Consider the following 56,284-nt stretch of genomic DNA (forward strand, 5'->3'; position numbering starts at 1 on the left):
GCCCTGCGCGTTGTCGGAGACCGGCCCGAAGGTGTCCATGGCGACGATGACGCCGACCGTGGTGAGCAGCCCCGTGCCGGCCAGGGCCACCGCGACCCGCGGGGACGGATCAGCCGAGGGCGGCGGCGAGCCGCTCCGCGACCTCGGAGGGCGAGGCCATCGCGGCGATCTGCGCGGCGGCGCGGCCGGCGTTGTCCCGGAACTCGGGACGGCCGAGCACCTCGGCCATGGCCTGCGCCACGGCCTCGGGGGCGGCCGGCGGCAGCACGGCGACCCCGGCCCGCGCGCCCGCGACGGCGGCGGCGTTGAGGAACTGGTCGGCTCCCTGCGGTACGACGACCATGGGCAGGCCGTGGGCGAGGGTGCCGAGCACCGTACCGGCCCCGCCGTGGGTGACGACCAGGTCGATGCCGTCGAGCAGTTCGTCGAAGGGGGTGAAGCCGACGAAGTCGACCCGGTCGAGCCCGTCACCGTAGTCGGCGGCGGTGGCGGTCAGACCGAGGGTGACGACGACGTCGGCTGTCGGCGTGAGGGCGTCGATGAGCGGCCGCAGGACGGCCGGCTCGGCGTAGTTGGTGCCGAAGGAGAGCAGCACCCTGGGGCGCGCGCCGTCGGCCGTCGGCGCCGCGAGGGTGGGCGCCGCACCGGCACCGGGGCCCTGATGAGCCTCGGGGCGCAGCGGAAGGTGGCCCTGCGGCGGCTCCCAGCCGGGCCCCTGGAGCAGTTCGGGGCACGGGTCGAGATACCAGGCGGGCGGGGGCACCGTCAGGCCGCGCTCCTTGTGGCGGCTCTCGACGACCGAGTCGAAGACATCGGTGAACTCGGCGGGCATCTGGGGGCCGAACGCCAGCTTGGCGAACGGCACCTCCAGCGCGGCGGCGACGAGCGGCCCCACGTAGTCCGTCGCCTCGCCGACGACCAGGTCGGGCCGGAACTCACGCCCCGCGTCGAGTGCCGCGTCCGCGGTGAGGTCGACACGCGTGCCGGCGAAGAACTCCGCGACGGCCGCCGGTGTGGGTTCCGTGGCCGCGCTCGCACCGGAGCGGCGGGCCGCCTCCGCCAGTATCTCGGGCACCTCGGGGCCGACGGCGAACAGAGGGATGTCCTCGGCGGCGAGCAGCGGCCTGAAGGACTCGGAGGTGAGTACGGCGACCTCGTCACCGCGGTCACGGAACGCGCGGGCGAGGGGAAGCTGCGGCAGGAGGTGGCCATAGCCCGGGGTGCTGGAGAAAAGGATGCGCATGACGCCGAGTCTAGGACATTGACTGAAGTTGAACTTCATTGAATGCAGCCGCACTTGGCGCGGGAAAAGCGCGACCGAAGGCCCGTCGTTCGGATCGGGCTCGATCAGGGAGCGCCCGCCGGGGCAGCGGCTGATGTCCCTGCGGGCACACGAGCCCAGCCCGGCCCGGACGAGAGGCCCTACGGCAACAGCGCGGCACCGACCACGTCGACGAGGAATACCTCCGCACGCTCCCAGTCCCACCCGAGCTGACGCGTCCGGTGCCAGGACTGCGGTGTCACGAAGTACTCCAGGACCCGTACGGCATCGCTCACGGTGATGCCGGGGCGCAGGGCGCCGAGTCGCTCCAGACGGCTCGCCACCCGGCCGTAGCGCTCCCGCCGGAGTTCCTCCGTCTTGCGCAGCAGTTCGGCGATGTCCTGGTCCACCGCGGCGGCTTCGAACAGGACGGTCATGCTCCGGCTGTGCCGCCGTCCCAGATCGCGGGTCTGACGCACCACCAGGCGCACCACCTCCTCGCCGGTCGTGGCCCGTTCGACCGCGGCGAGGGTGTCGCCGATGCCGGCGTCCCCGGCGGCGCGCTCGGTCAGCGCGGCGACCAGGGCGGGCTTGCTGCCGAAGGCCGCGTAGACCGTTCCCTGGGCGACCTCCGCCGCCTCGGCCACGCGCTTGACGGTGACCCGGGCGTAGCCGTGATCCGCGAACAGTGCCTCGGCCGTGTCCAGAATCGCCGTTCGCGTCGCCGCGGCCGCCTGTTCACGCACGGTCGAGCGGTACACACGGGGAGACATGCGGCCAGTATAGGAAGCACCCCGGGGGGCCATGGCCCGCCGACCGGTCCGCCGGAAGCGGCCACCGCCGCGACTTCGCCTCCCCCTCCCTCTCCCTCCCCCACGCACAACGGCCGGGGCCCGGCAGCGCGTTCCTCCGCGCCGCCGGGCCCCGCCTTCAGTCGTTCGCGCTCAGGCGGCGGTACGCCGTCCGCCCTGGGCGCCGCGGCCGGAGCCGCCGCCCGCGCCGCCGGAACCGCCGGAGCCGCCGCGGCGGCCACGGCCACCGCGGGACGATCCGCCACCGGTCGCGCCCGCGCCGCCGCCCGTGTTGCTCCGGGACGGCCGGGACGTGCGGGTCCGCTGCGCCTTCGGCTTCTGCTGGACCGGGGGCTGCGGCACCTCGATGGTGACGGCGACCCCGGAGGGCACCCGCGCACCGGTGAGCGTCGCCAGTTCCTCGTCCGTGGACTTGATCCGCGCGGACTTCGGCGCGATCCCCGCGTCGGACATCAGCCGGGTCATCTCGCGCCGCTGCTCGGGCAGGACGAGCGTGACGACACTGCCGGACTCCCCCGCCCTGGCGGTGCGCCCGCCGCGGTGGAGGTAGTCCTTGTGGTCGACGGGCGGGTCCACGTTCACGACCAGGTCGAGATCGTCGACATGGATGCCGCGCGCCGCCACATTGGTCGCCACGAGGCAGGTGACCAGACCGTTCTTGAACTGTTCGAGGGTCCGGTTGCGCTGCGGCTGCGAACGGCCGCCGTGCAGCCCCGAGGCCCGTACACCGCTCGCCAGCAGCCGCTTGACCAGCCGGTCCACGGAGCGCTTGGTGTCCAGGAAGAGCAGGACCCGGCCGTCCCGCGCGGCGATCCGCGTGGTGACTTCCTTCTTGTCCGTCTCGTCCAGGACGTACAGCACGTGGTGCTCCATCGTGGTGACCGCGCCCTGGGACGGGTCGACGGAGTGCACGACGGGGTCGGTGAGGTACTGCCGTACGAGCCGGTCGATGTTCTTGTCCAGCGTCGCCGAGAACAGCATCCGCTGCCCGTCCGGCTCGACCTGCTTGAGCAGCGCCGTGACCTGGGGCATGAAGCCCATGTCGGCCATCTGGTCGGCCTCGTCCAGCACGGTGATCGAGACCTGGTCGAGCCGGCAGTCGCCGCGCTCGATGAGGTCCTTCAGCCGCCCGGGCGTGGCCACGAGTACCTCGGCGCCACGCCGCAGCGCGCCCGCCTGCTTGCCGATGGAGAGCCCGCCGACGACCGTGGTCAGCTTCAGGTTGACGGCGGTCGCGTACGGGGTGAGCGCGTCGGTGACCTGCTGCGCCAGCTCGCGGGTGGGCACCAGCACGAGGGCGAGCGGCGCGCGCGGCTCGGCGCGGCGGCCGGCCGTACGGGCCAGCAGCGCCAGCCCGAAGGCGAGCGTCTTGCCGGAACCGGTCCGTCCGCGGCCGAGGATGTCCCGGCCCGCGAGGGAGTTCGGCAGGGTCGCGCCCTGGATCGGGAAGGGTTGGGTGACGCCCTGGGCGGTGAGGGTCTTCAGCAGCCCTGCGGGCATGTCCAGCTCGTCGAACGCCTCGACGGCGGGCAGTGCGGGGGTGAGGGTCTCCGGCAGCGTGAATTCCTGCGGCCGGGGGGCGGGGCGGCGGGCGGGTGCCTTCGCGGCGCCTCCCCTGGCACGGGAGTTCACCGGGCGCTTACCGGCAGGTCTGGGTGCACGTGCCGGGCGTTCGGATCGAGTCATTCGGTACTAGCCTTCCTGGGCCTGAGGACGGCCGGGGCCTTGGACAGCGCGAACCGGGGCCCGCACCGTGCAGGTGCGAGCCCCGGCTGCGAGGTACAACGTCCGGGAAATCAGGCCGGGACGATGTTCTCCGCCTGCGGGCCCTTCTGGCCCTGCGTGACGTCGAACGTGACCTTCTGGCCCTCCTGGAGCTCACGGAAGCCCGAGGTGGCGATGTTGGAGTAGTGGGCGAAGACGTCGGCGCCGCCGCCGTCCTGCTCGATGAAGCCGAAGCCCTTTTCCGAGTTGAACCACTTCACAGTGCCGCTGGCCATGTCATTCTCCTAAAACAGGTGCAGAGCCGGAAACCCGCACTTCACGGATTCCTCGTCGCCGCATTGAGCCCCATCCGGAGAAGCCGGCGAAAACAATAATGCGCCTGAGGAACATTCCCGTCAGGCGCACATAAAGTTCATGGGTACCAAAACTGCAACGCGGTCAGCCTAGCACGCTCCGTCGCCGGCCACGGAGTGGTGCTCCCCACATGATCGCGCCCTTGCGTCACGCGCCTTCACGGGACTCCACCCGGGCCTCTTCGCCGGGCCCTGTACGCGTCTCCTCGTACGGCTCCTCGCGCACCGGTTCCGCACCGTTGCCCCGCCGCAGGGTGCTCACCGGATGCCCCGGGCGCCAGACCCGTACCACCAGGTCAGCCCCGTCGACGGCGGTCTCCACAACCTCTTCCGGCTCGACCCGGAAGAGCAGGAACGGCTCCGGCGGCGACAGCTCACCGGCAAACCGCGCCCGCGCCCCGCCGTCCCGCACCTCCACGGCGCGCCCGCAGATCCTGACATCCCCGTCCGCCATTCGGTCATCTGTTCCCGGATTCGCGTGCACGGCAAATCGGGGATCGCGAACCAGATCCTCCGCCTTGCGCGAATGGGGCATCATCCCGAGCCACAACTCCCCCCACAGGAAGGTGACTTCGAGCCCGGTGACCCGCGGGGAGCCGTCCTTTCTGAGAGTGGCGAGCACATGGTGACGGTACTTCCCGAAACGCCGCTGAACGGTCCCGGCGAAGCGCGGCTCAGCCGAGACGAAATCGGCCCAGGTCAGTGTCATGAGTACAGCCAATCGCGGATACCCGACACTTTCTGTCGCCTTTTATCGCGCGTGTTCAGGGTGCGCTCTGCGGTCACCCCGCGGGCGGCGGGGCGAGATGCGCCCGGAGCACCTTGCCGGGCCCCTTGGACAGCCGTCGCGTCAGTCGAGCGGAGAGCATGAAGTGGCATGAGGTGCGTCACACCTCCGCGAGGGACCCGATCTTCCGTTCGGCGCGCAGTCGCGGCAACCGTCCATCTCCGTCAGCCCATTCGACGACGCCCGGCCCATGGGCCGGGCGGAGCCACGCCCCGGACCACTCCAGGGAGATTCGGGCCGCCCTTCCCTGCCGCCGTACACGCCTGGTACAGAGGAATGGGGGCTCTGTCAGCACGTCGGAAGTCTCGCGATGAACCAGGACAGCACACCACCCGGCCTCATACCCTTCTCCATTGACCTGACCTTCGAGGAAGCCCGGCGACGGGCGGAGGTCGTGGCCGCGCTCGGGCCCGACTGGGACCCGGTCGCCGCCCTTCGGGGCGAGGACGAGGCCTACGCGCTCCTCTACTCGGGCCTGGACGACGAGCAGCAGCGCACGTACGACATGCTGGTGGCGGCCGGTGTCCTGCCCGGGGAGGCCCCTGGCCGTGCGGCTGCCCATTGACCCGCAGGCGGACCCGGCCCGCCGCGCCTGGGTGCCCTGCCCGGTCTGCGACGACGCCCGCCGCTGCGCGACCTGCGCCGACCGCCGCAACTGCGGCGAGCACTGGCGCTATCTGATCTCCAACAACGGGCCCGTTCTTCACCTTCAGTGCCCGCGGTGCACCTCCATGTGGTCATGGAACACCCGGCCCGGCATCACCCGCCCCGGAGGCAGCACCCGCCCCTGAGCATCGGGCCGAGCCGTCAGTGCGGGTCCGTGGTGAGGCCGGGTTTCAGGTTGTGCAGGGTCAGGGGTTCTCCCGGGAGGGGGGAGCGCGACGGGGTGCGCAGGGAGTCGAGGAGCAGGGCCATGGCGCGCTCGGACATCTGCCAGGACGTGATGCTCGGCAGGGCGCCCAGCGGCCGCAGCAGCAGGGAGAGCAGCGCGGCGACATCGCCGGTTCCGACGTCCCGGCGCAGGGTGCCCTCCCGCTGGGCCGCGTGTACCACCTCGTCCAGGAGCCCGAGCAGCTCACCCTGGAACCGGGTGACGTCCGGATCCGCCAGGGCGGCGTGGGACGCCGACGCGGAGAGGATCGTGAGGTGCACGCTCACCTGGAGCTCCCGTGACGTGCGAACCAGTCTCACCAGGGCGTCCCAGGCGCTCCGCTCCTCGGCGACCGCCGCCTCGGCCTCCGCGAGGACCTTCGCGAAGCTGTCGTGCGCGACGGCCAGCATGAGCGACGTCCGATCGGGGAAGCGCCGGTAGAGCGTGCCGGTACCGACCCCGGCCTGCCGGGCGATCTCCTCCATCGGTACGTCGGGTCCCTGGGCGCCGAACACCCGTTTGGCGGCCGCGAGGATCTGGTCGCGGTTACGCCGGGCGTCGGCCCGGAGGGGCCTTGCGGCGTCTTCTGCCATGGCACCGCCTTTCCATAAGGGCACCGTAAGTGATGGCCGATTCTGCCACCCCTCATCTGGACGAAAAACCTCCACTTAGTTAGTGTCGAAGGTGTGCACGAGTGATCCGCTTTTGGCCCGTACGCCTGAAATGGAGCGATCCGATGAGCAACACTCCCGATGTCGACGACCGACCCGGCGTAACCGGCCGGTCCGATCAGAACGATCGGACCGATATGACGCTGCCCATCCCCCGCGCCTGCCCCTACGCCCCGCCGGGCGAGTACGAGCGGCTGCGCGAGGAGGCCCCGATCGCGCGGGTCACGCTGCCCACCGGTGCTACCGCGTGGGCGGTCAGCCGGCACGAGGACATCCGTACGCTCCTCGCCGATCCCCGCTTCAGCTCGAACCGGGCCGATCCCGGATTCCCCGCCCTCAGCGAGGGTGCGCAGGCGCTCGCCGCCCAGGCGCTGCCCACGATGATCAGCATGGATCCGCCGGAGCACGGCCCGGCGCGGCGCACCGTGCTCGGTGAGTTCACCGTGCGGCGGATGCGGGCGCTCCAGCCCCGGATCCAGCAGATCGTGGACGAGTGTCTGGACGCCATGCTCGCCGGGCCCCGCCCCGCGGACCTGGTGACGGCGCTGTCCCTGCCCGTGCCCTCGCTGGTCATCTGCGAGCAGCTGGGGGTCCCGTACGCGGACCACGACTTCTTCCAGCGGCATTCGTCCCAGCTGATCAGCCGCACCGCGGCGGTCCCCAAGAAGGTTCACTCGCGGGACGAGTTGCACGCGTATCTGGAGAGCCTGATCGCGGACAAGGAGCGGGAGCCGACCGACGATCTGCTCGGGCGGCAGATCCTGAAGCACCGCGAGGACGGCACGTACGACCGTGAGGAACTGATCGGCCTGGCGTTCCTGCTGCTCATCGCGGGCCACGAGACCACCGCGAACATGATCTCCCTGGGCACCATGGCGCTGCTGGAGCACCCGGACGAGCTGGCGGCGCTCCGCGCGGACCCGGCGCGGACCCCCGCGGCCGTCGAGGAGCTGCTGCGTTCCTTCACCATCGCCGACGCCGCGGTCTCGCGCGTGGCCGCGGCGGACGTGGAGCTGGGCGGGGTGCTCATCCGGAAGGGCGAAGGGGTACTCGTCCTCAGCAACGCGGGCAACCACGATCCGGCGGTCTACCCGCGCCCGGACGAGCTGGACATCGAGCGCGGCGCCCGTAACCACCTCGCCTTCGGGTTCGGCGCGCACCAGTGCCTGGGGCAGAACCTGGCCAGAATGGAGCTGCAGATCGTCTTCGACACCCTGTTCCGGCGGGTCCCGGGGCTGAAGCTCGCGGCGCCCGTCGAGAAGCTGGCGTTCAAGGACGACAGCACCGTCTACGGCATATACGAGCTGCCGGTCAGTTGGTGAGAAGGGAGAACCCATGAGCACCGAACTGCGGATCGTCGCGGACCGCGAGCGCTGCGTGGGCGCCGGCCAGTGTGTCCTCACGGCGCCTGAGCTGTTCGACCAGAGCGAGGAGGACGGGACGGTGGTCGTCCTGGCCGACGAGGTCGGCGAGGACGATCTCGACAAGGTACGGGAGGCGGTGCACATCTGCCCGAGCGGGGCGCTCGCGCTGAAGGCGCGCGGGTCCGGTCCGCTCAGCCCGACCGGTCCTGCCGGACGCTCCGGAGCGTGACGAGCGCCGTGCGCCCCTCGCCGCGGAGGGTCACCGGGCCGGAGGCGGGCGTCAGGACCGCCGCGTCGTAGCGGTCGAGCGCGGTGCAGCCCCGGGCCATCGGTGTCTCCAGCACCACCGGTGTCTCCAGGGCCACGGCCACCACCGTCCCACCGCCCGCCACGGGTACGGGGACGGGGTGGGTGCCCCGTACGACGGCGACCTCCGCGGATGTACGGGCCCTGTCGTACATGACGTTGAAGTTGACGACCGGGCCCGCCAGGAGAAGGCAGTCGGTCGGCTGGTCCCCCGGGAAGGACGCAGGGACGTAGGCCTCGTCGACCAGCCGGCGCCGTCCGCCGACCGTGAGGTCCATGCCCGCGCCCTCGACCATGGTCAGGATCCGGTCGACGCCGGGGAAGGCGGAGAACGGACCGTCCGCCGCGACATCCGCGAGGCTGATCCGCCAGTCGAACCCGGTCGTCCCGGCGCCTTCGGGCCGGGCGGCGATCTCCCGGGTGACGCCGCCGCCGTTGCGCCACGGTACGGCGGCGCGGCTCCCGGCGCGCAGGACACGGAGCGTCACGGGACGATGCCCTGCGCCCGGGCGGCTGCCAGCCAGTGCGGGAACTCGCCGGTCAGCCGGTCGTACAGCTCGCTGTCCGGGAGTTCGCGCGGGTCCTGGCCCGCGTGGAAGAAGCCCGCGTTGTCGACGGCGCGTTTCTCCGGTACCGGGAGTTCGTCGAGCTTGCGGAGAAAGTCGAACTGGCGGCTGTCCGGGTCGCCGAAGCCGATGAACTGCCAGAACAGCGGCAGCCTGGCGGCCTTGCAGAGGTAGCGCTCGGCCGCAGGCCTGCTGATCGGGCCGCCGTCCGTCTGGAAGACGACGAGGGCGGGGGCGGTCGAGCCGCTGTCGAGGTAGTGGTCGATCACGGCGTCCATCGCCAGGTGGTAGCTGGTCTTCCCCATCTGCCCCAGGGAGGCGATGATCTTGGCGATACGGTCCTCGTGACCGGCGAGGGAGATGTCCGTCTCCGCGTCGATGTCGGTGGAGAAGACGATGACGGGGACGATGCCGTCGTCGTCCAGGTTCGCGGAGAGACCGAGGACCCGGTCCGCGAGGGCCTGGACGGTGCCGTCCCGGTAGTACTCCCGCATCGAGCCCGAGTAGTCGAGGACGAGGTAGACGGCCGCGCGCTCCCCGCTCAGCCCGTTCTTCTCCAGCGACACCTTCGCGCTCTTGTAGAGGCTGACCAGCGCGGGGGCCGTCTCCTCCACCTTGCGCAGGCTGATGGCCGGGCCGGACGGTGCGGAACCAGGGGCGGTGACCATGCACGGTCCTCTTCGGTCGACGGGGCTGAATTCCCCTGATTCTCCCACTGGTTCGGACGCGCCGGTCCCGGACGCACCGGTCCCCGGACGCACGCCACGGCGCCTGCCATGGGTCCGGTCGGGGACTGGGGCAGGCGCCGCGTCTTGCGGGAGGGCCCGGGAGACGCTCCCCGGGCCGACACCGCCCGTACGCCGTTGTACGGGAGTCTCTTGGGTGGTGCGGTGGTGCGGTGGTGCGTGGTGCGGTATCGGTCGATCAGGCCATCAGCGCGCGGTCCGTCGGGCGGATCGGGGCCGGCAGGTCGCTGGCCCCGGTGAGGTGGCGGTCCACGCCCGCCGCCGCCGAGCGGCCCTCCGCGATCGCCCACACGATCAGGGACTGGCCACGGCCCGCGTCACCCGCGACGTACACGCCGGGCACGTTGGTCGCGAAGTCCGCGTCCCGCGCGATGTTGCCCCGCTGGTCGAGGTCGAGGCCGAACTGCTCGACCAGGCCGTTCTCCTGGTCGGTGCCGGTGAAGCCCATCGCCAGTGTGACGAGCTGGGCGGGGAGGACGCGCTCCGTGCCCGCCTTCTGCTCCAGCTTGCCGTCCTTGAACTCCACCTCGATCAGGTGCAGGGACTGGACGTTGCCGTCCTCGTCGCCCTCGAAGTGGGTGGTGGAGACGGAGTAGATCCGCTCGCCGCCCTCCTCGTGCGCGGAGGTGACCTTGTAGAGCATGGGGAAGGTCGGCCACGGCTGGTGCGCCGCGCGCTCGGCGCCGGGCTTCGGCATGATCTCCAGCTGGGTGACGGAGGCGGCGCCCTGGCGGTGCGCCGTACCGACGCAGTCCGCGCCGGTGTCGCCGCCGCCGATGACGACCACGTGCTTGCCCTCGGCGGTGATCGGGGAGACCGTCAGGTCGCCCTCCTGCACCTTGTTGGAGAGGGGCAGGTACTCCATCGCGAAGTGGATGCCCTTGAGGTCGCGGCCCGGGACGGGCAGGTCGCGCGAGACCGTGGCGCCCGCGGCGATGACCACGGCGTCGTACCGCTTGCGCAGCGTCTGCGCGGTGATGTCCCGGCCGATCTCGGTCTCGGTACGGAACTTGGTGCCCTCCGCGCGCATCTGCTCGATACGGCGGTTGATGTGCGACTTCTCCATCTTGAACTCGGGGATGCCGTAGCGCAGCAGCCCGCCGATGCGGTCGGCGCGCTCGTACACCACGACCGTGTGACCGGCCCGGGTGAGCTGCTGGGCGGCCGCGAGGCCGGCCGGGCCCGAGCCGATGACGGCGACGGTCTTGCCGGAGAGGCGCTCGGGCGGCTGCGGGGTGACGTCGCCGCTGTCCCACGCCTTGTCGATGATGGAGACTTCGACGTTCTTGATGGTGACGGCCGGCTGGTTGATCGCGAGGACGCAGGCGGACTCGCAGGGCGCCGGGCAGAGCCGTCCGGTGAACTCCGGGAAGTTGTTGGTGGCGTGCAGGCGCTCGCTCGCCGCCGTCCAGTCCTCGCGGTAGGCGTAGTCGTTCCACTCGGGGATCAGGTTTCCGAGCGGACAGCCGTTGTGACAGAACGGGATGCCGCAGTCCATGCAGCGCCCGGCCTGCTTGCTGATGATGGGGAGCAGCGAGCCCGGAACGTAGACCTCGTTCCAGTCCTTCACGCGCTCCTCGACGGGGCGGGACGTGGCGACTTCGCGCCCGGTGGTGAGGAAGCCCTTCGGGTCAGCCATTGGTCGCCGCCTCCATCATCTTCTCGGTGGTCTCGGTCTCGGAGAGACCTGCCAGCTCGGCGGCGTCCTTGGCGGCGAGCACTGCCTTGTAAGTGGTCGGGATGATCTTGCTGAAGCGGTCCACCGCGGTGTCCCACTCGGCCAGCAGCTTCCCGGCGACGGTGGAGCCCGTCTCCTCCTGGTGGCGGCGCACCACGTCGTGCAGCCACTGCTTGTCGGTGTCGTCGAGGGGTTCGACGGCCGACAGGTTCCCGGCGTTGACGTTGTCCGGGTCGAGGTCGACGACGTACGCGACGCCGCCGGACATGCCGGCCGCGAAGTTGCGTCCGGTCTCGCCGAGGACGACGGCGTGGCCGCCGGTCATGTACTCGCAGCCGTGGTCGCCGACGCCCTCGGAGACGACCGTCGCGCCGGAGTTGCGGACGCAGAAGCGTTCGCCGGTGCGGCCGCGCAGGAACAGCTCGCCGCCGGTGGCGCCGTAGGCGATGGTGTTGCCGGCGATGGTGGAGTACTCGGCCAGGTGGTCGGCGCCGCGGTCGGGGCGTACGACGACCCGGCCGCCGGAGAGGCCCTTGCCGACGTAGTCGTTGGCGTCGCCCTCCAGGCGCAGGGTGACGCCGCTCGGCAGGAAGGCGCCGAAGGACTGGCCCGCGGAGCCGGTGAAGGTGATGTCGATGGTGTCGTCGGGCAGGCCCGCGCCACCGAACTTCTTGGTCACCTGGTGGCCGAGCATGGTGCCCACGGTCCGGTTGATGTTCCGGATGGCGACCTGCGCCCGTACGGGCTGGGCGGCCTCGGCGCTGTCCGCGCCCAGCGCGTCGGCGGCAAGCTTGATCAGCTCGTTGTCGAGGGCCTTCTCCAGGCCGTGGTCCTGCGCGACGACCTGGTGGCGCGGGGCGTTCTCGGGCAGCTCCGGTACGTGGAAGAGGGGCGCGAGGTCGAGACCCTGCGCCTTCCAGTGGTCGACGGCGCGCTCGGTGTCGAGGAGTTCGGCGTGGCCCACGGCCTCTTCGAGGCTGCGGAAGCCCAGCTCGGCGAGGAGTTCGCGGACCTCTTCGGCGATGAACTGGAAGAAGTTGACGATGTACTCGGCCTTGCCGGAGAAGCGCTCGCGCAGCACCGGGTTCTGGGTGGCGATGCCGACCGGGCAGGTGTCGAGGTGGCAGACGCGCATCATGACGCAGCCGGAGACGACGAGCGGCGCGGTCGCGAATCCGTACTCCTCGGCGCCGAGGAGCGCGGCGATGACGACGTCGCGGCCGGTCTTGAGCTGGCCGTCGGTCTGCACGACGATACGGTCGCGCAGGCCGTTGAGCAGCAGGGTCTGCTGGGTCTCGGCGAGGCCCAGCTCCCAGGGGCCGCCCGCGTGCTTGAGCGAGGTGAGCGGGGAGGCGCCCGTGCCGCCGTCGTGTCCGGAGATCAGCACGACGTCGGCGTGTGCCTTGGAGACACCGGCGGCGACGGTGCCGACGCCGACCTCGGAGACCAGCTTCACGTGGATGCGGGCCTGCGGGCTGGCGTTCTTCAGGTCGTGAATGAGCTGGGCGAGGTCCTCGATGGAGTAGATGTCGTGGTGCGGCGGCGGGGAGATCAGGCCGACGCCGGGGGTGGAGTGCCGGGTCTTCGCGACCCACGGGTAGACCTTGTGGCCCGGCAGCTGGCCGCCCTCGCCGGGCTTGGCGCCCTGGGCCATCTTGATCTGGATGTCGTCGGCGTTGACGAGGTACTCGCTGGTGACGCCGAAGCGTCCGGAGGCGACCTGCTTGATGGAGGAGCGGCGGGCCGGGTCGTACAGCCGCTCCGCGTCCTCGCCGCCCTCGCCGGTGTTGGACTTGGCGCCGAGCTGGTTCATGGCGATGGCCAGCGTCTCGTGCGCCTCCTGGGAGATGGAGCCGTACGACATGGCGCCGGTGGAGAAGCGCTTGACGATGTCGGAGGCGGGCTCGACCTCGTCCAGCGGTACGGGCGCCCGGCCGGAGGCGAAGTTGAAGAGGCCACGCAGTGTCATCAGCCGCTCGGACTGCTCGTTCACCCGGTCGGTGTACTGCTTGAAGACGTCGTAGCGGCGCGAGCGCGTGGCGTGCTGGAGGCGGAAGACCGTCTCCGGGTCGAACAGGTGCGGCTCGCCCTCGCGGCGCCACTGGTACTCGCCGCCGATCTCCAGCTTGCGGTGGCTCGCGGAGATCCCGGAGGCCGGGTAGCCCTTGGCGTGCCGGGCGGCGACCTCCTGGGCGACGACATCGAGACCGGCGCCGCCGATCTTGGTGGCGGTGCCGTTGAAGTACTTGTCGACGAACGCCTGGTCCAGGCCGACGGCCTCGAAGACCTGCGCGCCGCGGTAGGAGGCGACGGTGGAGATGCCCATCTTGGACATCACCTTGAGGACGCCCTTGCCGAGCGCGTAGATCAGGTTGCGGATCGCCTGCTCGGCCGTCAGGCCCTCGATGAACGTACCGGCGCGGACCAGGTCCTCGACGGACTCCATGGCGAGGTACGGGTTGACGGCGGCGGCGCCGAAGCCGATGAGCAGCGCGACGTGGTGCACCTCGCGGACGTCGCCGGCCTCGACCAGCAGCCCCACCTGGGTGCGCTGCTTGGTACGGATGAGGTGGTGGTGGACGGCGGCGGTGAGCAGCAGCGAGGGGATCGGCGCGTGCTCGGCGTCGGAGTGCCGGTCCGAGAGCACGATGATCCGGGCGCCGCTCTCGATGGCGGCGTCGGTCTCGGCGCAGATCTCCTCGATCCGGGCGGCGAGGGCGTCACCGCCGCCGCTCACCCGGTAGAGACCGGAGAGCGTGGCGGCCTTCATGCCCGGCATGTCGCCGTCCGCGTTTATGTGGACGAGCTTGGCCAGCTCGTCGTTGTCGATCACCGGGAAGGGCAGGGTGACGCTGCGGCAGGACGCGGCGGTCGGCTCCAGCAGGTTGCCCTGGGGGCCGAGCGAGGAGCGCAGCGAGGTGACCAGTTCCTCGCGGATGGCGTCCAGCGGCGGGTTGGTGACCTGCGCGAAGAGCTGGGTGAAGTAGTCGAAGAGCAGCCGGGGCCGGGCGGAGAGCGCGGCGATCGGCGAGTCCGTACCCATGGAGCCGATGGGCTCGGCGCCCGCGCGGGCCATCGGCGCGAGCAGGACGCGCAGCTCCTCCTCGGTGTAGCCGAAGGTCTGCTGGCGGCGGGTGACCGAAGCGTGGGTGTGCACGATGTGCTCGCGCTCGGGGAGGTCGGACAGCTCGATCTCGCCGGTCTCCAGCCACTCCTTGTAGGGCTGCTCGGCGGCGAGGGACGCCTTGATCTCGTCGTCCTCGATGATGCGGTGCTCGGCGGTGTCGACGAGGAACATCCGGCCGGGCTGGAGGCGGCCCTTGCGGACGACCTTCGCCGGGTCGATGTCGAGGACGCCGACCTCGGAGGAGAGGACGACGAGTCCGTCGTCGGTCACCCAGTAGCGCCCGGGGCGCAGCCCGTTGCGGTCGAGGACCGCGCCGACCTGGGTGCCGTCGGTGAAGGTGACGCAGGCGGGGCCGTCCCACGGCTCCATCATCGTGGCGTGGAACTGGTAGAAGGCGCGCCGGTCGGCGTCCATCGAGTCGTGGTTCTCCCACGCCTCGGGGACCATCATCAGCACGGAGTGCGGCAGCGACCGGCCGCCGAGGTGGATCAGCTCCAGGACCTCGTCGAAGGAGGCGGAGTCGGAGGCGTCCGGCGTACAGACGGGGAAGATCCGCTCCAGCTTCTCCGTACGGTCCGCGCCGAAGAGGCCGGAGGCGAGCTGGGACTCGCGGGCGCGCATCCAGTTGCGGTTGCCCTTGACCGTGTTGATCTCGCCGTTGTGCGCGACGAAGCGGTACGGGTGGGCGAGCGGCCAGCTCGGGAAGGTGTTGGTGGAGAACCGTGAGTGGACCAGCGCGATGGCGGTCGCGAAGCGGCGGTCCGACAGGTCGGGGAAGAACGGTTCGAGCTGGCCGGTGGTGAGCATGCCCTTGTAGACGACGGTCCGGGCGGACAGGGAGGGGAAGTAGACCCCCGCCTCGCGCTCGGCGCGCTTGCGCAGCACGAACGCCTTGCGGTCCAGGGCGATGCCGCTGCTCGTGCCGTCCGCGACGAAGAGCTGGCGGAAGGCGGGCATCGTCGCGCGGGCGGACGCGCCGAGCAGCTCGGGGGCGACGGGGACCTCGCGCCAGCCGAGGACGTTCAGGCCCTCTTCGGCGGCGATCGTCTCGATGCGCGAGACGGCGTCCGTGGCGTCGTCGGCGGGCAGGAAGCCGATGCCGACGGCGTACGAGCCGGCCTCGGGCAGCTCGAATCCGGCGACCTCGCGGAGGAAGGCGTCCGGCACCTGGAGGAGGATGCCGGCGCCGTCGCCGGAGTCGGGCTCGGAGCCGGTGGCGCCGCGGTGTTCGAGATTGCGCAGTACGGTCAGCGCCTGCTCCACCAGCTCGTGGCTGGCAACACCGGTGAGGGTGGCCACAAAGCCGACGCCGCAGGCGTCGTGCTCGTTACGGGGGTCGTACATCCCTTGCGGGGCGGGGCGACCGTCCATGGGCGACCAGGCGTCGGAACGCATCGGCTCTCCCGTCGTCGTGTGTATCGGCTTGGCATATGCATTTACCGAGGGACGACGCTGGCCCTCCAAGAAATTTCGTGCAGGTTACATGATGGAAAGCTTCTCGGGAAGCGGATAGCGCGTTCCAGCATGTGGACACCGCTCGTAACGGTGGATGTGGGGGCGCGTGCGGACAGATCGTCGTCCGTACGGCCGAGGCGGAGCCGGCTTCGTTGCCTGCGGCGCTTACGCCTCATGCCCGGTGATGAACGACTCGAAACCGCCGGGTTACGGCTACATATGTGGCGCCAGGCATAGTGTCGCATCCACCGGGCCGGAACGCTCAGGGACGTAGGTCACAGGAAGGATGATTTTACCTGCCGGACGGCGCGCGTCGAGGGAAACATTTCGGCCGCGCGATGTACCGGGCGGATGTACGGAGGGTTTCGGGGCCGTGGCTCTCGGGTGGGGCCGGGGCAGCGGGGTTCAGGAGGGTTACAGCGCGGCGCCGAACAGCGCTCCGAGCCCGTACGTGAGCGCCGCGGCCGTACCGCCGAGGACGAGCTGCCGCAGCCCGCTGTACCACCAGCTCCGCGCGGTCACCCGGGCCACCAGCGCACCGCAGGCGAAGAGCCCGACGAGGGCGAGCAGCACCGCGGGCCAGAGCACGGTGGCGCCGAGCAGGTAGGGCAGGACCGGCAGCAGCGCGCCCAGCGCGAAGGAGCCGAACGATGACACGGCGGCGACCAGCGGCGACGGCAGGTCGTCCGGGTCGATGCCCAGTTCCTCGCGGGCGTGGATCTCCAGCGCCTGCTCGGGGTCGCGCGAGAGCTGCTCGGCCACCTCGCGGGCCAGCTCGGGCTCCACACCCCGGGAGACGTAGAGCGCGGCCAGCTCGGCCATCTCGTCCGCCGGGTGCTTACGCAACTCCCGCCGCTCGACGTCGAGTTCGGCCTGCACCAGCTCGCGCTGGGAGGCCACGGAGGTGTACTCGCCCGCGGCCATGGAGAAGGCGCCCGCGGCGAGCCCCGCCAGCCCGGTGATCACGATCGTCTGCTGGGAGACGGCGCCGCCGGCGACCCCGGTCATCAGTGCCAGGTTGGAGACCAGCCCGTCCATCGCGCCGAACACCGCGGGCCGCAGCCAGCCGCCGTTCACATCGCGGTGCGTGTGATTGTCGCGGTGGGCCTCGTGGAGTGTGGCCTCGGTTTCGATGATGGACATGGCTCTCCCCTTCACGGGGGCGGTTCCGGGTCCGTCCGCGGACTGGTCCACACCCCTCAACGCTTCGAAAATACGCACGAAAAATCGCTCCCGCCAGCAAGGAAGGCCGTACTTACCAGGCCGCGGGAGGGGGGCGGGGGCGGCATGGAACCCGTGGTGGGGCCGCCGGATGCCAGCCGGGTGACAGGGGGGTTGCACGGGACTTGTCCGGTGTTCCGCGTGGCAGGGATGCCGGAAAGAAGGCGCGAGGTTCATGTCGGCGGGTGCGGTGTTCGACGGACGCGGTGTCCGGCGGGTGCGGTGTTCGACGGGTGCAGTGTCCGACGGGTGCGGTGTTCGCGCGGCGCAGGTGCGGCGCAGGTAAGGGGTCACACGATGGGGCAGACCGTATGCGACCCCGCCGCCGGGATCGCGGTGGTACGTGACCGGGCGCGCGGCGCGCTGCTGGGGCTGGCCGTCGGCGACGCGCTCGGCGCGCCCGCAGAGAACCTGCGGCCCTCCGAGATCCGGCAGCGCTGGGGCCGGATCGAGGGCTTCGTGTCCGACCGCCCGGCCGGTACGGACGACACCGAGTACGCCATCTTCTCCGGGCTGCTGCTCGCCCGGCACGGCTCGGCCCTGACCGTCGCCCATGTCGAGAAAGCGTGGCACCACTGGCTCGCGGACCACGACGAGGGCCCGTTCCGCGGCGCCGGTTTCAGCGAGCGCGGCACCCTGGAGAACCTCAGGCGCGGGCTCGCCGCGCCGATCACCGCCCAGCACCGGCACGCGTGGAGCGACGGGCTCGCGATGCGCGCCGCGCCCTTCGGGGTCTTCGCGGCGGGCCGCCCCGAGGAGGCGGCGCGGCTGGTCGCCGTCGACGGCCGGGTCAGCCACGACGGCGAGGGCATCTACGGCGGCCGGGCGGTCGCGGCGGGGGTGGCCGCCGCGATGACGGGCGCCGGCCCGGCCTCGGTGATCGCGGCGGCGCTCTCCGTGGTTCCCATGGACTCCTGGACGGCCCGCACCCTGCGCCGCGGCGTCGTCGCCGCGGAGCGCGCCTACCCCGACACCCTCACGAGGGAGCGCGCGGTCCGTTCGGCGGTGGTCATCGGCGGCTACCCCTGGACCGACCTGGCCCCGGAGGCGGTGGGCCTGGCCTTCGGCGCGTTCGCGGCGGCGCGCGGTGACTTCCGTACGTCGGTGCTCACCGCCGTCAACATGGGACGCGACGCCGACACCACGGCCGCGGTCGCGGGCGCCCTGGCGGGAGCGCTGTCGGGGGCGCGGGCGATCCCCCCGGAATGGTCCTCGGCCATCGGCCCCGTACGGGGCAGCTGTCTGCCCTCGATGCGCGGCTACCACGTCCTGGACATCGCGGACCTGCTCACCCCGTACGACGACGAAGAGGCGGCCTCATGACGACAGGACTGCACGGAGACAGCGCCGGGCGCGCCACGGACGGGGGCGTGACGGGGCTCCGTCCCCGCGTCGACGCCCCGCCCGCCGCGCGCCGTGCTCCCGTACGGCGGATCGAGGGCCTGCTCCTCGGACTCGCCGCCGGGGACGCCGCCGGGTGGCCCGCCGCGCGGCACCGGGCGGCCCGGATGCCCGAGTGGACCCGGCGGCTCACGCGCGAGCTGGACACCTTCGCCGAGCAGAACGCGACCACCACCCTCCCCGTTCCGATCGCCCTCAACCAGCCGCCCGAACCGCTCCGGCTCGGCCCTTCCGACGACGCCGAGTGGGCCGCCTTCGCCGCCGAGTGCGTGCTCGCCGCGGCCGGCCCGCGCTTCGACGGGAGCGCCCCGGCGCGCCGGATGCGGGTCGCCGTCGACCTCGCCTGGAACTCCCTGGCCGGCGAGATCGCCGCCGCCGCGGCGCGCGCGCCCGAGGTCGAGTCGGCCGTGCCGCCCCTGCGGGCCCGGATCTCGGTACGCGCGGGCCTCGGCAATCTCGCCACCGGGCTGCGCCCGCCCGCCACCGGCCACGACAACCCGCACTACTTCGACGACGCGGCCTGTGTCCGCGCCGCCGTCCTCGCCGCCGTCCACCCCGGCGACCCGTCCGGCGCCGCCGCGCTCGCCGAGTTCGACGCCCGCTACACCCAGGACGGCGACGGGGTGCACGGCGCCCGCGCCACGGCCGCGGCGGTCGCCGCCGCGCTCGGCGGCGCGGAACCCGAGGCCGCCGTGGACGCCGCGCTCGACCAGCTTCCGTGCGCCACGGAGATCGGCCGCAACGCCCGCCACGCCGTCAAGCTGGCCCGGGACTTCGCCGAGGAACCGGCCGGTGCCTTCGCCCTCGTACCACTGCTGGAGCATCAGATCGTCGACCACGTCTACAGCTACGGCATCGCCGCGGCCGAGACCGTGCCCGTCGCCCTCGCCCTGACCCTCGCCGCCCGTGGCGAGGTCAGCGGCGCGGTGCCCGCCGCCGCCTGTCTCTCCCGGGTCGCGGACTCCGCCCCCGCCCTGGCCGGCGCGCTCAGCGGCGCGCTCGGGGGCGCGGACGCCGTGCCCGTCGCCTGGCTGGACGCCTGCCGCACGCTCGCGGGGTGCGCGCTGCCGCGGTTCGCCGGTACGGATCTGGTGGAACTCGCCGGGCTCCTCGCAGCCACGGAACTGACCGCTTCAGGTGGACAATTCCGACATGACGACGCTGAGCACTCCCCCGACGCCCGGCACTCCCCCACCGTCCGTCACCTCTGAATCTCCTGCCACGCCTCCCGACCCGCCCGGCCCTGCGACCGCGACCACAACCACAACCACAACCACAACGACCCTCGCCGACCGGATCACCGGCGCGCTGACCGGCGCGGCCGTCGGCGACGCGCTCGGCGGGCCGGTCGAGGGGTACTCCCCCGAGCAGATCGTGGAACGGCACGGCGGCCGGGTGACCGGCATCGTCGGCCCGTGGTACGAGGACTGGCGCACCGCGCGCCCGCTCGCCCCGTACCACAAGGGCGACGGCCACATCACCGACGACACCCTGATGACCCACGCCCTGATCCGGGTGTACGCACGCGTCCGCGACCACCTCGACGCGTACGCGATCGCCGAGCACCTCGTCCCCGACCTGATCTCTACGCCCCGCTGGATCCCCGAGCTGGAGGCCGAGGCGCTGCCCCTGCAGCGACTCTTCCTCGCCGAGAAGTGGCTGGTCACCCGGGTGCACTACGGGCACGTCGACCCACGTGAGGCGGGCACGGGCAACATCGTCAACTGCGGCGCGGCAATGTACATGGCTCCGGTGGGACTGATCAACGCCGCGCATCCGCAGGCCGCTTACGCCGAGGCGATCGATGTGGCGGGCGCCCACCAGTCCTCGTACGGGCGGGAGGCGGCCGGTGTCTTCGCCGCCGCCGTCGCCGCCGCCTGCGCGCCGGGCGCCACGCCCGCCACGGTGGTGGAGACCTGCCTCGCCGTCGCGAAGGACGGCACGCGCGCCGCGATCGAGGCGGTGTGCGAGGTCGCCTCCCGCCACCGCTGCACGGAGTCGGCGCTGCGCGGACTGCGCGAGGCCGTCGCCCCCTTCGACACCGTCGGCCCGCACTACCGCGCCCCCTCCCTGGGCGCCCGCAGACCGTCCCGGCTGCACTCCATCGAGGAACTGCCCATCGCACTGGGCATGTTGCTGATCGGCGCGGGCGACTACCGCCGTACGGTGCTCGGTTCGGTGAACTACGGCCGCGACTGCGACTCGATCGCCACGATGAGCGGCGCGCTCGCGGGGGCGCTCGGCGGCGCGGCGGCGGTCCCACCGGAGTGGGCCGACCGGGTGTCCGAGGCGAGCTGTCTCGATCTCCGTTCCCCGGCACGGGAGTTGACGGAGGTGACGTACGAGGTGTTCGCCCTGGACCGGGAGCGGCGCCGCGCCCACGAGGCGGCCTTCACGAAACTGACGGAGCGTCGGATTCAGGACGCGCGATGACCGGACGCGCGGCCACCGGACGTACGGCGACGGGGCGTACGGCGACGGGTCTGCGCCTCACCTGGGTGCAGCCCGAGGATCTCCTCGGCCATGAGCTGCGCCAGGCGGCGGAGGACGGCCGCGACGCCTCGGAGATCGCCGGCCGCTGGCGCGCGGCGGGCGGCGCCCCCGCACCGGATCGCGCCGGCGCCTCAGGGGCACCGGCCGGCCCTCGACTGCGCGCGCTGGCAGGGCAGTTGCTCGACGAGCTGGCCGAGCTGCCCCGGCCGCGCGCCGAGGCCGAGCCGACCGACCTCACCGCGATCCGGGCGGCCTGCCCCTCCTGGCCCCCCGGACCGGCGGAAGGACGCGATCAGCACGCCCGACCGGCGCTGACGCAGCCCGCGTTGCACGCCGCCTGGCTCGGCCGCGCCGCCGGCTGTCTGCTCGGCAAGCCCGTCGAGAAACTCCCCCTCGCCGGCATCCGCGCCCTCGGCCGCGCCACCGGCAACTGGCCGCCGCGCACCTGGTTCACCGCGCGCGGCGTACCCCCGGAGCTGTCCGCCGCGTACCCCTGGAACCGGCGCTCCGCGCCGAACTCGCTCGCCGAGAACATCGACGGGATGCCGGAGGACGACGACCTCAACTACCCGCTCCTCAATCTGCTGCTCCTGCGGCGCCACGGGCCGGAGTTCACCACCGCGCAGGTCGCCCGGGTGTGGCTGGAGGAGCTGCCGGCCGGGCGTACCTTCACCGCCGAGCGGATCGCGTACCGCAATCTGCTCGACGGGATCGAGCCGCCGGACACCGCCCGGCACCGCAACCCGTTCCGGGAGTGGATCGGCGCCGCCATCCGGGCCGACACCCACGGCTGGACCCACCCCGGCGACCCGGCCTCCGCCGCCGCGCAGGCCCACCGGGACGCGACGCTCACCCACACCGCCAACGGTGTGTACGGCGCGATGTTCGTCGCGGCGGTCATCGCCACGGCGGCCAGGAGCGCCGATGTCCACGCGTGCCTGCGGGCCGGGCTCTCCGTCGTACCGCCCCGCTCCCGGCTGGCGGCGGCGGTGCGTCTCGGCATCGAAACCGCCCGCGCCGAAAGGGAGTTCGACGCCGTGGCCGATGTGCTGCACACCGAGCTCGGCCACTACCACTGGGTGCACGCGGTCCCGAACGCGGCGCTGCTGGCGGCCGCCCTGACTCACGCGGACGGCGACTTCAGCGGCTCCATCTGCCGTGCCGTGTCCGGGGGCTGGGACACCGACTCGAACGGCGCGACGGCCGGTTCGGTCGCCGGGCTGCTGGCCGGCCACCCGGCCCGGCTGCCCGACCGCTGGACCACTCCGCTCAAGAACCGGCTCGCGACCTCCGTCGCCGGTTTCCAGGACATCGGCTTCGACACCCTCGCGGAGCTGACCCGCGCGGCCATCGGCACCGCCCCCCGTACCGAGATCGAGATCGAGATCCCATGACACCGCAGACGCCCGGGACAACCGACCCGACCGAGCCGACCAGGACAACCGGGAGGACCGGCCCGACCGGGACGACCGCCGCCGCCACCGCGTCCGGAGGCGCCGGACACCCCCGCCCGCTCCCCCTCGCCGGGATGCGCGTCCTCGATCTCGCGACGCTCTTCGCGGGGCCGCTGGCCGCCACCCTCCTCGGTGACTTCGGCGCCGAGGTGATCAAGGTCGAGCACCCCGGCCGCCCGGACCCCTCGCGCGGCCACGGCCCCGCCAAGGACGGCGTCGGCCTGTGGTGGAAGGTGCTCGGCCGCAACAAGCGGACGATCACGCTCGATCTCGCCACCCGGGGCGGCCGTGAGCTGCTGCTCGGGCTCGCCGCGCGGACGGATGTGATCATCGAGAACTTCCGGCCCGGCACCCTGGAGAAGTGGGGCCTCGGCTGGGACGAGCTCTCCCTGGCCAACCCCCGGCTCGTACTGGCCCGGGTGACCGGCTTCGGCCAGTACGGCCCGTACGCGCACCGCCCCGGCTTCGGCACACTCGCCGAGGCGATGAGCGGTTTCGCCGCCACCACCGGCGAGCCGGACGGGCCGCCCACCCTCCCGCCGTTCGGCCTCGCCGACTCGATCGCCGCGCTGGCCACGGCGTACGCGGTGCTGACGGCGCTCGCCGGGCGGGACGCCACGGGCCGGGGCCAGGTGGTCGACCTGGCGATCATCGAGCCGATCCTGGCCGTGCTGGGGCCGCAGCCGCTCTGGTACGACCAGCTCGGCTACGTCCAGCCCCGTACGGGCAACCGCTCGCGCAACAACGCGCCCCGCAACACCTACCGCACCGCCGACGGCTCCTGGCTCGCGGTCTCCACCTCCGCTCAGTCCGTCGCGGAGCGGGTCATGCGGCTGGTCGGCCGCCCCGAGCTGATCGACGAGCCCTGGTTCGCGACGGGTGTCGGGCGGGCCGGCCACGCGGAGATCCTGGACGACGCGGTCGGCTCCTGGATGGCCCGGCAGACCCGCGACGAGGCGCTGGCCGCGTTCGAGCGGGCCGAGGCGGCGATCGCGCCCGTCTACGACATCCGGGACGTGATGGCCGATCCGCAGTACCGGGCGCTCGACACGATCACGGAGGTCGACGACCCCGAGCTGGGGCCGCTGCGGATGCAGAACGTCCTCTTCCGGCTCTCCGAGACGCCCGGCGCGATCCGGTGGGCGGGCCGTCCGCACGGCGCGGACACGGACACCGTCCTCACCGAGCTGGGCCTGACGGCGGCGGAGATCGCGGCGCTGCGCGCGGAGGGCGTGCTGTGACCGCCGTGCCCACCCCGCTGACCTGGCTGTACGTCCCCGGGGACCGGCCGGAGGTGATGGCGAAGGCGCTCTCCTCCGGGGCGGACGTGGTGATCGTCGACCTGGAGGACGCGGTGGCGCCCGAGCGCAAGGCGTACGCGCGCGCCGCCACCGCCGAGTTCCTGGCCGGGCCGCACCCGGTCCCCGTCCACGTCAGGATCGCCGACGAGCGGGACCTGCCCGCCGTGGCCGCGCTGCCGGGGCTCGACGGGCTCCGGCTGCCGAAGGTCACGCACGCCTCCGACATCCACCGCGCGGCGGCCCGCGCCCCCGGCGTCGCGCTCTACGCGCTGCTCGAATCGGCCCTCGCCGTGGAACACGCCCACGCCATCGCCGCCGCGCACCCGGCGGTCCGTGGCATCGCGCTGGGCGAGGCGGACCTCCGCGCGGACCTGGGAGTGCGGGACGACAGCGGCCTGGACTGGTCGCGCGGCCGGGCCGTGGTGGCGGCGCGGGCGGCGGGGCTGGCGCCCCCGGCCCAGTCGGTCTTCCCCGACGTACGGGACCTGGACGGGCTGGCGGCCTCCTGCCGCCACGGCCGGGCGCTGGGCCTGCTCGGCCGGGCGGCCATCCACCCGCGCCAGCTCCCGGTGATCGAGCGCGTCTACCGGCCGTCCCCGCAGGAGATCGCGTCGGCGGAGGAGATCATCGAGGCGGCGGCCGAGGAGGCGGGCGCTCAGGCACTGGTCGACGGGCGATTCGTGGACGCGGCGATCGTCGCGGCGGCGCGCCGCACACTCGCCCTGGCGGTACGGGGGCAGGAGGCGGCCACCTGACGCCGTACCCGGCCCGTGAGCGACGCTCCCCGACGCCGGGGGCCGGGCGGGCCGGCACCGGGCGGTCGGCACCCGAAGTACGGCGACGGCCCGGCCCCTCTCAGGGCCGGGCCGTCGCCGTACTCGTTGCCTCGTGCCCCGTGCTCAGCCCTTGCCGGTCTTCCCGGCCCCGGCCGGGGAGTCCGTGGCGGTGTCCGTCGTGGCGTCCTCGCCGGACTTCCCACTGGACTTCCCGCCGGACGTGCCCGCCGGCTTCCCGCCGGACGTGGCCTCCGCCTTCGCGTCGGACCCGGTGGCCGTCTTCGCGTCCGCCTTCGTGTCCGTCTTCCCGTCGGCGTCGCCGTCCGCCTTCGCCTCCAGGTCGGGCTCCACGATCTCCTCGCGCCCCGGCCGGAGCCGCGACGAGATGACGATGTAGGTAACCGCGAGCAGGAAGACGAGCGCCGCCGTCCAGACGTTCAGCCGGAGGCCCAGGATGTGGTGTGCCTCGTCGACGCGCATGTACTCGATCCAGGCGCGCCCCACGCAGTACGACGCGACGTACAGGGCGAAGACCCTGCCGTGACCGAGCTTGAAGCGGCGGTCTGCCCAGACGACGAAGAGCGCGACGGCGACGCACCACAGCGACTCGTAGAGGAAGGTCGGGTGGTAGAGACCGGCTTCCCGGTTCGGGCCCGCGCTGATCTTCAGTGCCCACGGCAGATCCGTCGGCTTCCCGTAGAGCTCCTGGTTGAACCAGTTGCCCCAGCGGCCGATGGCCTGCGCGAGCACGATCCCGGGGGCGATGGCGTCCGCGTACGCCGGGAGAGGGATCCCTCGGCGGCGGCAGCCGATCCAGGCACCGACCGCGCCCAGTGCGATCGCGCCCCAGATCCCGAGGCCGCCCTCCCAGATCTTGAAGGCGTCGACCCAGTTCTCTCCCTCGCTGAAGTAGAGCTGGTAGTCGGTGATCACGTGGTAGAGACGGCCGCCGACGAGTCCGAAGGGCACCGCCCAGACGGCGATGTCGGCCACCGTGCCGACCTTTCCGCCCCGGGCGACCCAGCGCTTGCCGCCGTACCAGACGCCGACGAAGACACCGATGATGATGCAGAACGCATAGCCGCGCAGCGGTAGTGGTCCGAGATGGAGCACTCCGGTCGACGGGCTGGGAATGTAGGCAAGGTCCATGGCAGAACCGACGGTACAGTGCCGGGCGGGAGCTGCGGCAACCCGCCCGGCATCCGGATGTCCCTCCCGGCCGACTTTTTTTCCTCACAGGGGCGCGGTCGGCGCCGGTCGCGGGACCGGTCCCCTACGCGGCGGAGGCCGTCCGTGCCCCACCCGGCCGTTGCCGGGCGCCGTCCCTGGTCTCAGGCGGCGGGCCGCTCCCCGGGCCGGGCCTCGGGAACCGTCGACGAGTGCGCCGCCGGCTCCTGGGCGCCCGGGTCGTCCGAGGCGTCCGAGGCGGACTCCGAAGCCGGTGCCTCGTCGGGGCCCCGCCGGTCCCGCTCCGGGGCTCCCGCCGGGATCGAGGCCGGCGCCGTGGGCGTGGCCGTGCCCGGCTTCTTGCCCTTGTTGGCCTCCTTGACCCACTTCTTCAGATTCTCCGGGGTGATGTCCTCGCTCCCCTTCTTCGGGAAGACCGTCTCACCGTTGAGCAGCACGGCCGGCGTCCCGGAGAAACCGCCCGTGCGGAACGCCTCGGCCGCCTTGTCCACCCACTGGTCGTGCCCGCCCTTCTCCACGCACGCGCGGAAGCCGGGCGCCGACTCCAGGCCGGGCACCTTGCCCGCCAGCTCCAGCAGCTTGTCGTTCCGCGCGAAGGCGTCGTCCGTCTCCAGCGGCTGGTTCGCGTAGAGGACGTCGTGGTACGGGGCGAACCTGCCGGCGTCCTGAGCGCACGCGGCGGCGTTGGCCGCGCGCAGCGAGCCCGTCCCGCCCATGTTGCCGTCGATGATCGTCGCGAGGTGGTACTCGACCTTCAGCTCGCCCGACCGCTCCAGCTCATGGATCACCCGCCGGAAGCCGTTCTCGAACTGGGCGCAGGCCGGGCAGCGGAAGTCCTCGTACACCGTGAGGGTGGACGGCGCGTCCGTCGCCCCCACGGGGATCGCCAGGTCGTCCTTGCCGTTCACGCCGGACGGCGCGCTCGCCGCGCCCGCCGCTTCCATCTCCCTGTCCTTCTTCACGTTCGCCGCGATCACACCGACGACGCCGACCATGCCGAGCACGCCGGCCACGGTCGCGGCCATGATCAGCGTGCGCCTGCGCTTCTCCCGCGCCCGGTCCGCCACGCGTTCCTGCTGGAGCCGCTCTCTCGCGCTCCTCTTTGCCTCACGGTTCTTCTCGCTCACGCCCACAGCAACGAACCGGGGAGGTGCCTCCGCACCTCCCCGGTCCCACTTCCACCCGTACGGGTGACCCTGCCGCCCGGTGTCCCCGGGCGCCCGGGGTCAGCGCTTGCGGACGCCCTCGGCCAGTTCAGCGGCGAGTTCGCGCACCGCGGCCAGCCCCGCCGCCGGGTCGGGGGCGTCCAGCATCCGCTTGACGAACGCGGAGCCGACGATCACGCCGTCCGCGAACCCCGCGACCTCCGCGGCGTGCTCGGCGTTGGACACCCCGAGCCCGACACAGACCGGCAGGTCGGTGGTGGCGCGGGTCCGCTCCACCAGGTTCCGGGCCTCCAGGCCCACGGAGGTCCGTGTCCCGGTGACGCCCATCAGCGAGGCCGCGTAGACGAAGCCGCTGCCGGCCGCGGTGATCGTGGCCAGCCGCGCGTCCTTGCTGCTGGGCGCCACCACGAAGACGGTCGCCAGACCGTGCTTGCCGGCGTGTTCGCGCCATACGGCGGACTCCTGGACGGGCAGATCGGGCAGGATGCACCCGGCGCCGCCCGCCTCGGCCAGCTCGGCGGTGAACCGCTCGACGCCGTACCGGTCGATCGGGTTCCAGTACGTCATCACCAGCACCGGCTTGCCGGTCGCCTCGTACGCCTCACGGACCGTGCGCATCACGTCGGCGATCTTCACGCCGCCGCGCAGCGCGATGTCGTCGGCGGTCTGGATGACGGGGCCGTCGAGCACGGGGTCACTGTGGGGCAGCCCGACCTCGACGATGTCGGCGCCGCCGTCGAAGACCGCCTTCACGGCGGCGATGCCGCCGTCCACGGTGGGGAAGCCCGCCGGAAGGTAGGCGATCAGCGCGGCCCGGTTCTCGGCCCTGGCGCTCGCGAGGGTGTCGTTCAGCAGCCCGATGTTCCCGCTCACTTGGCGTCCTCCCCGTTGCCGTTACCGGTGCCGTTACCGCTGCCGGTGCCGCTGCCCTTGCCGTTGTCGTTGTCGTTGGACTGGTCGTACAGGCCGAAGTACGTGGCCGCGGTGTCCATGTCCTTGTCGCCGCGCCCGGAGAGGTTGACGACGATCAGGCCGTCCTTCCCCAGCTCGCGCCCCAGCTCCAGCGCCCCGGCCAGCGCGTGCGCGCTCTCGATCGCCGGGATGATGCCCTCGGTGCGCGAGAGCAGCAGCAGCGCCCGCATCGCGTCGTCGTCGGTCACGGCCCGGTACTCACCGCGCCCGCTGTCCTTGAGGTACGCGTGCTCCGGGCCGATGCCCGGGTAGTCGAGCCCGGCGGAGATCGAGTACGGCTCGGTGATCTGGCCCTCCTCGTCCTGGAGGACGTACGAGCGCGAACCGTGCAGGACGCCGGGCTCGCCCGCCGTCAGGGTGGCGGCGTGCTCGCCGGTCTCGACGCCGTGCCCGGCGGGCTCGCACCCCACCAGGCGGACGCCGGCGTCGGGGATGAACGCGTGGAAGAGGCCGATCGCGTTCGAACCGCCGCCCACGCACGCCACGGCGGCGTCGGGCAGCCGTCCGGCGCGCTCCAGGATCTGGCGGCGGGCCTCGACACCGATGACGCGGTGGAAGTCGCGGACCATCGCGGGGAAGGGGTGCGGGCCCGCGACCGTGCCGAACAGGTAGTGCGTACGGTCGACATTGGCCACCCAGTCGCGGAACGCCTCGTTGATGGCGTCCTTCAGCGTCCGGCTGCCGGACTTCACCGGGATGACCTCGGCGCCCAGCATCCGCATCCTGGCCACGTTCAGCGCCTGGCGCTGCGTGTCGATCTCGCCCATGTAGATGGTGCATTCGAGACCGAACAGCGCGCACGCGGTCGCGGTGGCGACCCCGTGCTGTCCGGCGCCGGTCTCGGCGATGACCCGGGTCTTGCCCATCCGCCGGGTCAGCAGGGCCTGGCCGAGCACGTTGTTGATCTTGTGTGAACCGGTGTGGTTCAGGTCCTCACGCTTGAGGAAGATCCGCGCGCCGCCGGCGTGCTCGGCGAACCGGGGGACGTCGGTCAGCGCGCTGGGCCGGCCGGTGTAGTTGACCAGGAGGTCGCCCAGCTCGGCGACGAAGGCGGGGTCGGCCTTCGCCTTGTCGTACTCGACGGCGACCTCGTCGACGGCGGCGACGAGCGCCTCGGGGATGAACTTGCCGCCGAAGGCACCGAAGTACCCCTCGGCGCTCGGGACCTGACCCTCGGGGTCGGGAATGAAGAACGGTGAAGACGGTGAATCGGACACGCGGGAACTCCTCGGAACAGCGGACGGAGGGCACCGTGGCGCGCCGGGCAGGCCTCATCGCCGCGGGAAGAAGCGTCTGTCTGGACGCGTGGGCGCGTGCGATCACCTGCTCCGGCGCGGACCGCGCCGAGACCCACCCGGACCTGCCGGTCGGCGGATGACCCGGACCTGCCGGTCACGGGCGACCCGCACCTACCGGTCGGTGGGTACGGGGGTCTGGGGCGCGGTGGTGCGACGCCATCGCATTCCGTTGACCTGGCCGGGCTCGTCACCGATCACGTACCGCACCCGCCGTCCGTGCACCCGCCGGGCCGGCGCGCGGCAGCCCCGCGGACGGCACCCGCGCGCGAGCGGCGCGTGGGCGTCCGGCGTCGGGACCGCGGAACGGACGGCGGCGGGCATGGCGGGGTCAGTCCCTCCCGTGCCGCAGCGCGGGGTGCGCGCCCGCGGCGACCAGGTCCGCGACCGCGGACTTCGGGTCACGGCCGGTGACCAGGGACTCGCCGACGAGTACGGCGTCGGCCCCGGCGTTGGCGTACGCGATCAGGTCGTGCGGCCCGCGCACCCCCGACTCGGCGATCTTCAGGATGCCGGCCGGGATCTCCGGGGCGACCCGCTCGAACGTGGAGCGGTCGACCTTGAGGGTCTTCAGGTCGCGCGCGTTGACGCCGATGACCTTCGCCCCGGCGTCCACGGCGCGCTCGGTCTCCTCCTCGTCGTGGACCTCCACGATCGGGGTGAGCCCGATGGACACGGCCCGCTCGATCAGCGAGACGAGCGCCGGCTGTTCGAGCGCGGCGACGATCAGCAGCGCCAGGTCGGCGCCGTGCGCGCGCGCCTCCCAGAGCTGGTACGAGGTGACGATGAAGTCCTTGCGCAGGACCGGGATGTCGACCCGGGCGCGGACCGCCTCCAGGTCGGCCAGCGAGCCGCCGAAGCGCCGCTGCTCGGTCAGTACGGAGATGACGGCGGCGCCGCCCGCCTCGTAGTCGGCGGCGAGGCCCGCGGGGTCGGCGATCGCGGCGAGCGCGCCCTTGGACGGGCTGGAGCGCTTGACCTCGCAGATGACCTGGACGCCCTCACCGCTCAGCGCCGCGAGGCCGTCCTTCGCCTGGGGCGCCTTGGCCGCGCGCTCCTTGAGCTCGTCGAGGCCGACACGCGCCTGCCGCTCTGCGAGGTCGGCGCGTACGCCGTCGATGATCTCGTCGAGCACACTCACGCGAGCGGCCCCCTTCCGGTACGGGTGCGGTTCACTTCGGATCGTACCGACGGCGGCCGGAGCTGCCATCGGGCGCTGTTCGGCCACGTCGTGGGGTCCGACCCTCCCGATGCTAGCCGGAAGTGGTCGAAGGGCCCGCATCCGGTCGGCCGAGCGTGCCGTTCCCAGGGCCCATCATGGCGCGAGCCAGGAGCCGAAAGGCATGTTTCTGATGACGCTGAAGGCCACGAGGACGGCACCGAGCGTCCACCACCACAGGGGGCGCTGGGTGATGCGCAGGGGGAGCCCTTTTGCGGCTCTTACCACCCAGATCACCCACACGACCGCGAAGATCACGTAGCCCACGAGGGCCAGGGCGTTGTCGCCGAACGCGGTCAGCGGGTCGCCCTGGGCCAGGGCGTGGGCACCGCGCAGGCCGCCACAGCCGGGGCAGTAGAGACCGGTGAGGCTGTAGAGCGGGCAGGGCGGGTAGTGGCCGGATTCGTTCGGGTCGACCAGGCCGACGTACGTGAACGCGGCGGCGACCCCCGCGAGGGCGGCGAGCGGCGGCAGCAGCCGCCTGACCCGGGACGCCGACTGCGGCACCTCGTACGGCGCGGGCGCCCCGGGCACCGCGGGCGGCGGCTGCCGTGGGTCGGCCGGCGTCGGCGCGGCGGGCGGGTGCGGGGCGTTCGGCGCGTGGTCCACGCGGTGATTGTCCCCTCTCCGCACGGAAAGGCGCGGCTCTCGTCACGGAAAGACGCAGCCCGGCCTCGCCGGACTGCGCCGTGTCGGCGGACCGCTGGGGAACCGCCGTGTGCCCCGGATGCAGGGATACCGGGGAGGGGATGAGGGGATCAGACGGTCTGGGCCTGCGCCTGTCCCGCGAGCGGCGCGGCGGTCTCGTGCCGCTCGTGCTGGTGGGCGTCGGCCTGGCTCAGGATCTGCGCCCTGACGTCCTCGGAGCGCAGGTTGACCTGCTTGTCCGCCGCCGCGTTACGGGCAGCGGCCAGCTCCGGCGACTCCTTCGGCATGCCCATGCCCGCCGCCCGCATCGCCATGCCGACGACCCAGCCGAGCAGGACGACGGCGAGGCCGCCGTAGAACGCGAGGAAGTTGACCGCCACCGTGCCGACTCCCGAGATGCAGGAGCCGATGAAGGCGATGGTGACGCCGGTCCAGGCCGCCGGGGTGTGTCCGTGGCTGCTGCCCGCCATGAGTTGCTCCTCGTTGCTGTTGCGCCGGATGCGCTGGGGTGGGTCGGATGCGCTGGGTGAGCCGGACGCTCAGCGCATATTGTCCCGCATGCGCGGGCCGGACGGCTTCGGGGGGTCGCCCGGTGTGAGACAGGCCCTAGCTCTCGCGGGTCGGATCCTCGCCGCGGTCGAGGGCCTTCCAGAGGTCCTCGGGCCGGTCGGGGTCCACCACGGGTGCCTTACGGGCGCCGCGGGCGCCGCGCGGCCCGGCCGCGGCGGCCTGGCCCGGGCGCTCGTACCGGCCGGACATCGCGGGCCAGCGGCGGCCGTACACGACGGCGAGCACGCCCGCGAGGAGGATCAGCGCGCCGCCCGCCGTGGTCACGTAGGGCCACGCGGTGTGGCTCAGCCCGGAGACGGTGGCGGCGGTGTCGCCGGTGGTCTGCGCGGCCTTCTCGTCCAGCGCCCCGCGGTCGGAGGCGCCGAGGAACGCGGCGACGGCCGCCCCCGTGCCGCTCAGGGCGAGCAGCGCGGCGACCAGCCGCCGGCCGGCCCCCCGGACGGCGAAGACGGCGACGAGCGCGGCGAGGCCGACGATCGCGAGGGCGGCGGGGACTCCGGTGATGTCACGGCCGTCGGCGTCGAGCGGCAGCGAACCGCCGCCGACGGCCGCCGCGCCCTCGGCCCAGGTCTGGCCGGAGGCGATCAGCACCACGGCGGCGCCGAGGGCGCCGAGGAGCAGGGCCGCGCCGAGACTGCGGCGGCTGCCGCGGGAGTCGGCGGCCGCGGAGCCTGCGGAGGTACGGGGCTGGGGTACGGGTACGGCACTCACGTATCCCACTATCCCCTACCGCCGCAAACCCCCCGGAGCCCGGGGCCCTCCGCGACGCTCCCCGGGCGTCTCACCCCGTCACGCGCCGCTCACTCACGCACCGCTCGTTCACGCACCGCTCGCTCACTCACCGCTCAGGCGGTTCGCGGTGTGGACGGCCCGGAGCACCGCCGCCGCCTTGTTGCGGCACTCGGTGTCCTCCGAGACCGGGTCGGAGTCCGCGACGACGCCCGCGCCCGCCTGGACGTAGGCCGTACCGTCGCGCAGCAGCGCCGTACGGATGGCGATGGCCGTGTCCGAGTCCCCGGCGAAGTCGAGGTAGCCGACGCAGCCGCCGTACAGTCCCCGCCGGGTGGGCTCCAGCTCGTCGATGATCTGCATGGCGCGCGGCTTGGGCGCGCCGGAGAGGGTGCCCGCCGGGAAGCAGGCGGTCAGCACGTCGAAGGCGGTACGGCTCTTGGCGACCCGGCCCGTCACGGTGGAGACGATGTGCATGACGTGGGAGTACCGCTCGACCGACATGAAGTCGACGACCTCGACGCTGCCCGGCTCGCAGACCCGGCCGAGGTCGTTGCGGCCGAGGTCGACGAGCATCAGGTGCTCGGCGCGCTCCTTGGGGTCGGCGAGGAGTTCGTCGGCGAGCGCCTGGTCCTCCTGCGGGGTGGCGCCGCGCGGCCGGGTGCCGGCGATGGGGTGGACCATCGCGTGGCCGTCCTCCACCTTGACGAGCGCCTCCGGGCTGGAGCCGACGACGTCGAAGCCGGTCCCGCCCTCCTCGGTGGCGGGGAAGCGGAAGAGGTACATGTACGGGCTCGGGTTGGTGGCCCGCAGCACCCGGTACACGTCGAGCGCGCTCGCGGTGACGGGCGTCTCGAACCGCTGGGAGGGAACGACCTGGAAGGCCTCGCCCGCCCTGATCCGTTCCTTGATGTCCTCGACGGCGTCCTGGTAGGCGGGGCCGCCCCACAGCGCCGAGTACGCGGGCAGCTCGGAGGCGGGCAGTTCGACGGGGGGCGTGTGGACCGGCCGGTCGAGATCGGCGGCCATCGCGTCGAGCCGGGCGACGGCGTCCGCGTACGCCTCGTCCACGCCGGTGTCGAGATCGTTGTGGTTGATCGCGTTGGCGATCAGCAGGACGGAGCCGTCCCAGTGGTCGAGGACGGCGAGGTCCGAGGTGAGCAGCATGGTCAGCTCGGGGATGCGCAGGTCGTCGCGGGCGTGGTCGCCGATCTTCTCCAGCCGGCGGACGATGTCGTACCCGAGGTAGCCGACCATGCCGCCGGTGAAGGGCGGCATGCCGGAGGCGAGGTCGCGGGGGGTGTGGAGGGTCTCCACGGTGGCGCGCAGGGCGGCCAGCGGGTCACCGTCGACGGGGACGCCGACCGGCGGCGTACCCAGCCAGTGCGTCCGCCCGTCGCGCTCGGTGAGGGTGCCGGCCGACCGTACCCCGATGAACGAGTAGCGGGACCAGGAGCGGCCGTTCTCGGCGGACTCCAGCAGGAAGGTGCCGGCGCGTTCGCCGGCGAGCTTGCGGTACAGGCCGACCGGGGTGTCGCCGTCCGCGAGGAGGCGCCGGCTGACGGGGATGACGCGGCGGTCCACCGCCAGCTTGCGGAAGGTCTCAAGGTCCATGGCGGCTGACCCTACTCGGTGTGGGTACGGGGGCGTAGGGTGCGCGACGGGCGCACGGGGGTCCGGGGAGCGGGTCCGGCCGCCGGTCGGCGGGCTCGGGCGCCGGGCGGACGGCGCCGCCGCGGACTCACTCGCCCAGGGGCAGGACGTCCGCGTCGAAGCAGGTGCGCGCGCCGGTGTGGCAGGCGGCGCCGACCTGGTCGACCTGGACGAGGACGGTGTCCGCGTCGCAGTCCAGGGCGACGGACTTCACGTGCTGGACGTGGCCGGAGGTGTCCCCCTTCACCCAGTACTCCCGGCGGCTGCGGGACCAGTAGGTGCAGCGTCCCGTGGTCAGCGTGCGGTGCAGGGCCTCGTCGTCCATCCAGCCGAGCATCAGCACCTCGCCGGTGTCGTACTGCTGGGCGATCGCCGGGACCAGCCCGTCGGCGCTGCGCTTGAGACGGTCGGCGATGGCGGGGTCGAGCCCTCCGGTGGGGGACGCGTCCCCGGTCGTGCTGGTCATAGCGCCATTGTGCCGCGCCCGGCCGGTTCCCCGGGTGGGGCGTCCACTGGGCGGACGCGTTCCTGCCGCCGTACGCTGGACCCATGTCGACCCATGCAAAGCGTGAACGACTTCTGCTCGCCGACCTGTTGGAGGCGGCGGGCCCCGATGCCCCGACGCTCTGCGACGGCTGGCTGACCCGGGATCTCGCGGCCCACGTGGTGGTGCGCGAACGCCGCCCCGACGCCGCGGCCGGGATGATGCTGACAGCGCTCAACGACCGTCTTGAGCGGGTGCAGGCCGAGTATGTCGCGAAGCCGTACGAGGAGCTGATCCAGCTCATCAGGACGGGGCCGCCGAAGATGTCGCCGTACGGCATCAAGCAGCTCGACGAGGTGGCGAACACGGTGGAGTTCTACATCCACACGGAGGACGTCCGGCGGGCGCAGACCGACTGGACACCCCGGGAGGTGGACCGCGTCTTCGCCGACACCCTGTGGTCGAGGCTGGAGAAGGGCGGCCGGCTGATGGGCCGCAAGTCCCCGGTGGGTCTGGTGCTGCGCCGCCCGGACGGCCAGACGGCGGTGGCGCACCGGGGCACCCCGGTGGTGACGGCGACGGGCGAGCCGGGCGAGCTGCTGCTGTTCCTGTCGGGGCGGCAGGAGGCGGCGAGGGTGGAGCTGGAGGGCGAGAAGGAAGCGATCGACCGGGTGCAGGGCGCGAAGCTGGGGCTCGGGTAAGAAGCCTCGCGCAGGAGGCAGGGCGTCGCCGGGCGTCACGGAGCGGGAGGGGCCGCCGGACCGGACCGGTCCGGTGGGTTCCCCGGAGAGGCGGGGCCCGGCGGCGCCCGTTGCGCGCCCCGGTCAGCGGGTCCGGCGGATCACCGTGTCCAGTAGGAGATGTTGCGGAAGCGGGCCTCGGCGCGGCCTGATCCGTGGTGGTAGACGCCGTTCTTGAAGTAGCGGGTGGCCGGGCCCCGGTCGGCGACGGTCAGAACGAGCGAGTCGTCGAAGTAGACCCTGATGGTGCCGGTGCCCGAGCTCGCCGCGTGGGCGATCTTCACGTTGAACCAGGTGTTGTACGCGCCCGTCTTCAGCACCGTGCCGTCGTAGCGGCGTACGGTGCCGCCGTTGGTGTCGAAGACGTTGAGCATGATGTCCGTGGCGGGAGTGCCCGCGGGGTGGACGCCCCGCAGGATCTGCACGAACGAGGCCCCGTCGGTGCCGGACGGGAGATAGACATCGGCGTCCCACATGTGGTTGCCCGTGGAGTAGTCGCCCTTCCAGCGCATCTCGGTGCGCGGGTCGGTGGTGCTGCCCTCCTGGAACGGCTCGTCGGTGGCGTACACCCACATCCGGTGGACGCCGCCGCTGTAGCTGTGCCGGTCGGCGAGATCGAGGTTCCAGGGCTTCTGCCAGCTGTACGTGAACGCCGTCGGCGTCCATCCGTCGGTGGGGTCGGCCGCCGTGACGGCGCCGGCGGGCAGGGCCGGCGGCAGGGCGAGCGCGGCGCCGCCGGCCAGCAGGCCGGCCCCGGCCCGTAAGACGTTTCTCCGGTTCATCAGGTGCCCTTTCCGGTGAGGGAGTGGGTCGGTCGGGACGGGTCCCGCGGGGAGCCGCCCGTGATGTCGTACGAGGAACGCGAGGGGCAGGCAACACCAATACATCGGAGGAGTCAAGGGCCGGAGAGAGGTTGCCCCATCCGGCGATGACGGCACACCCGACCACCGATCGCCGATTTATGGCCCGAATTGGCCACCCTCACCATCATTGACAGGTGCACGCAACACGCCTAGGTGCGCCGACACACCCGATGTATCAAGGGGAAGGGCCCCGCTTCTCGCGCCGCGCGGACCGGTGCCGACACCGGGGGCCCCGCCGCAGTGGTTGCGGCGGGGCCCCGGGGCGGGCCGGGCGGGGGGGTCAGCGCACCGGCCGTCCCGCCTGCCGCAGTGCGTCCTTGACCTCGCCGATGCGCAGATCGCCGAAGTGGAAGACCGACGCCGCCAGTACGGCGTCGGCGCCCGCCTCGACCGCCGGGGCGAAGTGGGCGAGTTCCCCCGCGCCGCCCGAGGCGATGACCGGGACGGTGACGTGCGCGCGTACGGCCGCGATCATCTCGGTGTCGTAGCCGTCCTTGGTGCCGTCGGCGTCCATCGAGTTGAGCAGGATCTCGCCCGCGCCCAGCTCCGCCGCCTCGTGGGCCCACTCGACGGCGTCCAGGCCCGTACCTCTGCGCCCGCCGTGCGTCGTGACCTCGAAGGATCCCGACGGGGTGCGGCGCGCGTCGACCGACAGCACGAGGACCTGGCGTCCGAAGCGCTCGGCGATCTCGCGGATCAGCTCGGGGCGCGCGATGGCCGCCGTGTTGACGCCGACCTTGTCCGCGCCCGCCCGCAGCAGCTTGTCGACGTCCTCGGCGGTCCGTACGCCGCCGCCGACCGTGAGCGGGATGAAGACCTGCTCCGCCGTGCGGCGCACCACGTCGTAGGTCGTCTCGCGGTCGCCCGACGAGGCGGTGATGTCGAGGAAGGTCAGCTCGTCGGCGCCCTCGGCGTCGTACAGCCTGGCCATCTCGACCGGGTCGCCCGCGTCGCGCAGGTTCTGGAAGTTGACGCCCTTGACGACCCGGCCCTGGTCGACGTCGAGGCAGGGGATCACCCGTACGGCCAGTGTCATGCGGCACCTCCGCGCTCGCCGGGTCCGCGGTACGCCTCGACCTCGACCTCCACCACCAGGCTCGGGTCGATCAGTCCCGCCACCACGAGCATGGAGGCGGCGGGGCGCGCCGCGTCGAAGAGTTCCTTGTGGGCGCGGCCGACCTCGTCCGCGTCCCGTACGTGGGTGAGGTACATCCGGGTCCGTACGACGTGCTCGGCGCCGAGACCCAGCTCCTTCAGCGCCCCGAGCGCCACGCCGAACGCGGTGACGGTCTGCTCGTACGGGCCGCCCTCCGCGATCCGGCCGTCCACCACCGACGTGCAGCCGGAGACCAGGACGAGCCCGTTCGGCAGTTCCACCGCGCGGGAGTAGCCGAAGGTCTCCTCCCAGGGGCCGCCGGAGGAGATCCTCCGTACGGCCGCGGGGTCGTCGCTCATCCGGACACCGCCGCGAGCGCCTCTTCCAGGGTGAACGCCTCGGCGTACAGGGCCTTGCCGACGATCGCCCCCTCGACGCCCTCGGGCACCAGCGTGGCGATGGCCCGCAGGTCGTCGAGGGAGGAGACGCCGCCGGAGGCGACGACGGGCTTGTCGGTCGCGGCGCAGACGTTCTTCAGCAGCTCCAGGTTGGGGCCCTGGAGGGTGCCGTCCTTGGCGATGTCGGTGACGACGTACCGCGCGCACCCCTCGGAGTCCAGCCGGGCCAGCGTCTCGTAGAGGTCGCCGCCGTCACGGGTCCAGCCGCGGCCGCGCAGGGTCGTCCCGCGGACGTCGAGACCGACCGCGATCTTGTCGCCGTGCTCGGCGATGATCCGGGCGACCCACTCCGGGGTCTCCAGCGCGGCCGTACCGAGGTTGACGCGGGTGCAGCCGGTGGCGAGGGCCGCGGCGAGCGAGGCGTCGTCGCGGATGCCGCCGGACAGTTCGACCTTGATGTCCATGGCGTCGGCGACCTCGGCGATCAGCTTCCGGTTGTCACCGGTGCCGAAGGCCGCGTCGAGGTCGACGAGGTGCAGCCACTCGGCACCGGCGCGCTGCCAGGTGAGGGCGGCTTCGAGCGGGGAGCCGTACGAGGTCTCCGAGCCGGACTCGCCGTGGACGAGCCGTACGGCCTGGCCGTCGCGGACGTCGACGGCGGGAAGGAGTTCCAGCTTCGGGAGCCGCGGCACATCGGACTTCGGCGCGTTCGGTACAGAAGACATTCAGAGGGTTCCGATCCAGTTGGTCAGCAACTCGGCGCCGGCGTCGCCGGACTTCTCGGGGTGGAACTGGGTGGCCCACAGGGCGCCGTTCTCCACGGCCGCCACGAACGGCTCGCCGTGGGTGGCCCAGGTGACGCGGGGGGCGCGGATCTTGGCGTTGGTGATCTCCAGGCTCCACTCCCGCGCGGCGTACGAGTGCACGAAGTAGAACCGGGCGTCGGGGTCGAGCCCGGCGAACAGCCGGCTGTCGTCCGGCGCCTCGACGGTGTTCCACCCCATGTGCGGGACGACGGGGGCCTGGAGCGGCCCGACGGTGCCCGGCCATTCGCCGAGCCCTTCGGTCTCCACGCCGTGCTCGATGCCGCGGTCGAAGAGGATCTGCATGCCGACGCAGATCCCCATGACGGGACGGCCGCCGGCCAGCCTGCGGCCGATGATCCAGTCGCCGCGCGCGGCGGTGAGCCCCTTCATGCAGGCGGAGAAGGCGCCGACGCCGGGGACGAGGAGCCCGTCGGCGTTCATCGCCCGGTCGAAGTCGCGGGTGATCTCCACGTCGGCCCCGGCGCGGGCGAGGGCGCGCTCGGCCGAGCGGACGTTGCCGAACCCGTAGTCGAAGACCACCACGTTCTTGCCACTGGTCATCCCCAGAGCCCTTCGATCCGCAGGACGCCCGCCACCAGGCAGAGCACGGAGCAGAGTCCCAGCAGCACGATCACGCCCATGGGCAGCTTCTGCTTGTGGAAGGAGTACACACCGCCGGCGAGGAAGAGCCCCACGACGATCAGGATGGTCGACAGACCGGTCACAGCGCGCCCTTGGTCGAAGGAAGGATTCCGGCGGCGCGCGGGTCGCGCTCGGAGGCATAGCGCAGGGCGCGGGCGAGCGCCTTGAACTGGCACTCCACGATGTGGTGCGCGTTGCGCCCGTACGGGACGTGGACGTGCAGGGCGATCTGGGCCTGGGCGACGAAGGACTCCAGGATGTGCCGGGTCATCGTCGTGTCGTACGCGCCGATCATCGGCGCCATCGTCTCGGGCTCGGTGTGTACGAGGTAGGGGCGGCCCGAGAGGTCGACGGTGACCTGGGCGAGCGACTCGTCCAGCGGCACCGTGCAGTTGCCGAAGCGGTAGATGCCGACCTTGTCGCCGAGGGCCTGCTTGAAGGCGGCGCCGAGCGCGAGGGCGGTGTCCTCGATGGTGTGGTGCGAGTCGATGTGGAGGTCGCCCTCGGTCTTCACCGTGAGGTCGAACAGGCCGTGCCGGCCGAGCTGGTCGAGCATGTGGTCGTAGAAGCCGACTCCAGTCGAAACTTCCACGTCGCCCTTGCCGTCGAGATCTATCTCGACGACGACGGAGGTCTCCTTCGTCGTGCGTTCCACGCGGCCGATGCGGCTCATGCGCTCTGCTCCTTCTTGAGATCACGTACCGCGTCGAGGAACGCGTCGTTCTCGGACGGAGTGCCCGCGGTCACCCGCAGCCAGCCCGGTACGCCGTTGTCACGGATGAGGACCCCCCGGTCGAGGATCTGCCGCCAGGCCGTGTGGGAGTCCTCGAAGCGGCCGAACTGGACGAAGTTCGCGTCCGATTCGGTGACGTCGAACCCGATGGCCCGCAACTCCCCGACCAGCCGGTCCCGCTCGGCCTTGAGCGTCTCGACGTACCCCAGCAGCGTATCGGTGTGCTCCAGCGCGGCGAGCGCGGTGGCCTGGGTGACGGCGGAGAGGTGGTACGGCAGGCGCACCAGCTGGACGGCGTCGACCACGGCGGGGTGCGCGGCGAGGTAGCCGAGGCGCAGTCCGGCCGCGCCGAACGCCTTGGACATCGTGCGGGAGACGACGAGGAGCGGGCGGCCCTCGATCAGGGGCAGCAGGGAGGGGCGGTGGCTGAACTCGACGTACGCCTCGTCGACGACGACCAGCGTCGGGCGGACCGCCTGGGCGGCCTCGTACAGCGCGAGGACGGCGTCGGCGCCGACCGCGGTGCCCGTGGGGTTGTTGGGCGAGGTGACGAAGACGACGTCGGGCCGGTGCGCGGTGATCGCCTCGCGCGCCGCGGCGACGTCGATGGTGAAGTCCTCGTTGCGCGGCCCGGAGGTCCAGCCGGTGCCGGTGCCCCGCGCGATGAGCCCGTGCATGGAGTACGAGGGCTCGAAGCCGATGGCGGTGCGGCCGGGGCCGCCGAAGGTCTGCAGCAGCTGCTGGATGACCTCGTTGGAGCCGTTGGCGGCCCAGACCTGCGCGGCGGTCAGCGGGGGCACCGCGGTGCCCGCCAGGCCGGTGCGGGTGAGGTACTCGGCGAGCCGCGTGCGCAGTTCGACCGCGTCCCGGTCGGGGTAGCGGTTGAGGCCGCGGGCCGCCTCGCGGACCCGCTCGGCGATCCGCTCGACCAGCGGCTCGGGGAGCGGGTACGGGTTCTCGTTGGTGTTGAGCTGTACGGGGACGTCGAGCTGGGGCGCGCCGTACGGGGACTTGCCGCGCAGCTCGTCCCGTACGGGCAGGTCGTCGATCCCGAGCGGCCGGGACGGCGGCTCGGGTGTCTGGGTGGTGCTCACTTGCCGGGTACCTTCCATCCGAACCTTGCCTTGAGCGCCGCGCCGTGCGCGGGCAGATCCTCCGCCTCCGCGAGTGTCACCACATGGTGGGCGACCTCGGCGAGGGCGTCCTCGCTGTAGTCGACGATGTGGATGCCGCGCAGGAAGGACTGGACGGACAGGCCCGAGGAGTGGCAGGCGCAGCCGCCGGTCGGCAGGACGTGGTTGGAGCCCGCGCAGTAGTCGCCGAGCGAGACGGGCGCGTACGGGCCGACGAAGATCGCGCCCGCGTTGCGCACCCGCCCGGCCAGGGCGGCGGCGTCGGCGGTCTGGATCTCCAGGTGTTCGGCGCCGTAGGCGTCCACGACGCGCAGGCCGTCCTCGACGGAGTCGACGAGCACGACGGCCGACTGGCGTCCGGTGAGCGCGGGCCGTACCCGGTCCTCGACGTGCTTGGTCGCCGCGACCTGCGGCTCCAGCTCCTTCTCCACGGCGTCGGCCAGCTCGGCGGAGTCGGTGACGAGGACGGCGGCGGCGAGCGGGTCGTGCTCGGCCTGGCTGATCAGGTCGGCGGCGACGTGCACCGGGTCGGCGGTGTCGTCCGCGAGGATGGCGATCTCGGTGGGTCCGGCCTCGGCGTCGATGCCGATCCGGCCGGTGAAGTAGCGCTTGGCGGCGGCGACCCAGATGTTGCCGGGGCCTGTGACCATGTTCGCCGGCGGGCAGCCGTCGGGGCCCGTCGTGCCGTACGCGAACATCGCGACGGCGGAGGCGCCGCCCGCCGCGTACACCTCGTCGATGCCGAGCAGCGCGCAGGCGGCCAGGATCGTCGGGTGGGGCAGGCCGCCGAACTCCTTCTGCGCGGGGGAGGCCAGCGCGATGGACGGGACGCCCGCCTCCTGTGCCGGCACCACGTTCATGATCACGGAGGAGGGGTAGACGGACCGGCCGCCGGGCGCGTAGAGGCCCACGCGCTCCACCGGGACCCACTTCTCGGTGACGGTGCCGCCGGGCACGACCTGCGTGGTGTGCGCGGTACGGCGCTGCGCGCGGTGGACCAGGCGGGCGCGCCGGATCGACTCCTCCAGCGCGGCCCGTACGGCGGGGTCGAGCGCCGCCAGGGCATCGGCGAGGGCGGCGGCGGGCACCCGTACGCGCTCCAGCTCGACCCCGTCGAACTTCGCCGCGGACTCGATCAGCGCCGCCGTGCCCCGATGGCGGACGTCCTCGCAGAGGGGCCGCACCTTCTCCAGGGCGGCCGCCACGTCGAACTCGGCTCGGGGCAGCAGGTCACGCAGAGCCACGCCCTCGGGGAGGGTGTCGCCGCGCAGATCGATTCGTGAGATCACGGGGTCAATTCTCGCAGACCGGATCAGGCCGCCGGTCGCCTGTATCACTGGCTGATACATGTCTCGGACACCACTCCTCACTACTAGTGTTCAGTCCGTCACCGATCGGGGCACAACGAGGGTAAGGACCGTTTCGCCCAACTGGTCTGTACACCGCTCTGTACATCGCTCCAGACCTCACGTTTTGCATCGATCCACACCACCGGACAGCACCGCACAGCAGCGTTCATCGCTCCACACATCCATGATCGGCAATCACACCCTGTAACCAACGGGGAAGCGGAGGAGCGGCCGTGACCGAGCCGCAGTACAACGAATCTCCGGACTGGCTCAGTGCGGCGGAAGTCGGCATGTGGCAGTCGTTCCGCAACGGCAGCACGTACGACCTGAGCACTCCGGACCCACTCCTGAACGATCCCTTCTCACCCCGCCCCTGGGGCACGGAGCGCAGTGTGCGTGCCCGGGTGATCGCCCTGCTCCTGCTCAGCGGGCCGGCGGCGCTGCCCGGCCGGGTCGCCGCGCTCAAGCTGCGGGGCGTCCAGATCACGGGGACGCTCAATCTCGCGGGCGGCACGGTCGCCCCGTACCTGGAGCTGGACCGGTGCCGGTTCGAGAACGAGGTGATCCTGCCCGAGTCGCACTTCACCACGCTGCGGATGGTGGAGTGCGCCATCCCCCGGCTGGAGGCCGCGCGCCTGCGCACCCAGGGCGATCTGCATCTGCCGCGCTGCCGGGTGGAGCGGGGGATCCGGCTGACCGACGCGCAGATCGGCACGGATCTGCTGATCAGCGAGATCGACGTGGGGCCCGACCGGCTCGGCCGGGCGATCGCGGCCGACGGGCTGTCCGTCGCACAGGACTTCACCGCCGATCAGATCGAGACGTACGGCGAGGTCAGTCTGCGCGGCGCGAAGATCGGCGTGTCGCTGAGCCTGCGCGGCAGCCGGCTGCGCGCCGCGGAGGAGCGGCGGGCGCTCAACGCCCCGCAGCTCACGGTGGAGCGGTCGCTGTACATGGCGAGCGCGTGGATCGCCGACACCACCGGTGTCCCCGGCGCGCCGGACATCGCCCTGGTGACACCCCCGTACGGCGTCGGCCCGACCGCCACGCCGCTGCTGGGCACGCGATTACAGCGCTTCGAGTGCCGCGGCGGGGTCCGCCTCGACGACGGCAGGTTCGGGGACGCGCTGGACGTGGACGGCGCGCGGTTCTTCCTCGCCCCGACGGAGGAGCTGTCGCTGCGCCGGATCAGCACGCCGGAGCTGCGGTTCAAGTGCGAGCGCGTGGAGGAGGGCCGGGTCGTGCTGAACGGCGCGCGGATCGTCACGCTCGTCGACATGTCGACGAGCTGGCCGGGTCCCGGCGGTCTCGCCATGGGCGGCTTCGTCTACGAGAACCTCGTGCCGTTCGGTCACTTCCCGCTGCTGCGGCGGCTGGAGTGGCTGGCGGCGGCGACCCCGGAGTACTCGCCGGAACCGTACGAGCGGCTCGCGCAGGTGCTGCGCAACTGCGGCGAGGACGCGGACGCGCGCGAGGTGCTGCTGGCGAAGCAGCGGCGGCGCCGCGAGACGCTGCCGCTGGCGGCGAAGGTGTGGGGCTACCTCCAGGACTGGACGGTGGCGTACGGCTACCGCCCCGGCCGGGCGGCGCTGTGGATGGCGCTGCTGTGGGGCGCGGGCACGATCGCCTTCGCCCGCAATCCGCCGCCGCCGCTGCGGGCGGACGAGCACCCGATGTGGAATCCGGCGCTCTACGCGCTGGATCTGCTCATCCCGGTGATCGACCTGGGCCAGGACGGGTACTGGCTCCCGCAGGGCACCTGGCAGTGGACGGCGGCGGGGCTGGTGGTGCTGGGCTGGATCCTGGCGACCACAGTGGCCACGGGCGCCACGCGGGTCCTGCGAAGGGGCTGACCACCCGCCCGGGTGGCCTCCGGCGGCACGGAGGCCACCCGGGTCGCGGAGGCCATCCTCGTCACGGACGCCGTGCGGGGCGCTGAGACAAGCCGAAGCGCGGACGCCACCCGGGTCGCGGAGACAACTCGGGTCGCCGACGCCACACCGGTCACCGAGGCCACCTGTGGCACGGAGGCCACCGAGGCCACCCGAGTCACCTGGAGCCTCCGGAGCCGGGGGTCTCCCCCACAACCGGCGGGCACCACCCCGGTTTCTTTACGTTCCCTTGACCTCCGCCAGGACAACCTTTCCCCCGCCACCAAAGCTTCACAGGAACCCTCTGGCGCCCCCGTCACCTGCGGTTTTCAATGGTCCGCACCATGTCATTGCTTCGCGCCCTGATCAGCACCGCGCGTATGGTCCGGCACACTCCGCAGCTCGCCGCCGGGCTGCCGCCGGACCACGAGGTGCTGCTCGACGCCCCCGACGACCGGCTCGGACCCGCGCTGGTCTCCGCCGCGCTCGGCGAGTACGAGCAGGCGGCGAAAGTGCTCGCGGCGACGCGGGAGACCGCCGCGTGGGAGGACCGGGACCGCTACGTCATGCGGCTGGCCGCGTTCGCGCACGGCCGGGACGGCTGGCTCGCCGCCTGGCTGCACGCCGCGCCGCACGATCCGGACGCCCTGCTCGTACGGGCCGAACTGGCCGTGCGCCGGGCCTGGGACTCGCCGGCCCGCGCGGAGCTGCTGCGCGAGACGGGGCCGCTGATCGACGCCGCCGCGGACGGCGATCCGAGCGACCCGGTGCCGTGGCGCCTCGCGCTGGACCACGCGCGGGGCACGCACGCCCCGCACACCGCGTTCGAGGCGCTGTGGGCGCAGGCCGTCCGCCGCAGCCCGCACCACTACGGCTGCCATGTCGCCGCCCTCCAGTACCTCTCGGCCCACTGGTACGGCTCGCACCAGGAGTGCTTCGACTTCGCCGAGAACGCGGCGCGGGACGCGCTGCCCGAATCGCTCGTACGGGCGCTTCCCGTGCGCGCGGCCTTCAGCCGGCTGCTGAGCGGGGCGCCGGGCGCCGTCCACGGGGACCGGATCGACACCGCCGCCGATCTCGCGATCGCGGTCTCCGCCCGGTACGAGGCGGGCGACCCCTGGCCGGCCGAGGTGCGCAACCTCCTCGCGTACGTACTGGTGGAGCGGGGCCGGTGGGCGGCAGCGCTGGAGCAGTTCCGGCTGATCGGGCCGTACGCGACGTCCTTCCCGTGGACGAGTTTCACCGACGATCCGCTCGGCCTGTTCCTCGAAACACGGGACGGCGTACGGATCCAGGTGGCCTCGACCATGCCTTTGCGCAACCGGGCCGACCGCGGAGGGTCCCACGGCCATTACGCTTGACCGTTGTGACCACCGCACGCCTCCCTCTCTTCCCGCTGAACGCGGTGCTGTTCCCGGGCCTCGTCCTGCCGCTCAACGTCTTCGAGGAGCGGTATCGCGCGATCATGCGTGAGCTGCTGAAGACGGACGACTCCGAGCCGCGCCTGTTCGCCGTGGTCGCCATCCGCGACGGGCACGAAGTGGCGGTGACCGCCCCGGGGATGCCGGAGGGGACGTCGCCGCCCGAGCGCGGTCCCGCCGACGGCTTCGGCCCGGATCCGCTCGACGCCTTCCACCGGGTCGCCTGCGTCGCGGACGCGGCGACGATCCGGGAGCGCCCCGACGGCACCTTCGAGGTGGTCGCCACCGGCACCACCCGGGTCCGGCTGCTCTCCGTCGAGGCGAACGGTCCGTATCTCACGGCGGAGCTGGAAGAGCTGCCCGAGGAGCCCGGGGACGGCGCGACACCGCTCGCCGAAGGGGTCCTGCGGGCCTTCCAGAGCTACCAGAAGCGGCTGGCCGGGGCGCGCGAGCGCTCGCTCTCCCGGATCGAGGACCTGCCGGACGAGCCGTCGGTGGTGTCGTACCTGGTCGCCGCTGCGGCCGTGCTCGACGTCCCGGCGAAGCAGCGGCTGCTGGAGGCGCCGGACATCGCGGCCCGGCTGCGCGAGGAGCTGAAGCTGCTGCGGTCGGAGACCGCGGTGATCCGGCATCTCCCCTCGCTACCCGCCGTGATGCTGACGCAGGGGCCGACCCACCTCAACTGACCCGCCGGCCGCACCGCGCCGGAGCCGGAAGGCCGCACCGTCCCGGAGGGATCCGCACATGGCGAAGAAGTCCAGGAAGCAGCAGCAGTCCGGCGGGACCCCCGCCACGGTCGCGCTGACGGCGGCGGGCACCGCGTACACCCTGCACGCGTACGAGCACGACCCCGCCTCCCCGTCCTACGGCGAGGAGGCCGCGCGGGCGCTGGGGGTCTCCGCCGACCGGGTCTTCAAGACGCTCGTCGCGGACGTGGACGGCGAACTCACCGTCGCCGTCGTCCCCGTCGCCGGTTCACTGGACCTCAAGGCCCTCGCGGCGGCCGTCGGCGGCAAGCGCGCCACCATGGCCGACCCGGCGGCGGCCGAGCGGACGACGGGGTACGTACGGGGCGGCATCTCACCGCTGGGCCAGCGCAAGCGGCTCCGTACGGTCCTGGACGCCTCGGCCCGGGCGCATCCGACCGTGTGCGTCTCGGCGGGCCGCCGGGGCCTGGAGGTCGAGCTGGCCCCGGAGGACCTGGCGGCGCTCACCGCGGCGGTCGTGGCCCCGATCGGCCGCGTCTGAGGCGCACGCCCGGGACCCGCGTCCGAGGCGCACGCCCGTCACTTCTCCGAAGCGCCCCACGACGGGTTCTCGGACGGGTTCCCGTCGCCCCGCTGGGGCGCGGCCCCGTACGGGGTGTGCCACTCCCACTCCGGTTCCGGGTCGCGCGGGCCGAACAGGCCGGTCAGCGCGAGGTGCACCACCATCGCGGCGATCGGCCACGCCAGCAGCGCGCCCTTCGCCTGGAGTTCGAGCGGCGCCTCGAAGGTGACGCCCTTGCCGACCTGCTTGGCGTGCGCCACGACGTCCGACGTCGGCCCGAGCGACGCGCCGAACTTCCACGCCACCACCGAGCCCAGCAGCCCGCCCAGCGCCAGCCCCACCACCAGCGCGATCCCGCCGCGCCGGTGGAGGAGGAAGACCAGGACCGCGGCGACCGCGCCGAAGGCGAGCGCCAGCAGGAGGAACGTACCGTCGGCGGCGATGGCCTCCTCGCCCTCCGTGTCCTTCAGGTAGACGGCCGTGGCGTTCGAGACCAGCGGGACGCGCGGCGCCAGCCACACCCACAGCAGCCCCAGGAGCAGCCCCGACACCGTGAGGGCGGCCAGCACCACCGCCGCCTGCCGCATCTCGGTCTTCATGTCGGGCCCCTTCTCCGCGTCGGCCGCGGGATCGGGCGAGACCCCGGCCGGCGGTGTCTGCCAGGGATCGTCGTGCTGCGGCTGATGGGGAGGCGTCAGAGGTGCGGTCACGGTGCCATCGTGCCAGGCCCCGGCGGTGGGCGCCGCATCGGACCGGCGCGGGGGGCCGCTCACCGGACACCCCGCGCCGCCGCTCAGCGGACCGCGGCCCGCCGGTACGCCCAGGTCGCCACGGCCAGCGAGACGACCCCGACGGCCGCGCAGACCCCGAGGTCGAACGCGACGGCCGGCCAGTCGGGATGCGCGTCGAACGTACGGGCCAGCGCCTCCACCCCGTACGTGGACGGCAGGAGGTCGCGCGCGTACCCGATCGGCCCCGGCAGCCGGTCCGCCGGCAGCACGCCGAGCAGCAGCGCCGCGGACATGCCGAGCTGGCCCATCAGGGTGGCCAGTTCCTGACGGGGCGCCAGCAGGCCGAGCGCCGCGCCGAGCCCCGCGAGGGCCGCGCCGGAGAGCGGGATGACCGCGGCCAGCACCCACAGGTGGGTGAGCGGAAGCTGGAAGAGGACGCTGCCGGTGACGGCCGTGACCGCCGTGCCGGGCACGGTGAACGAGGCGTACGCGCCGGCCGCGCCCAGCACCACCGCGGCGGGCGGCACGGGCAGCGTGGCGTAGTGGTCCAGGCCGCCACTCGCCCGCAACTGGCCGAAGTACTGGGCGAGCAGGTTGAGCGCCACGAACGCGACGACCAGGACGCTGGACCCGGCGACGACCGCCCGCGCCTCGGAGCCGCCGTCCACGACGCCCCGCATCAGGATCATGATCCCGACGGACTGGAACGTCGCCACGAAGAGCAGCGGGATCCGGGCGACCCGCGCCCGGGAGAGCTGGGCGCGGTAGACCGCGGCGAGCGAGGGCAGCAGCCGCGCGCGGGGCGCGAGGGGTGCGGGCGCGGGTACTCCCCCGGCCGCCCCGGCGGGGGTGTCCTTCGCCGTCCGGATCCTCCCGGACACGGCCTCCGCAGGCACGATGCTCACCTGGCGCTGCTCCTGTTCGGTACGTTCGGGTCCGCTCGTCGCGGATCTGGGGCCTGCCCTACGGGTGACGGCCCCCGGGCGGCCTCGCGTCGCGTCACCGGGCCCCACCCTGTCACGGGGCGCGCCGTCGCGGGGAGGGTCCCGGACATACCCCCGGCGCTCATGCCCTCACCGGCGCTCATGCCTTCACCAGCCCCTGTGCCCGGCCGCCGAGCGCCAGATAGACGTCCTCCAGGCTCGGCGTCGCCAGCGTGAAGTCGTCCAGCGCCGCGAAGGCCGCGCCGCCGGTCACCGCGGCGACGGCGGCCCGCGCCTCGTCCGGCGCGAGCCGGAGCACCCAGCGCCGCCCGGACTCCTGCGCGGAGCCGCGCAGCGCGGCGACCTCGGGCACGTCGAGCGGGGCGCGCTCCCGCCACACCAGCTCGACACGGACCTCCCCCGCGACCTGCTCCTTCAGCCCCGAGGGGGTGTCACAGGCGATGACCTTGCCGCGCTCCAGCACGGCGACGCGGTCCAGCACCGTCTCGGCCTCGATGACGTTGTGGGTGACGAGCAGGACCGTCACCCCGTGCTCGGCGCGCCGCCGGTCCACGGCGGCCCACACCGCGCGCCGCGCGACGGGGTCCATCCCGGTGGTCGGCTCGTCCAGCACGAGTACGGGCCGCTCCCCCACCAGCGCGGCGGCGAAGCACGCGAGGCGCCGCTGCCCGCCGGAGAGCTTCTTCAGCGCCCGCCCGGCGATCTCGGTGAGCCCCAGCTCCGCGAGGACCTCGTCCCGCTCGGCCCGTGCCGCCCGGAGCGTGAGCCCGCGCAGCCGTCCCGTGGTCTCGGCGGCGAGCGCGACGGTCAGTTCGTCCAGCGCGGTCGACTCCTGGCCGAGATAGCCGATCAGTCGCGAAGCCCGCTCGGGATGGCGCACCAGATCGTGTCCGAGGACCTCGACGGCGCCGGAGTCGGGCCGCATGAGTCCGGTGATCTGCCGTACGAGCGTGGACTTGCCGGCGCCGTTCGGCCCGAGCAGACCGAAGAGCTCACCGCGCCGCACATCGAGCGAAATCCCGTCCGTGGCACGCACCTCGGGCGTCCCGGGGGCCCCACGGCTGCCGCGCGCGGCGGGGTACGTCTTGACCAAGTCGCGCACCACGCACACCGTACTCACGAGAAACGACCATACGGGGTGGGCCCGGAGCGGTTTTTTCCGGGTCTCGGATCGTCACGCCGATTCGGCGGCCCTGACGTCGATCTCGCGCCAGAAGCCCGCCCGGATCGCGTACCGGTCATGCTCGTCGATCTGGTCGTCCTTGTGGGCCAGCAGCCCGAAGCGCGCGGCGTACCGCAGCAGTTCGCCGTCGATGCGGTGCGGGACACGGGGGTACATCACGGAGAGCTTCTGTACGTGGCCGCTCTCCGGCAGGCGTTCCATCCAGCGGCGGGCGAAGACCTGGCCCACCTCGAACGGGTCGCCGCCGACCGTCGTGATGTCCTCCTCCCGGTCCGCCCACCGCTGCTCCGCGCTGGTGAGCTGCGCCAGGGTGGGCAGGGAGGCGGTCTCGGGCGGCTCGCCCGACGGGCCGCTCCCCGGGCGTTCCACCCAGCCCTTGTCGGAGGACCAGCGGAGCGTCGCGCCCGCGGCGTGCTGGGGGTGCGCCGGGGCGGGCCCGGGGGCGCGCAGGCCCGCCAGGTCCTTGGGGGTCGGGACGGCCTTGCCGGGCGGGGGCGCGGGGTGCGGCTCCGGGCCGCGGGCGGCGGGCCCCGGGGCGGAGCCGTTGCGGCCCGGGGGTGCCTGGACCGGTGCCTGGGCCTCCGCCGCGCGCTCCGCCGACGCCGCGAGCGCCGACTCGGGCAGCGGCGCCGAGAGGATCGCCGCGATCTCCGGGCGCGGCACCGGGGCGGGCGCGCAGACACCGCCGAGGTCCTTGGCGCGTACGGCCTTGGTGATCCAGGCGCGGTCCAGCACGCGGCGCTCGTCCGCCTCGGCGACCAGGTCCTCGGACTGGTTGTAGTCGCCGTCGGCGGCCTGGACCGCCCAGAGGTGGACGGCGACGCCGTGTTCCTTGGCCGACATCAGGCCGGGAAGCAGATCACCGTCGCCCGTGACCAGCACCACGTCGGAGCAGGCGCGATTTCTGGCCAGTTCGGTGAGTTCTGCATGCATCGCCGCGTCGACGCCTTTCTGCGCCCAGCGGCCGTCGCTTCTCGTGAGGGCGCCGAGACGGACCGTGACGCGCGGCATCACGCGCAGCCTCCGGTGCTCGGGCTGTGGGACCCGGTCGGGGGCGCCGTCGAACCAGTAGATGCGGAGCAGCGGCTGCTCCGTATCGGCCTGGGCGCGCTCCCTGAGGCCCTGAATCAGGGCGGAGTGGTCGACCGTGATCCGGGATCTGGCCGGCTCTCCCGCCAGCAGGCTCGCGGCGGCGCCCAGCAGGTAGCCGGCGTCCACCAGGACGACGCAGCGGTCCACGCGTTCCACCCTCTTTCGGGAACCTCGGGGTCGGGGTATCGGGAGTTACTGCGAGTTTGCTTCGAGTCTGCCCGACAGCAAGAGGCTTAACGTCCGGAACTCGATCATCGGCGTGGCGAATCGGCGACGGATCACCGGCGAGGCGGTCGTGGGCCGGCCCCGGAACAGCCCCGGGGACGGCCCCGGTACAGCCCCGGGACGGCCCCCGGAGCGACGCCGGGGCAGGGCTCCTGGGTACCACTACACACCGCAATGATCCAAAATGCGGCGTTTCACGCCCTATGTGAGTCTGATGGGGCCCCTGGTCCTCGAAGAACCGCAGGAGGCAGTGCCATGGCCAAGAACAAGAACCGGGATCGCGGCAACAAACAGCACGCCCGCTCGGAGTCGGAGCGCGGCACGCAGGAGTCGAGGTCCTCGTCGATGGAGGACACGTCCGACCAGGTGGAACAGAGGATCACGCCGTCGGACGTCGCCCACAAGCGGCAGAAGCGCTTCGGCCACAACTGACACCCGTACGAGGTAGGCACGCGCAGGGGCGCGCCCGGGGAACCGGGTGCGCCCCTCCTCGTTTCCGTACGGATATCCGGTCAGCCGGCCAGGCAGGCCGGGCCGAGCAGGACCTTCAGGTCGCCGAAGAGCGCCGGGTCGGGCTGGACCCGGTGCCGGTCGAGGCGGAGCACAGTCGTCTTCCTGGCGCCCTGGAGCTTGATCCGGACCTCGGAGTTGCCCCGGTGATGGCTGAGGATCTCGCCGAGCCTGCTGACCATGGGAGGGGTGAGCTTGACCGTGGGGATGGTGATGGTGACCGGCGCGTCGGTGCCGGCCGAGGAGACGTCGGGGACCTGGAGCTCCATGGCGACGAGCCGGGGGATGTCCTCGCGCTTGTCCAGCCGGCCCTTCACGAAGACGACCGTGTCCTCGACGAGCTGGGTGGAGACGAGCTGGTAGGTCGCCGGGAAGAACATGCACTCGATCGAACCGGCCAGGTCCTCGACGGTGGCGATCGCCCAGGCGTTGCCCTGCTTGGTCATCTTGCGCTGGAGGCCGGAGATGATGCCGCCGATGGTGACGACCGCGCCGTCCGCGTGTTCCCCGCCGGTGAGCTGGGAGATCGCGGCGTCCGACTTGTCGGAGAGGACGTGTTCGATGCCGAAGAGCGGGTGGTCGGAGACGTACAGGCCGAGCATCTCGCGCTCCTGCGCGAGGAGGTACGACTTGTCCCACTCGATGTCGGAGAACTCGACGTCGAGGCCGAAGCCCGGCTCGCTCGTCTCCTCGTCGCCGCCGCCGAAGAGGTCGAACTGCCCCTCGGCCTCCTTGCGCTTGACCTGGACGACGTTGTCGATCATCGGTTCGTGGTGGGCGACCAGGCCCTTGCGGGTGTGGCCCATCTCGTCGAAGGCGCCGGCCTTGATGAGCGATTCGACGGTGCGCTTGTTGCAGACGACCGCTTCGACCTTGTCGAGGAAGTCGGGGAAGGTGGCGTACTTCCCCTTCGCCTTGCGGGACCGGATGATCGAGTCGACGACGTTCTGGCCGACGTTGCGGACGGCGGTCAGTCCGAAGAGGATCACGTCGTCGCCCTGCGCGGCGAAGTTGGACAGCGACTCGTTGACATTGGGCGGGAGCACCTTGATGCCCATGCGCCGGCACTCGTTGAGATAGACGGCCGACTTGTCCTTGTCGTCCTTCACGGAGGTCAGGAGCGCCGCCATGTACTCGGCCGGGTAGTTGGCCTTGAGGTAGGCCGTCCAGTAGGTGACCAGTCCGTACGCGGAGGAGTGCGCCTTGTTGAACGCGTACCCGGCGAACGGCACCAGGACGTCCCACAGCGCCTTGATCGCCTCGTCCGAGAAGCCGTTCTTCTTGGCGCCGGCCTCGAAGAGGACGAAGTTCTTCGCCAGTTCATCGGCCTTCTTCTTGCCCATCACGCGGCGCAGGATGTCGGCCTCGCCGAGCGAGTACCCCGCGACGATCTGGGCGGCCTTCTGCACCTGCTCCTGGTAGACGATCAGGCCGTAGGTGAGCCCCAGCACCTCCTTGAGCGGCTCCTCCAGCTCCGGGTGGATCGGGGTGATCTCCTGGCGGGCGTTCTTGCGCTCCGCGTAGTTCGTGTGCGAGTTCATGCCCATCGGGCCCGGCCGGTAGAGGGCCGAGACGGCGGAGATGTCCTCGAAGTTGTCAGGCTGCATCTGGCGCAGCAGGGAGCGCATGGGGCCGCCGTCGAACTGGAAGACGCCGAGCGTGTCGCCCCGGCACAGCAGTTCGTACGTCTTCGGGTCGTCGAGCGGCAGCGAGAGCAGGTCGAGTTCGACGCCCTTGTTGGACTTCACCATCTTGACGGCGTCGTCCATGATCGTCAGGTTGCGCAGGCCGAGGAAGTCCATCTTCAGCAGGCCGAGCGACTCGCACTGCGGGTAGTCCCACTGTGTGATCGTCACACCGTCGGTGTGCCGGACCCAGACCGGGACATGGTCGGTGATCGTCTCGCTGGACATGATCACGCCGGCCGCGTGCACACCCATCTGCCGGACCAGGCCCTCCACACCCTTCGCGGTGTCGATGACCTTCTTCACGTCCGGCTCGTTCTCGTACATCCCCCGGATCTCGCCGGCCTCGCTGTAGCGCGGGTGCTTGGGATCGGTGATGCCGTTGAGGTCGATGCCCTTGCCGAGGACGTCGGCGGGCATCGCCTTGGTGAGCCGGTCGCCCATCGCGTACGGGTAGCCCAGCACCCGGGCGGAGTCCTTGATGGCGTTCTTGGCCTTGATCTTGCCGTACGTGCCGATCATGGCGACCTTGTCGGCGCCGTATTTCTCGGTCACGTACCGGATGACCTCACCGCGCCGGCGCTCGTCGAAGTCGATGTCGACATCGGGCATGGAGATGCGCTCGGGGTTGAGGAACCGCTCGAAGATCAGGCCGTGCTCGATCGGGTCGAGGTCGGTGATGCCCATGGCGTACGACACGATCGAACCGGCGGCGGAGCCACGGCCGGGGCCGACCGCGATGCCGTTGTTCTTCGCCCACATGATGAAGTCGGCGACCACGAGGAAGTACCCCGGGAAGCCCATGTCGATGATGATGCCCATCTCGTACTCGACCTGGCGCATCCGGTCTTCCGGGATGCCGTTCGGGAAGCGGCGGGCCATGCCGCGCATGGTCTCCTCGCGGAACCAGGAGACTTCGGTGAAGCCTTCAGGCACCTCGAACTTCGGCATCAGGTTCCGCTCCTGGAACCAGCCCTCGGTGTCGATCTGGTCGGCGACCAGGCGGGTGTTGGCGCACCCCTCCTGCCAGGCGTCGGAGAGGTCCACGGCGTACATCTCGTCGGTCGACTTGAGGTAGTAGCCGGTGCCGTCGAAGCGGAAGCGGTCCGGGTCGGAGAGGTTCTTGCCGGTCTGGATGCAGAGCAGCGCGTCGTGGGCGGTGGCCTCGTTCGCGTACGTGTAGTGGGAGTCGTTGGTGACCAGCGGCGGGATGCCGAGCTTCTTGCCGACCTCCAGCAGCCCGACGCGCACCCGGCGTTCGATCTCGATGCCGTGGTCCATCAGCTCCAGGAAGTACCGGTCCTTGCCGAAGATGTCCTGGTACTCGGAGGCTGCCTTCAGCGCCTCGTCGAACTGGCCGAGCCGCAGCCGCGTCTGGAGCTCACCGGAGGGGCAGCCGGTGGAGGCGATCAGGCCCTCGGACCACTTCGCGATGGTCTCCTTGTCCATCCGGGGCCACTTCTGGAGCCAGCCCTCCTTGTACGCGTCCGAGGAGAGCCGGAAGAGGTTGTGCAGCCCGGTGCTGTTCGCCGCCCAGATCGTCTTGTGGGTGTAACCGCCGGAACCGGAGACGTCGTCCCGCTTCTGGTGCGGCTGGCCCCACTGCACCTTCCGCTTCAGCCGCCGGGACTCGGGCGCCACGTACGCCTCGATCCCGATGATCGGCGTCACACCCGCCTTCTTCGCCTGATGGAAGAAGTCGTAGGCCCCGTGGAGATTCCCGTGGTCGGTCATGGCGATATGGGACATGCCCATGTCCTTGCACGCCGTGAACATGTCCCCCAGCCGCGCGGCACCGTCCAGCAGCGAGTACTGGGTGTGGACATGCAGGTGCGTGAACGGCGGCTTGGTCACGGCGGGGGCCTCCAGTGAGCGGACGACACGGTGGTTCCCGGGGCGTCCCCGGGGGGGGTCTCCCGGGGCTGCGGACAGTCCGGGGGAGACAGCCCCGAAGTCTACGTCGCGCGACCGACAGCGGACGGGCACCGGGTCCGTCCGGAGCGCGCCCGGACGGCCGCCCGGGCGCGCCGGGACGGGCACTCGCGGACCGCTTCGCGCGTTGCCCCTGCGAGGGCGCGCCGCGCCCTTCGAGGGCCAGCGTCGCCCCGTAGTCGTCCGTCCACCCACCGCCACCAGGAGGCACCCCGCGATGTCGGTTCCGCGACCCGTCGAAGAAGCCGAGGAGCAGCGCGGAGAGGAGATACTCTCCGTTTTCGACACCGCGTTCGGTGAGCTCCTGGCCGCTGATCCAGCAGCCTTCCGGGTGAAGTTCCGGAAGATGGCGGCCTCCGCGTTCGCCTTCTACCGGGGTACGGCGTGCCTGTTCTACAACGATCTGGCGCGGGAGGGGACCGGGGCCGACGCCCCGTTCCTCGACGAGCGCACGGGCCGGGTGTGGATCCACGGCGATCTGCACGCGGAGAACTTCGGCACGTACATGGACGCCAACGGCCGGCTGATCTTCAACGTGAACGACTTCGACGAGGCGTACATCGGCCCGTTCACCTGGGACCTGAAGCGGTTCGCCGCCTCGCTCGCGCTGATCGGCTACCAGAAGGCGCTCAGCGACGCCCAGATCACCGAGCTGGTGGAGATCTACGCGGGCGCCTACCGCGAGCGTGTCCACGCGCTGGCGACGGGTGCGAAGCACGACGAGGTGCCGCCCTTCACCCTGGACACGGCGCAGGGCCCGCTGCTCACCGCGCTGCGCTCGGCCCGTTCGCTGACGCGCTTCTCCCTGCTGGACTCGATGACGGAGATCCGGGAGTACGAGCGGCGCTTCACGCCGGGCGACGGCTCGATCGAGCTGGACGCGGCCACCCGGTACAAGATCCTCGCGGCCTTCGACGGCTATCTGGAGACGCTGCCGGAGTCCAGCCTGACCCGCCCCGACTCGTACCGCGTCAAGGATGTCGTGGGCCGGCGCGGCATCGGCATCGGCTCGGCAGGGCTGCCCTCGTACAACATCCTGCTGGAGGGCAACAGCGACGCCCTGGAGAACGACGTCGTGATCTACCTGAAGCAGGCGCAGACCCCGGCGGTCTCCCGGCACATCACGGACGGGGCCGTCCGCGGCTACTTCCAGCACGAGGGCCACCGCACGGTGATCTCGCAGCGGGCCCTCCAGGCGCACGCGGACCCCTGGCTGGGCTGGACGGAGCTGGACGGGGCGGGACAGCTCGTCGCGGAGGTCTCGCCGTACGCGGTGGACCTGGACTGGTCGGACCTGGACGACCCGGAGGAGATAGCCGCGGTCGTCGCGGACCTCGGCAGGGCGACGGCGACGATGCACGCGGCGGCG

53 protein-coding genes and 2 pseudogenes (1 of these 55 cut by a window edge) are annotated in these 56,284 nt (G+C 72.3%); 18 read left to right on the forward strand and 37 right to left on the reverse strand.

Going from position 1 to position 56,284, the window contains the following annotated elements:
* The 6 genes and pseudogenes from AB0P17_RS01325 to AB0P17_RS01350 all read right to left on the reverse strand — a co-directional run.
* A partial coding sequence (locus tag AB0P17_RS01325) for a sodium/proton-translocating pyrophosphatase (protein ID WP_365806904.1) occupies positions 1 to 90 on the reverse strand: 90 nt, incomplete at its 3' end.
* A 19-nt stretch (positions 91 to 109) separates the two neighbouring features.
* Positions 110 to 1,243 (reverse strand): glycosyltransferase, encoded by a 1,134-nt coding sequence (locus tag AB0P17_RS01330; RefSeq protein ID WP_365806500.1) that lies wholly within the window; start codon positions 1,241 to 1,243, stop codon positions 110 to 112.
* Positions 1,244 to 1,422: 179 nt separating this feature from the next.
* Positions 1,423 to 2,034 carry a helix-turn-helix domain-containing protein gene (locus AB0P17_RS01335; protein ID WP_365806502.1) on the reverse strand — a complete coding sequence of 204 codons (612 nt, stop codon included), beginning with the start codon at positions 2,032 to 2,034 and terminating at the stop codon, positions 1,423 to 1,425.
* A 171-nt stretch (positions 2,035 to 2,205) separates the two neighbouring features.
* Entirely contained in the window at positions 2,206 to 3,759 is a 1,554-nt protein-coding gene (locus AB0P17_RS01340) for a DEAD/DEAH box helicase (protein ID WP_365806504.1), read from the reverse strand.
* 110 nt (positions 3,760 to 3,869) lie between these two features.
* Positions 3,870 to 4,073: a cold-shock protein gene (locus AB0P17_RS01345; protein WP_030379203.1), complete on the reverse strand. Its 204-nt coding sequence runs from the start codon at positions 4,071 to 4,073 to the stop codon at positions 3,870 to 3,872.
* A 322-nt stretch (positions 4,074 to 4,395) separates the two neighbouring features.
* Positions 4,396 to 4,860 (reverse strand): annotated as a pseudogene (locus tag AB0P17_RS01350) (pyridoxamine 5'-phosphate oxidase family protein); the annotation flags it as partial.
* Positions 4,861 to 5,248: 388 nt separating this feature from the next.
* Between AB0P17_RS01350 and AB0P17_RS01355 the strand changes: the two are divergent.
* Together AB0P17_RS01355 and AB0P17_RS01360 are read left to right on the forward strand one after the other, a co-directional pair.
* Positions 5,249 to 5,503, forward strand: a complete 255-nt coding sequence (locus AB0P17_RS01355; RefSeq protein ID WP_365806505.1) for a DUF6400 family protein — start codon at positions 5,249 to 5,251, stop codon at positions 5,501 to 5,503.
* Positions 5,487 to 5,729 (forward strand): hypothetical protein, encoded by a 243-nt coding sequence (locus AB0P17_RS01360; protein WP_365806506.1) that lies wholly within the window; start codon positions 5,487 to 5,489, stop codon positions 5,727 to 5,729. The genes AB0P17_RS01355 and AB0P17_RS01360 overlap by 17 nt, the downstream gene beginning before the upstream one ends.
* A gap of 16 nt (positions 5,730 to 5,745) precedes the next feature.
* Here AB0P17_RS01360 and AB0P17_RS01365 read toward each other — a convergent pair whose 3' ends face one another.
* Entirely contained in the window at positions 5,746 to 6,402 is a 657-nt protein-coding gene (locus AB0P17_RS01365) for a helix-turn-helix domain-containing protein (RefSeq protein ID WP_365806507.1), read from the reverse strand.
* Between the two features lie 215 nt (positions 6,403 to 6,617).
* Between AB0P17_RS01365 and AB0P17_RS01370 the strand changes: the two genes are divergently transcribed.
* Complete coding sequence (locus AB0P17_RS01370) at positions 6,618 to 7,802, forward strand: cytochrome P450 (RefSeq protein ID WP_365806906.1); 1,185 nt, start codon at positions 6,618 to 6,620, stop codon at positions 7,800 to 7,802.
* A 13-nt stretch (positions 7,803 to 7,815) separates the two neighbouring features.
* Complete coding sequence (locus tag AB0P17_RS01375; protein WP_365806508.1) at positions 7,816 to 8,073, forward strand: ferredoxin; 258 nt, start codon at positions 7,816 to 7,818, stop codon at positions 8,071 to 8,073.
* Here the strand turns inward: AB0P17_RS01375 and AB0P17_RS01380 are convergent.
* From AB0P17_RS01380 to AB0P17_RS01400, 5 genes are all read right to left on the reverse strand, one after another.
* Positions 8,036 to 8,638 carry a HutD family protein gene (locus AB0P17_RS01380; protein ID WP_365806510.1) on the reverse strand — a complete coding sequence of 201 codons (603 nt, stop codon included), beginning with the start codon at positions 8,636 to 8,638 and terminating at the stop codon, positions 8,036 to 8,038. The genes AB0P17_RS01375 and AB0P17_RS01380 overlap by 38 nt on opposite strands.
* Entirely contained in the window at positions 8,635 to 9,384 is a 750-nt protein-coding gene (locus tag AB0P17_RS01385) for a VWA domain-containing protein (RefSeq protein ID WP_365806512.1), read from the reverse strand. The genes AB0P17_RS01380 and AB0P17_RS01385 overlap by 4 nt, the downstream gene beginning before the upstream one ends.
* A 256-nt stretch (positions 9,385 to 9,640) precedes the next feature.
* Complete coding sequence (locus AB0P17_RS01390; protein ID WP_365806513.1) at positions 9,641 to 11,101, reverse strand: glutamate synthase subunit beta; 1,461 nt, start codon at positions 11,099 to 11,101, stop codon at positions 9,641 to 9,643.
* The gene (gene gltB / locus AB0P17_RS01395; RefSeq protein ID WP_365806515.1) at positions 11,094 to 15,662 is read right to left on the reverse strand and encodes a glutamate synthase large subunit; all 4,569 of its coding nucleotides are present in this window, start codon (positions 15,660 to 15,662) and stop codon (positions 11,094 to 11,096) included. Before gltB ends, AB0P17_RS01390 begins: the two co-directional genes overlap by 8 nt.
* Positions 15,663 to 16,136: 474 nt before the next feature.
* The gene (locus AB0P17_RS01400; RefSeq protein WP_365806517.1) at positions 16,137 to 16,865 is read right to left on the reverse strand and encodes a VIT1/CCC1 transporter family protein; all 729 of its coding nucleotides are present in this window, start codon (positions 16,863 to 16,865) and stop codon (positions 16,137 to 16,139) included.
* Positions 16,866 to 17,240: 375 nt separating this feature from the next.
* Here AB0P17_RS01400 and AB0P17_RS01405 point away from each other — a divergent pair, with 375 nt between their 5' ends.
* The 6 genes from AB0P17_RS01405 to AB0P17_RS01430 all read left to right on the forward strand — a co-directional run bounded on the left by AB0P17_RS01405 (position 17,241) and on the right by AB0P17_RS01430 (position 24,347).
* Positions 17,241 to 18,266 (forward strand): ADP-ribosylglycohydrolase family protein, encoded by a 1,026-nt coding sequence (locus tag AB0P17_RS01405; protein ID WP_365806519.1) that lies wholly within the window; start codon positions 17,241 to 17,243, stop codon positions 18,264 to 18,266.
* Positions 18,263 to 19,555 (forward strand): ADP-ribosylglycohydrolase family protein, encoded by a 1,293-nt coding sequence (locus tag AB0P17_RS01410; protein ID WP_365806521.1) that lies wholly within the window; start codon positions 18,263 to 18,265, stop codon positions 19,553 to 19,555. Before AB0P17_RS01405 ends, AB0P17_RS01410 begins: the two co-directional genes overlap by 4 nt.
* On the forward strand, positions 19,497 to 20,777 hold the full coding sequence (locus AB0P17_RS01415) for an ADP-ribosylglycohydrolase family protein (RefSeq protein WP_365806522.1): 1,281 nt from the start codon (positions 19,497 to 19,499) through the stop codon (positions 20,775 to 20,777). The genes AB0P17_RS01410 and AB0P17_RS01415 overlap by 59 nt, the downstream gene beginning before the upstream one ends.
* Positions 20,774 to 22,231: an ADP-ribosylglycohydrolase family protein gene (locus tag AB0P17_RS01420; protein WP_365806524.1), complete on the forward strand. Its 1,458-nt coding sequence runs from the start codon at positions 20,774 to 20,776 to the stop codon at positions 22,229 to 22,231. The genes AB0P17_RS01415 and AB0P17_RS01420 overlap by 4 nt, the downstream gene beginning before the upstream one ends.
* Before the next feature lie 134 nt (positions 22,232 to 22,365).
* Complete coding sequence (locus AB0P17_RS01425; RefSeq protein ID WP_365806908.1) at positions 22,366 to 23,532, forward strand: CoA transferase; 1,167 nt, start codon at positions 22,366 to 22,368, stop codon at positions 23,530 to 23,532.
* Entirely contained in the window at positions 23,529 to 24,347 is an 819-nt protein-coding gene (locus AB0P17_RS01430) for an aldolase/citrate lyase family protein (protein ID WP_365806526.1), read from the forward strand. Before AB0P17_RS01425 ends, AB0P17_RS01430 begins: the two co-directional genes overlap by 4 nt.
* Positions 24,348 to 24,491: 144 nt before the next feature.
* Here the strand turns inward: AB0P17_RS01430 and lgt are convergent, their stop codons facing one another.
* The 4 genes from lgt to trpB all read right to left on the reverse strand — a co-directional run bounded on the left by lgt (position 24,492) and on the right by trpB (position 28,911).
* The gene (gene lgt, locus AB0P17_RS01435) at positions 24,492 to 25,517 is read right to left on the reverse strand and encodes a prolipoprotein diacylglyceryl transferase (protein WP_365806528.1); all 1,026 of its coding nucleotides are present in this window, start codon (positions 25,515 to 25,517) and stop codon (positions 24,492 to 24,494) included.
* Positions 25,518 to 25,699: 182 nt separating this feature from the next.
* Positions 25,700 to 26,683: a thioredoxin domain-containing protein gene (locus AB0P17_RS01440; protein WP_365806530.1), complete on the reverse strand. Its 984-nt coding sequence runs from the start codon at positions 26,681 to 26,683 to the stop codon at positions 25,700 to 25,702.
* Positions 26,684 to 26,782: 99 nt separating this feature from the next.
* The gene (gene trpA, locus AB0P17_RS01445) at positions 26,783 to 27,595 is read right to left on the reverse strand and encodes a tryptophan synthase subunit alpha (protein WP_365806532.1); all 813 of its coding nucleotides are present in this window, start codon (positions 27,593 to 27,595) and stop codon (positions 26,783 to 26,785) included.
* Positions 27,592 to 28,911, reverse strand: coding sequence for a tryptophan synthase subunit beta (trpB, locus tag AB0P17_RS01450; RefSeq protein ID WP_365806534.1), 1,320 nt, complete (start codon positions 28,909 to 28,911; stop codon positions 27,592 to 27,594). Before trpB ends, trpA begins: the two co-directional genes overlap by 4 nt.
* Before the next feature lie 35 nt (positions 28,912 to 28,946).
* On the opposite strand from trpB, the gene AB0P17_RS01455 reads away from it, so the two are divergent.
* Complete coding sequence (locus tag AB0P17_RS01455) at positions 28,947 to 29,072, forward strand: hypothetical protein (RefSeq protein WP_365806535.1); 126 nt, start codon at positions 28,947 to 28,949, stop codon at positions 29,070 to 29,072.
* Positions 29,073 to 29,103: 31 nt separating this feature from the next.
* On the opposite strand, the gene AB0P17_RS01460 is transcribed toward AB0P17_RS01455, so the two are convergent.
* From AB0P17_RS01460 to hisI, 7 genes and pseudogenes are all read right to left on the reverse strand, one after another.
* Complete coding sequence (locus tag AB0P17_RS01460; protein WP_365806536.1) at positions 29,104 to 29,313, reverse strand: tryptophan synthase subunit(beta); 210 nt, start codon at positions 29,311 to 29,313, stop codon at positions 29,104 to 29,106.
* Between the two features lie 7 nt (positions 29,314 to 29,320).
* Entirely contained in the window at positions 29,321 to 30,130 is an 810-nt protein-coding gene (gene trpC / locus AB0P17_RS01465; RefSeq protein WP_365806538.1) for an indole-3-glycerol phosphate synthase TrpC, read from the reverse strand.
* Positions 30,131 to 30,304: 174 nt separating this feature from the next.
* Positions 30,305 to 30,742, reverse strand: a complete 438-nt coding sequence (locus AB0P17_RS01470) for a DUF2752 domain-containing protein (RefSeq protein WP_365806910.1) — start codon at positions 30,740 to 30,742, stop codon at positions 30,305 to 30,307.
* Between the two features lie 365 nt (positions 30,743 to 31,107).
* A pseudogene (locus AB0P17_RS01475) lies at positions 31,108 to 31,326 on the reverse strand (HGxxPAAW family protein); the annotation flags it as partial.
* A gap of 136 nt (positions 31,327 to 31,462) precedes the next feature.
* Positions 31,463 to 32,146 carry a TIGR02234 family membrane protein gene (locus AB0P17_RS01480; protein WP_365806540.1) on the reverse strand — a complete coding sequence of 228 codons (684 nt, stop codon included), beginning with the start codon at positions 32,144 to 32,146 and terminating at the stop codon, positions 31,463 to 31,465.
* 114 nt (positions 32,147 to 32,260) lie between these two features.
* On the reverse strand, positions 32,261 to 33,769 hold the full coding sequence (locus tag AB0P17_RS01485; RefSeq protein WP_365806542.1) for an anthranilate synthase component I: 1,509 nt from the start codon (positions 33,767 to 33,769) through the stop codon (positions 32,261 to 32,263).
* Positions 33,770 to 33,896: 127 nt separating this feature from the next.
* Positions 33,897 to 34,274 (reverse strand): phosphoribosyl-AMP cyclohydrolase, encoded by a 378-nt coding sequence (gene hisI, locus AB0P17_RS01490; RefSeq protein ID WP_365806544.1) that lies wholly within the window; start codon positions 34,272 to 34,274, stop codon positions 33,897 to 33,899.
* A gap of 83 nt (positions 34,275 to 34,357) precedes the next feature.
* Here hisI and AB0P17_RS01495 point away from each other — a divergent pair, with 83 nt between their 5' ends.
* Complete coding sequence (locus AB0P17_RS01495; protein ID WP_365806545.1) at positions 34,358 to 34,993, forward strand: TIGR03085 family metal-binding protein; 636 nt, start codon at positions 34,358 to 34,360, stop codon at positions 34,991 to 34,993.
* 140 nt (positions 34,994 to 35,133) lie between these two features.
* On the opposite strand, the gene AB0P17_RS01500 is transcribed toward AB0P17_RS01495, so the two are convergent.
* The 9 genes from AB0P17_RS01500 to hisD all read right to left on the reverse strand — a co-directional run bounded on the left by AB0P17_RS01500 (position 35,134) and on the right by hisD (position 41,992).
* Positions 35,134 to 35,814, reverse strand: a complete 681-nt coding sequence (locus tag AB0P17_RS01500) for a polysaccharide lyase family 7 protein (protein WP_365806547.1) — start codon at positions 35,812 to 35,814, stop codon at positions 35,134 to 35,136.
* A gap of 361 nt (positions 35,815 to 36,175) precedes the next feature.
* Positions 36,176 to 36,931 carry an imidazole glycerol phosphate synthase subunit HisF gene (gene hisF, locus AB0P17_RS01505; protein ID WP_365806549.1) on the reverse strand — a complete coding sequence of 252 codons (756 nt, stop codon included), beginning with the start codon at positions 36,929 to 36,931 and terminating at the stop codon, positions 36,176 to 36,178.
* Positions 36,928 to 37,350 (reverse strand): RidA family protein, encoded by a 423-nt coding sequence (locus AB0P17_RS01510; protein WP_365806551.1) that lies wholly within the window; start codon positions 37,348 to 37,350, stop codon positions 36,928 to 36,930. Before AB0P17_RS01510 ends, hisF begins: the two co-directional genes overlap by 4 nt.
* Positions 37,347 to 38,114, reverse strand: a complete 768-nt coding sequence (gene priA, locus AB0P17_RS01515; protein WP_365806553.1) for a bifunctional 1-(5-phosphoribosyl)-5-((5-phosphoribosylamino)methylideneamino)imidazole-4-carboxamide isomerase/phosphoribosylanthranilate isomerase PriA — start codon at positions 38,112 to 38,114, stop codon at positions 37,347 to 37,349. Before priA ends, AB0P17_RS01510 begins: the two co-directional genes overlap by 4 nt.
* The gene (hisH, locus tag AB0P17_RS01520) at positions 38,115 to 38,762 is read right to left on the reverse strand and encodes an imidazole glycerol phosphate synthase subunit HisH (RefSeq protein ID WP_365806912.1); all 648 of its coding nucleotides are present in this window, start codon (positions 38,760 to 38,762) and stop codon (positions 38,115 to 38,117) included. It abuts the gene before it with no gap.
* Positions 38,753 to 38,920: a hypothetical protein gene (locus tag AB0P17_RS01525; RefSeq protein WP_365806914.1), complete on the reverse strand. Its 168-nt coding sequence runs from the start codon at positions 38,918 to 38,920 to the stop codon at positions 38,753 to 38,755. The genes hisH and AB0P17_RS01525 overlap by 10 nt, the downstream gene beginning before the upstream one ends.
* On the reverse strand, positions 38,917 to 39,510 hold the full coding sequence (hisB, locus tag AB0P17_RS01530) for an imidazoleglycerol-phosphate dehydratase HisB (RefSeq protein ID WP_365806554.1): 594 nt from the start codon (positions 39,508 to 39,510) through the stop codon (positions 38,917 to 38,919). The genes AB0P17_RS01525 and hisB overlap by 4 nt, the downstream gene beginning before the upstream one ends.
* Positions 39,507 to 40,664 (reverse strand): histidinol-phosphate transaminase, encoded by a 1,158-nt coding sequence (locus AB0P17_RS01535; protein ID WP_365806555.1) that lies wholly within the window; start codon positions 40,662 to 40,664, stop codon positions 39,507 to 39,509. The genes hisB and AB0P17_RS01535 overlap by 4 nt, the downstream gene beginning before the upstream one ends.
* Positions 40,661 to 41,992, reverse strand: a complete 1,332-nt coding sequence (hisD, locus tag AB0P17_RS01540; RefSeq protein ID WP_365806557.1) for a histidinol dehydrogenase — start codon at positions 41,990 to 41,992, stop codon at positions 40,661 to 40,663. Before hisD ends, AB0P17_RS01535 begins: the two co-directional genes overlap by 4 nt.
* A 293-nt stretch (positions 41,993 to 42,285) precedes the next feature.
* Here hisD and AB0P17_RS01545 point away from each other — a divergent pair, with 293 nt between their 5' ends.
* From AB0P17_RS01545 to ybaK, 4 genes are all read left to right on the forward strand, one after another.
* Positions 42,286 to 43,905 carry an oxidoreductase gene (locus AB0P17_RS01545; RefSeq protein ID WP_365806558.1) on the forward strand — a complete coding sequence of 540 codons (1,620 nt, stop codon included), beginning with the start codon at positions 42,286 to 42,288 and terminating at the stop codon, positions 43,903 to 43,905.
* 350 nt (positions 43,906 to 44,255) lie between these two features.
* A complete protein-coding gene (locus tag AB0P17_RS01550; RefSeq protein ID WP_365806560.1) occupies positions 44,256 to 45,284 on the forward strand; it encodes a hypothetical protein in 1,029 nt (342 codons plus the stop codon).
* Positions 45,285 to 45,289: 5 nt separating this feature from the next.
* The gene (locus tag AB0P17_RS01555) at positions 45,290 to 46,030 is read left to right on the forward strand and encodes an LON peptidase substrate-binding domain-containing protein (protein ID WP_365806562.1); all 741 of its coding nucleotides are present in this window, start codon (positions 45,290 to 45,292) and stop codon (positions 46,028 to 46,030) included.
* Positions 46,031 to 46,088: 58 nt separating this feature from the next.
* Positions 46,089 to 46,592: a Cys-tRNA(Pro) deacylase gene (gene ybaK / locus AB0P17_RS01560; protein WP_365806563.1), complete on the forward strand. Its 504-nt coding sequence runs from the start codon at positions 46,089 to 46,091 to the stop codon at positions 46,590 to 46,592.
* Positions 46,593 to 46,630: 38 nt separating this feature from the next.
* On the opposite strand, the gene AB0P17_RS01565 is transcribed toward ybaK, so the two are convergent.
* From AB0P17_RS01565 to AB0P17_RS01580, 4 genes are all read right to left on the reverse strand, one after another.
* Entirely contained in the window at positions 46,631 to 47,323 is a 693-nt protein-coding gene (locus AB0P17_RS01565; protein WP_365806565.1) for a DUF2567 domain-containing protein, read from the reverse strand.
* An 83-nt stretch (positions 47,324 to 47,406) separates the two neighbouring features.
* Positions 47,407 to 48,213: an ABC transporter permease gene (locus tag AB0P17_RS01570; protein ID WP_365806916.1), complete on the reverse strand. Its 807-nt coding sequence runs from the start codon at positions 48,211 to 48,213 to the stop codon at positions 47,407 to 47,409.
* Between the two features lie 214 nt (positions 48,214 to 48,427).
* Positions 48,428 to 49,399 carry an ABC transporter ATP-binding protein gene (locus AB0P17_RS01575; RefSeq protein ID WP_365806918.1) on the reverse strand — a complete coding sequence of 324 codons (972 nt, stop codon included), beginning with the start codon at positions 49,397 to 49,399 and terminating at the stop codon, positions 48,428 to 48,430.
* 63 nt (positions 49,400 to 49,462) lie between these two features.
* Positions 49,463 to 50,719, reverse strand: a complete 1,257-nt coding sequence (locus AB0P17_RS01580; protein WP_365806566.1) for an NYN domain-containing protein — start codon at positions 50,717 to 50,719, stop codon at positions 49,463 to 49,465.
* A gap of 324 nt (positions 50,720 to 51,043) precedes the next feature.
* Here AB0P17_RS01580 and AB0P17_RS01585 point away from each other — a divergent pair, with 324 nt between their 5' ends.
* Positions 51,044 to 51,220: a hypothetical protein gene (locus tag AB0P17_RS01585; protein WP_365806568.1), complete on the forward strand. Its 177-nt coding sequence runs from the start codon at positions 51,044 to 51,046 to the stop codon at positions 51,218 to 51,220.
* A gap of 80 nt (positions 51,221 to 51,300) precedes the next feature.
* On the opposite strand, the gene dnaE is transcribed toward AB0P17_RS01585, so the two are convergent.
* Positions 51,301 to 54,837 (reverse strand): DNA polymerase III subunit alpha, encoded by a 3,537-nt coding sequence (dnaE, locus tag AB0P17_RS01590; RefSeq protein WP_365806570.1) that lies wholly within the window; start codon positions 54,835 to 54,837, stop codon positions 51,301 to 51,303.
* Between the two features lie 295 nt (positions 54,838 to 55,132).
* Here dnaE and AB0P17_RS01595 point away from each other — a divergent pair, with 295 nt between their 5' ends.
* Positions 55,133 to 56,284: the 5' portion of a DUF2252 domain-containing protein gene (locus AB0P17_RS01595; RefSeq protein ID WP_365806572.1), read on the forward strand. The gene runs 183 nt beyond the window's last position; 1,152 of the gene's 1,335 nt are visible here — the first part of the coding sequence; the start codon lies at positions 55,133 to 55,135; its stop codon lies off the right edge, out of view.

This window comes from Streptomyces sp. NPDC088124, from assembly GCF_040685895.1.
Taxonomy (GTDB): Bacteria; Actinomycetota; Actinomycetes; order Streptomycetales; family Streptomycetaceae; genus Streptomyces.

Bases quoted from the DNA above. Each gene is read 5' to 3' on its own strand.
- AB0P17_RS01330 (WP_365806500.1), bottom strand. From the start codon at position 1,243: ATGCGCATCCTTTTCTCCAGCACCCCGGGCTATGGCCACCTCCTGCCG.
- AB0P17_RS01335 (WP_365806502.1), bottom strand. From the start codon at position 2,034: ATGTCTCCCCGTGTGTACCGCTCGACCGTGCGTGAACAGGCGGCCGCG.
- AB0P17_RS01340 (WP_365806504.1), bottom strand. From the start codon at position 3,759: ATGACTCGATCCGAACGCCCGGCACGTGCACCCAGACCTGCCGGTAAG.
- AB0P17_RS01345 (WP_030379203.1), bottom strand. From the start codon at position 4,073: ATGGCCAGCGGCACTGTGAAGTGGTTCAACTCGGAAAAGGGCTTCGGC.
- AB0P17_RS01355 (WP_365806505.1), top strand. From the start codon at position 5,249: ATGAACCAGGACAGCACACCACCCGGCCTCATACCCTTCTCCATTGAC.
- AB0P17_RS01365 (WP_365806507.1), bottom strand. From the start codon at position 6,402: ATGGCAGAAGACGCCGCAAGGCCCCTCCGGGCCGACGCCCGGCGTAAC.
- AB0P17_RS01370 (WP_365806906.1), top strand. From the start codon at position 6,618: ATGACGCTGCCCATCCCCCGCGCCTGCCCCTACGCCCCGCCGGGCGAG.
- AB0P17_RS01375 (WP_365806508.1), top strand. From the start codon at position 7,816: ATGAGCACCGAACTGCGGATCGTCGCGGACCGCGAGCGCTGCGTGGGC.
- AB0P17_RS01385 (WP_365806512.1), bottom strand. From the start codon at position 9,384: ATGGTCACCGCCCCTGGTTCCGCACCGTCCGGCCCGGCCATCAGCCTG.
- AB0P17_RS01390 (WP_365806513.1), bottom strand. From the start codon at position 11,101: ATGGCTGACCCGAAGGGCTTCCTCACCACCGGGCGCGAAGTCGCCACG.
- gltB (WP_365806515.1), bottom strand. From the start codon at position 15,662: ATGCGTTCCGACGCCTGGTCGCCCATGGACGGTCGCCCCGCCCCGCAA.
- AB0P17_RS01400 (WP_365806517.1), bottom strand. From the start codon at position 16,865: ATGTCCATCATCGAAACCGAGGCCACACTCCACGAGGCCCACCGCGAC.
- AB0P17_RS01405 (WP_365806519.1), top strand. From the start codon at position 17,241: ATGGGGCAGACCGTATGCGACCCCGCCGCCGGGATCGCGGTGGTACGT.
- AB0P17_RS01410 (WP_365806521.1), top strand. From the start codon at position 18,263: ATGACGACAGGACTGCACGGAGACAGCGCCGGGCGCGCCACGGACGGG.
- AB0P17_RS01415 (WP_365806522.1), top strand. From the start codon at position 19,497: ATGACGACGCTGAGCACTCCCCCGACGCCCGGCACTCCCCCACCGTCC.
- AB0P17_RS01420 (WP_365806524.1), top strand. From the start codon at position 20,774: ATGACCGGACGCGCGGCCACCGGACGTACGGCGACGGGGCGTACGGCG.
- AB0P17_RS01425 (WP_365806908.1), top strand. From the start codon at position 22,366: ATGCGCGTCCTCGATCTCGCGACGCTCTTCGCGGGGCCGCTGGCCGCC.
- lgt (WP_365806528.1), bottom strand. From the start codon at position 25,517: ATGGACCTTGCCTACATTCCCAGCCCGTCGACCGGAGTGCTCCATCTC.
- AB0P17_RS01460 (WP_365806536.1), bottom strand. From the start codon at position 29,313: ATGCCCGCCGCCGTCCGTTCCGCGGTCCCGACGCCGGACGCCCACGCG.
- AB0P17_RS01485 (WP_365806542.1), bottom strand. From the start codon at position 33,769: ATGGACCTTGAGACCTTCCGCAAGCTGGCGGTGGACCGCCGCGTCATC.
- hisI (WP_365806544.1), bottom strand. From the start codon at position 34,274: ATGACCAGCACGACCGGGGACGCGTCCCCCACCGGAGGGCTCGACCCC.
- AB0P17_RS01495 (WP_365806545.1), top strand. From the start codon at position 34,358: ATGTCGACCCATGCAAAGCGTGAACGACTTCTGCTCGCCGACCTGTTG.
- AB0P17_RS01500 (WP_365806547.1), bottom strand. From the start codon at position 35,814: ATGAACCGGAGAAACGTCTTACGGGCCGGGGCCGGCCTGCTGGCCGGC.
- hisF (WP_365806549.1), bottom strand. From the start codon at position 36,931: ATGACACTGGCCGTACGGGTGATCCCCTGCCTCGACGTCGACCAGGGC.
- AB0P17_RS01510 (WP_365806551.1), bottom strand. From the start codon at position 37,350: ATGAGCGACGACCCCGCGGCCGTACGGAGGATCTCCTCCGGCGGCCCC.
- priA (WP_365806553.1), bottom strand. From the start codon at position 38,114: ATGTCTTCTGTACCGAACGCGCCGAAGTCCGATGTGCCGCGGCTCCCG.
- hisB (WP_365806554.1), bottom strand. From the start codon at position 39,510: ATGAGCCGCATCGGCCGCGTGGAACGCACGACGAAGGAGACCTCCGTC.
- AB0P17_RS01550 (WP_365806560.1), top strand. From the start codon at position 44,256: ATGGTCCGCACCATGTCATTGCTTCGCGCCCTGATCAGCACCGCGCGT.
- ybaK (WP_365806563.1), top strand. From the start codon at position 46,089: ATGGCGAAGAAGTCCAGGAAGCAGCAGCAGTCCGGCGGGACCCCCGCC.
- AB0P17_RS01585 (WP_365806568.1), top strand. From the start codon at position 51,044: ATGGCCAAGAACAAGAACCGGGATCGCGGCAACAAACAGCACGCCCGC.